The sequence below is a fragment of the Pantoea cypripedii genome (assembly GCF_011395035.1).
In the GTDB taxonomy this organism is placed as follows: domain Bacteria; phylum Pseudomonadota; class Gammaproteobacteria; order Enterobacterales; family Enterobacteriaceae; genus Pantoea; species Pantoea cypripedii_A.
Window position 1 is genome coordinate 1090965 of record NZ_CP024770.1, and the last position, 57671, is coordinate 1148635.

Annotated in this window: 48 protein-coding genes and 3 pseudogenes; 40 read left to right on the forward strand and 11 right to left on the reverse strand. The window is 50.7% G+C overall.

Going from position 1 to position 57671, the window contains the following annotated elements:
• The coding region (gene tnpC / locus CUN67_RS28460) for an IS66 family transposase (protein ID WP_208718846.1) at positions 1-659 on the forward strand (659 nt) is incomplete at its 5' end.
• Between the two features lie 152 nt (positions 660-811).
• On the opposite strand, the gene CUN67_RS28465 is transcribed toward tnpC, so the two are convergent.
• From CUN67_RS28465 to CUN67_RS28475, 3 genes are all read right to left on the reverse strand, one after another.
• A protein-coding gene (locus CUN67_RS28465) for an IS3 family transposase (RefSeq protein ID WP_208718848.1) occupies positions 812-2016 on the reverse strand; the annotation gives its coding sequence in 2 pieces (ribosomal slippage) (positions 812-1698 and positions 1698-2016; 1206 coding nt in all).
• A 3449-nt stretch (positions 2017-5465) separates the two neighbouring features.
• A complete protein-coding gene (locus tag CUN67_RS28470) occupies positions 5466-5756 on the reverse strand; it encodes a hypothetical protein (protein WP_208718850.1) in 291 nt (96 codons plus the stop codon).
• Positions 5756-6385, reverse strand: a complete 630-nt coding sequence (locus CUN67_RS28475; RefSeq protein WP_208718852.1) for a division plane positioning ATPase MipZ — start codon at positions 6383-6385, stop codon at positions 5756-5758. The genes CUN67_RS28470 and CUN67_RS28475 overlap by 1 nt, the downstream gene beginning before the upstream one ends.
• Positions 6386-8506: 2121 nt before the next feature.
• Here CUN67_RS28475 and CUN67_RS28480 point away from each other — a divergent pair.
• From CUN67_RS28480 to CUN67_RS28520, 9 genes are all read left to right on the forward strand, one after another.
• Positions 8507-9586, forward strand: a complete 1080-nt coding sequence (locus CUN67_RS28480; RefSeq protein ID WP_208718854.1) for a RepB family plasmid replication initiator protein — start codon at positions 8507-8509, stop codon at positions 9584-9586.
• Between the two features lie 1308 nt (positions 9587-10894).
• Positions 10895-11914 (forward strand): ABC transporter substrate-binding protein, encoded by a 1020-nt coding sequence (locus CUN67_RS28485; protein ID WP_208719581.1) that lies wholly within the window; start codon positions 10895-10897, stop codon positions 11912-11914.
• Positions 11915-11978: 64 nt separating this feature from the next.
• Positions 11979-14444, forward strand: coding sequence for an ATP-binding cassette domain-containing protein (locus CUN67_RS28490; protein ID WP_208718856.1), 2466 nt, complete (start codon positions 11979-11981; stop codon positions 14442-14444).
• Entirely contained in the window at positions 14444-15403 is a 960-nt protein-coding gene (locus CUN67_RS28495; protein ID WP_208718858.1) for an ABC transporter permease, read from the forward strand. Before CUN67_RS28490 ends, CUN67_RS28495 begins: the two co-directional genes overlap by 1 nt.
• A 24-nt stretch (positions 15404-15427) precedes the next feature.
• Positions 15428-16336: an SMP-30/gluconolactonase/LRE family protein gene (locus CUN67_RS28500; RefSeq protein ID WP_208718860.1), complete on the forward strand. Its 909-nt coding sequence runs from the start codon at positions 15428-15430 to the stop codon at positions 16334-16336.
• 485 nt (positions 16337-16821) lie between these two features.
• Positions 16822-17691: a transporter substrate-binding domain-containing protein gene (locus tag CUN67_RS28505; RefSeq protein WP_208718862.1), complete on the forward strand. Its 870-nt coding sequence runs from the start codon at positions 16822-16824 to the stop codon at positions 17689-17691.
• Between the two features lie 38 nt (positions 17692-17729).
• The gene (locus CUN67_RS28510) at positions 17730-18371 is read left to right on the forward strand and encodes an amino acid ABC transporter permease (protein ID WP_208718864.1); all 642 of its coding nucleotides are present in this window, start codon (positions 17730-17732) and stop codon (positions 18369-18371) included.
• A 4-nt stretch (positions 18372-18375) separates the two neighbouring features.
• Complete coding sequence (locus CUN67_RS28515; RefSeq protein WP_368389666.1) at positions 18376-19047, forward strand: amino acid ABC transporter permease; 672 nt, start codon at positions 18376-18378, stop codon at positions 19045-19047.
• Positions 19040-19813 (forward strand): amino acid ABC transporter ATP-binding protein, encoded by a 774-nt coding sequence (locus tag CUN67_RS28520; RefSeq protein WP_208718866.1) that lies wholly within the window; start codon positions 19040-19042, stop codon positions 19811-19813. The genes CUN67_RS28515 and CUN67_RS28520 overlap by 8 nt, the downstream gene beginning before the upstream one ends.
• Positions 19814-20013: 200 nt before the next feature.
• Here CUN67_RS28520 and CUN67_RS28525 read toward each other — a convergent pair whose 3' ends face one another.
• Positions 20014-20949 carry an AraC family transcriptional regulator gene (locus CUN67_RS28525; RefSeq protein ID WP_208718868.1) on the reverse strand — a complete coding sequence of 312 codons (936 nt, stop codon included), beginning with the start codon at positions 20947-20949 and terminating at the stop codon, positions 20014-20016.
• A gap of 134 nt (positions 20950-21083) precedes the next feature.
• On the opposite strand from CUN67_RS28525, the gene CUN67_RS28530 reads away from it, so the two are divergent.
• The gene (locus CUN67_RS28530; protein WP_254711446.1) at positions 21084-22121 is read left to right on the forward strand and encodes an SDR family oxidoreductase; all 1038 of its coding nucleotides are present in this window, start codon (positions 21084-21086) and stop codon (positions 22119-22121) included.
• A gap of 83 nt (positions 22122-22204) precedes the next feature.
• On the opposite strand, the gene CUN67_RS28535 is transcribed toward CUN67_RS28530, so the two are convergent.
• Together CUN67_RS28535 and CUN67_RS28540 are read right to left on the reverse strand one after the other, a co-directional pair.
• Positions 22205-22771 (reverse strand): TetR/AcrR family transcriptional regulator, encoded by a 567-nt coding sequence (locus CUN67_RS28535; protein ID WP_254711447.1) that lies wholly within the window; start codon positions 22769-22771, stop codon positions 22205-22207.
• 416 nt (positions 22772-23187) lie between these two features.
• Complete coding sequence (locus CUN67_RS28540) at positions 23188-24129, reverse strand: LysR family transcriptional regulator (protein WP_208718870.1); 942 nt, start codon at positions 24127-24129, stop codon at positions 23188-23190.
• A gap of 98 nt (positions 24130-24227) precedes the next feature.
• Here CUN67_RS28540 and CUN67_RS28545 point away from each other — a divergent pair, with 98 nt between their 5' ends.
• The 3 genes and pseudogenes from CUN67_RS28545 to CUN67_RS30800 form a co-directional block, all read left to right on the forward strand.
• Positions 24228-25052: an SDR family oxidoreductase gene (locus tag CUN67_RS28545; protein WP_208718872.1), complete on the forward strand. Its 825-nt coding sequence runs from the start codon at positions 24228-24230 to the stop codon at positions 25050-25052.
• A 111-nt stretch (positions 25053-25163) separates the two neighbouring features.
• Positions 25164-25688: a lipocalin-like domain-containing protein gene (locus CUN67_RS28550; RefSeq protein WP_208718874.1), complete on the forward strand. Its 525-nt coding sequence runs from the start codon at positions 25164-25166 to the stop codon at positions 25686-25688.
• 387 nt (positions 25689-26075) lie between these two features.
• Positions 26076-26983, forward strand: a pseudogene (locus tag CUN67_RS30800) (TrbI/VirB10 family protein); the annotation flags it as partial.
• A gap of 436 nt (positions 26984-27419) precedes the next feature.
• Here the strand turns inward: CUN67_RS30800 and CUN67_RS28565 are convergent.
• Genes CUN67_RS28565 through CUN67_RS30805 form a run of 3 tightly spaced genes read right to left on the reverse strand, consistent with a single transcriptional unit; the run spans position 27420 to position 29485 of the window.
• Entirely contained in the window at positions 27420-28283 is an 864-nt protein-coding gene (locus CUN67_RS28565; RefSeq protein ID WP_208718876.1) for an NmrA family NAD(P)-binding protein, read from the reverse strand.
• 29 nt (positions 28284-28312) lie between these two features.
• Positions 28313-29005: a TetR/AcrR family transcriptional regulator gene (locus CUN67_RS28570; protein WP_208718878.1), complete on the reverse strand. Its 693-nt coding sequence runs from the start codon at positions 29003-29005 to the stop codon at positions 28313-28315.
• Positions 29006-29014: 9 nt separating this feature from the next.
• Positions 29015-29485: a hypothetical protein gene (locus tag CUN67_RS30805; RefSeq protein ID WP_208718880.1), complete on the reverse strand. Its 471-nt coding sequence runs from the start codon at positions 29483-29485 to the stop codon at positions 29015-29017.
• Here CUN67_RS30805 and CUN67_RS28580 point away from each other — a divergent pair.
• From CUN67_RS28580 to CUN67_RS28595, 4 genes and pseudogenes are all read left to right on the forward strand, one after another.
• Positions 29484-30407, forward strand: a complete 924-nt coding sequence (locus CUN67_RS28580; protein ID WP_208718882.1) for a LysR family transcriptional regulator — start codon at positions 29484-29486, stop codon at positions 30405-30407. The two genes, CUN67_RS30805 and CUN67_RS28580, sit on opposite strands and share 2 nt — an antisense overlap.
• A 240-nt stretch (positions 30408-30647) precedes the next feature.
• Positions 30648-31385 carry an SDR family oxidoreductase gene (locus CUN67_RS28585; protein WP_208718884.1) on the forward strand — a complete coding sequence of 246 codons (738 nt, stop codon included), beginning with the start codon at positions 30648-30650 and terminating at the stop codon, positions 31383-31385.
• A gap of 180 nt (positions 31386-31565) precedes the next feature.
• Positions 31566-32101: pseudogene (locus CUN67_RS28590) on the forward strand (transposase); the annotation flags it as partial.
• A gap of 15 nt (positions 32102-32116) precedes the next feature.
• A pseudogene (locus CUN67_RS28595) lies at positions 32117-32377 on the forward strand (transposase); the annotation flags it as partial.
• 112 nt (positions 32378-32489) lie between these two features.
• On the opposite strand, the gene CUN67_RS28600 reads toward CUN67_RS28595, so the two are convergent.
• A complete protein-coding gene (locus tag CUN67_RS28600) occupies positions 32490-33389 on the reverse strand; it encodes a LysR family transcriptional regulator (protein WP_208718886.1) in 900 nt (299 codons plus the stop codon).
• Between the two features lie 105 nt (positions 33390-33494).
• Here CUN67_RS28600 and CUN67_RS28605 point away from each other — a divergent pair, with 105 nt between their 5' ends.
• The 6 genes from CUN67_RS28605 to CUN67_RS28630 all read left to right on the forward strand — a co-directional run bounded on the left by CUN67_RS28605 (position 33495) and on the right by CUN67_RS28630 (position 39964).
• Positions 33495-34493 carry an ABC transporter substrate-binding protein gene (locus CUN67_RS28605; RefSeq protein ID WP_254711448.1) on the forward strand — a complete coding sequence of 333 codons (999 nt, stop codon included), beginning with the start codon at positions 33495-33497 and terminating at the stop codon, positions 34491-34493.
• Between the two features lie 26 nt (positions 34494-34519).
• Positions 34520-35581, forward strand: coding sequence for an ABC transporter ATP-binding protein (locus CUN67_RS28610; protein WP_208718888.1), 1062 nt, complete (start codon positions 34520-34522; stop codon positions 35579-35581).
• Positions 35578-37236, forward strand: a complete 1659-nt coding sequence (locus tag CUN67_RS28615) for an ABC transporter permease (RefSeq protein ID WP_208718890.1) — start codon at positions 35578-35580, stop codon at positions 37234-37236. The genes CUN67_RS28610 and CUN67_RS28615 overlap by 4 nt, the downstream gene beginning before the upstream one ends.
• Entirely contained in the window at positions 37233-38459 is a 1227-nt protein-coding gene (locus tag CUN67_RS28620; protein WP_208718892.1) for a pyridoxal phosphate-dependent aminotransferase, read from the forward strand. Before CUN67_RS28615 ends, CUN67_RS28620 begins: the two co-directional genes overlap by 4 nt.
• 31 nt (positions 38460-38490) lie before the next feature.
• Positions 38491-39363: a phosphonopyruvate hydrolase gene (locus CUN67_RS28625; RefSeq protein WP_208718894.1), complete on the forward strand. Its 873-nt coding sequence runs from the start codon at positions 38491-38493 to the stop codon at positions 39361-39363.
• A 190-nt stretch (positions 39364-39553) separates the two neighbouring features.
• Positions 39554-39964: a hypothetical protein gene (locus tag CUN67_RS28630; protein ID WP_208718896.1), complete on the forward strand. Its 411-nt coding sequence runs from the start codon at positions 39554-39556 to the stop codon at positions 39962-39964.
• On the opposite strand, the gene CUN67_RS28635 is transcribed toward CUN67_RS28630, so the two are convergent.
• Positions 39942-40628 (reverse strand): GntR family transcriptional regulator, encoded by a 687-nt coding sequence (locus tag CUN67_RS28635; protein ID WP_208718898.1) that lies wholly within the window; start codon positions 40626-40628, stop codon positions 39942-39944. The genes CUN67_RS28630 and CUN67_RS28635 overlap by 23 nt on opposite strands.
• An 801-nt stretch (positions 40629-41429) precedes the next feature.
• Here CUN67_RS28635 and pxpA point away from each other — a divergent pair.
• The 16 genes from pxpA to CUN67_RS28715 all read left to right on the forward strand — a co-directional run bounded on the left by pxpA (position 41430) and on the right by CUN67_RS28715 (position 57657).
• Positions 41430-42173 carry a 5-oxoprolinase subunit PxpA gene (gene pxpA / locus CUN67_RS28640; RefSeq protein WP_254711449.1) on the forward strand — a complete coding sequence of 248 codons (744 nt, stop codon included), beginning with the start codon at positions 41430-41432 and terminating at the stop codon, positions 42171-42173.
• Positions 42173-43672, forward strand: coding sequence for a hypothetical protein (locus CUN67_RS28645; protein WP_208718900.1), 1500 nt, complete (start codon positions 42173-42175; stop codon positions 43670-43672). Before pxpA ends, CUN67_RS28645 begins: the two co-directional genes overlap by 1 nt.
• The gene (locus CUN67_RS28650) at positions 43669-44826 is read left to right on the forward strand and encodes an ABC transporter ATP-binding protein (protein WP_208718902.1); all 1158 of its coding nucleotides are present in this window, start codon (positions 43669-43671) and stop codon (positions 44824-44826) included. The genes CUN67_RS28645 and CUN67_RS28650 overlap by 4 nt, the downstream gene beginning before the upstream one ends.
• 41 nt (positions 44827-44867) lie before the next feature.
• Positions 44868-46070, forward strand: coding sequence for an ABC transporter substrate-binding protein (locus tag CUN67_RS28655; RefSeq protein WP_208718904.1), 1203 nt, complete (start codon positions 44868-44870; stop codon positions 46068-46070).
• Between the two features lie 20 nt (positions 46071-46090).
• Positions 46091-47005, forward strand: coding sequence for an ABC transporter permease (locus CUN67_RS28660; RefSeq protein ID WP_208718906.1), 915 nt, complete (start codon positions 46091-46093; stop codon positions 47003-47005).
• The gene (locus CUN67_RS28665) at positions 47005-47883 is read left to right on the forward strand and encodes an ABC transporter permease (protein WP_208718908.1); all 879 of its coding nucleotides are present in this window, start codon (positions 47005-47007) and stop codon (positions 47881-47883) included. The genes CUN67_RS28660 and CUN67_RS28665 overlap by 1 nt, the downstream gene beginning before the upstream one ends.
• A gap of 26 nt (positions 47884-47909) precedes the next feature.
• A complete protein-coding gene (locus tag CUN67_RS28670; protein ID WP_208718910.1) occupies positions 47910-48770 on the forward strand; it encodes a 5-oxoprolinase subunit B family protein in 861 nt (286 codons plus the stop codon).
• A 4-nt stretch (positions 48771-48774) separates the two neighbouring features.
• Entirely contained in the window at positions 48775-49779 is a 1005-nt protein-coding gene (locus CUN67_RS28675) for a biotin-dependent carboxyltransferase family protein (protein ID WP_208718912.1), read from the forward strand.
• A gap of 17 nt (positions 49780-49796) precedes the next feature.
• Positions 49797-50042 (forward strand): acetyl-CoA carboxylase, encoded by a 246-nt coding sequence (locus tag CUN67_RS28680; protein ID WP_208718914.1) that lies wholly within the window; start codon positions 49797-49799, stop codon positions 50040-50042.
• Positions 50039-51418 carry an acetyl-CoA carboxylase biotin carboxylase subunit gene (locus CUN67_RS28685; protein WP_208718916.1) on the forward strand — a complete coding sequence of 460 codons (1380 nt, stop codon included), beginning with the start codon at positions 50039-50041 and terminating at the stop codon, positions 51416-51418. Before CUN67_RS28680 ends, CUN67_RS28685 begins: the two co-directional genes overlap by 4 nt.
• 598 nt (positions 51419-52016) lie before the next feature.
• Positions 52017-53027, forward strand: coding sequence for a sugar ABC transporter substrate-binding protein (locus CUN67_RS28690; RefSeq protein WP_208718918.1), 1011 nt, complete (start codon positions 52017-52019; stop codon positions 53025-53027).
• A gap of 50 nt (positions 53028-53077) precedes the next feature.
• On the forward strand, positions 53078-54091 hold the full coding sequence (locus CUN67_RS28695; protein ID WP_208718920.1) for an ABC transporter permease: 1014 nt from the start codon (positions 53078-53080) through the stop codon (positions 54089-54091).
• Positions 54088-54855 (forward strand): ATP-binding cassette domain-containing protein, encoded by a 768-nt coding sequence (locus CUN67_RS28700; protein WP_208718922.1) that lies wholly within the window; start codon positions 54088-54090, stop codon positions 54853-54855. The genes CUN67_RS28695 and CUN67_RS28700 overlap by 4 nt, the downstream gene beginning before the upstream one ends.
• Positions 54856-54876: 21 nt before the next feature.
• On the forward strand, positions 54877-56052 hold the full coding sequence (locus CUN67_RS28705; protein WP_208718924.1) for a Gfo/Idh/MocA family protein: 1176 nt from the start codon (positions 54877-54879) through the stop codon (positions 56050-56052).
• A 51-nt stretch (positions 56053-56103) separates the two neighbouring features.
• The gene (locus CUN67_RS28710; protein ID WP_208718926.1) at positions 56104-57090 is read left to right on the forward strand and encodes a Gfo/Idh/MocA family protein; all 987 of its coding nucleotides are present in this window, start codon (positions 56104-56106) and stop codon (positions 57088-57090) included.
• 84 nt (positions 57091-57174) lie between these two features.
• A complete protein-coding gene (locus CUN67_RS28715) occupies positions 57175-57657 on the forward strand; it encodes a heme-degrading domain-containing protein (protein WP_208718928.1) in 483 nt (160 codons plus the stop codon).
• Positions 57658-57671: the final 14 nt, after the last annotated feature.

Consider the following 57671-nt stretch of genomic DNA (forward strand, 5'->3'; position numbering starts at 1 on the left):
TGCTGCACCCGCAGTCGCACCTTGCGGGGTTCAGCGGGGTGCTGCAGGCGGACGCGTACGCCGGGTTCAACGAGCTGTACCGCGAAGGCCATATAAAGGAAGCGGCCTGCTGGGCGCACGCACGGCGTAAAATCCACGACGTGCACATCAGGACGCCGTCGGAGGTGACGACCGAAGCGCTGCACCGCATCGGGGAACTGTACGCTGTTGAAGCCGGTATCCGGGGCAAAAGCGCATCGGANCGNCTGGCCGTGCGNCAGGAAAAAACGGTGCCGCTGCTGANCGCGCTGGAAGGNTGGCTGCGGGAGAANCAGAAAACGCTGTCNCGNCACTCGGANCTGNCGANGGCGTTCGCTTACGCGCTCAATCAGTGGGNNGCGCTGAANTACTACGCNNGCGACGGCTGGNCNGAGGCTGACAACAANATCGCGGAAAACGCGCTGCGGACGGTGAGNCTGGGGCGGAAAAATTACCTGTTCTTCGGGTCNGANCACGGNGGNGATCGTGGCGCGCAGCTGTACGGGATAATCGGCAGTTGCCGTCTGAACGGCATCGATCCCGAACGTTATCTACGCCATGTGCTGTCGGTGATCGCGGACTGGCCGGTCAGTCGCGTCGGTGAGTTACTGCCGTGGCGCGTCACCCTGCCCGGAGAGTAATCTCCGGGTCATCCTGTCAATACGGTTCTCGCTGCACGCTTACTGTCATTCTGGGTAAACATAAAAATCAATACTCATCATTACTCACATATGTCGCACTGGATATGTCAGAAGGTGGATTTGAGCCTATATATCCAGACGCCTTTTCTCTCTTACGGTTGTGATAACTTTCTTCGTATATATTCCTGCGGTGAGCGATACCCCAACGCGCTGTGCGGGTGATGTTCGTTGTAATGACTGAACGCCACCGCCAGGTTCATCACCGCAACCTGGCTGTCTGGTTTCGGCATCACGCTGATGTAATCCCGCTTTATCGTCTTCACGAAGCTTTCTGCTATGCCATTACTTTCCGGGCTGCGCACTGCGGTCGTGCAGGGCTCAAGTCCCAGCATTCGGGCGAACGCCCGCGTTTCATGCGCCCTGTAGGCTGAACCGTTATCTGTCAGCCATTCCACCGGTTCTGACGGCAGATGCTGACCGAAGCGTTTTTCTACCGCACCCAGCATCACGTCCTGCACCGTTTCTTTGTCATAGCCACCTGTGCTTGCTGCCCAGTCGATAATCTCCCGATCGCAGCAGTCCTGTGCGAAGGTTATCCGGAGCTTTTCACCATTGTCGCAACGGAACTCGAACCCATCTGAGCACCAGCGCCGGTTGCTCTCAGTGACCGACACGCGCCCTTTGTGCGCTCGCTTCCTCTGGGGATCAGCAGGTTTACGCTCCAGCAGCAGGTGATAAGTACGCATAATCCGGTACACGCGTTTTGCGTTTACAACTGGAAGCGCGTCCTGTTCTGACTGTCGCCGCAGCAGCGCCCACACCCGGCGATAACCATATGTGGGTAGCTCAGCCACCATGGTATGTATCCGGGATAACACCGCCGTATCGTCAAAACTGGCATGCAGCCTGCGATCCTGCCAGTCTGGCGAACGGTGGACCCTCAGACTCAGCTGCGCACGCGACACTCCAATACTGCGGCTGACGTCGCTTATTCGTCTTCCCCGGGCAACAAGGGCGCATGCGCAATCCATTTTTTTGTCCGGCCGAACTCCACAGCCTCTTTGAGGATTTCGGCTTCCATCGTTTTTTTGCCCAGAAGGCGCTGAAGTTCCCGGATTTGTTTATTGGCAGCAGCAAGTTCGGAAGCGGGAACGACTTCTCCGCCTGAAGTCACGGCGGTCAGTGAGCCGTTTTCATATTGCCTGCGCCACTTGAAGATCTGATTAGCATTGATACCATGCAGCCGCGCGACGTGAGACACGGTCATGCCCGGCTCCATAGTCTGCTGAATAATGGCAATTTTTTCCTGCGGAGTACGGCGCCGACGCCGTTCCGGTCCTGATAACACTTCAACCATCTTATTATTCTGACTGGTGTTAAACATAGTTCCAAGACTACCTCTTATTTTAAGAGAGGCGAAGTGTCTGGTGATTTAAGGGGCTAATCTAATAATATGACTACTGTTCTTGATTTTTTCTCATCGTGACTGGGCACTTTCCCGTGAGACAGCATTTTAGCTCGATTATTTTAAGAGTACATGATACGGGCAAAGCCGGAGACTTAGCAGATAACTGAAAAAAACGACAAAGTTCAAAAGTGCTCCTGAGTGGTACCATAACGGTATTTAAACGGTGTCATTATGCAATCAAAGAGGCTCAATCACCTCAAACTGCTCATCTTCCGTTAAACCACCGGATTAACTTTGTTCAGAGTCGAGGGGCCCATCTACTGTCTTGTTTTCGGACATCAGATACTCATGTTGCAGATACGTTATCGGGCGGATTCAACATCCAGTGCAACATTTGTAGCCATACTTTGAGGGCTGAGATCCGTCCCAAAATCAAACCCAAATAATTTTCCAGTTAGTGTCGGTGTTGATACAGGTCGGTACTCATTCGCGATTCAAAGCCCCCTCTCCTTTCAAACTCACGATTAGCATCGTATATACATGACACACCGGGGATTACACTAAAAAGGTGTATAACTGGTGTCATAAATGAACGCATTTAACACCATAATGGTACCATTATGGTGTTATGTTTGAGTAAAAACCTCATAAAGGCACTTCTATACTATTGAAGTGTGGGTCTCGGTCAGTTTCATATAAAACTTATGCGCAATACCTTCTGTTAACTTGAAGCTTGGTACTCCAGTTCACAACGTCTTTAGCTCTGCTTAGAAACCTGCCAACAGAAACAGAGTTACATATATCTATTCATTTATTGCGATCACTCAGAGCATGCCTTATCACACCCAGCTAAGATTCCCGCTGGACTGAAACAATGGTGATTGTTATGGAAGTCCAATGACCATCTCGTCATTGGATGAAAATAAAACCAGGGATGTTACGAAGGATGCCAGAATTCAGTTTTATGAAAGTAAGAGGCTCAATTACGGATTCGTATTAATACTGTATTGGTACCAATTTGGATTCGATTTTACTCCTTTACGGTGTCAAACACTTCCTGTTTACTTCTGTGGAATTGCCAACTACTGAATGTCCGCTCTTTTGATTACCCAGTAACTCAGGTATAGAGACTCTGGTTGCTTGATTTGCCAAGAAGGATTCGGCTTTCCAATACTGCTCTGCACCGCTCTGCCACAGCTATTGGTTAACGTTGAAGGGTAACATTGATCACCAGGAGATAAGAATGGGAACAACCAGAAAGGCACCAATATAACACAATTAATATTCCTTATTGGTACCATTTTAGTTCCTTTTTAGCATCAAAATCTCACCTGCAAATACTGTATTCCTTATACCCTCTCTTCAGGAACTGCAACCCACCATAGATACAGGTTATAGATTGATTTGATACAGCACAGATAATATTGTGGTTGTGTGGTTCAGCTTATTAGCTGCGGCCTGTAATCGTGTCCGATCATGGAAAGTGTAGATCAGCACGTGTGATGCGGGTGACCCTGATGATAAGAAAAACGGTTCGCAAAATATCAGCTAAAAGGCGATCCTGGGATACAAAAAGAGATAATTTTGAATCCTTAATGGTACCAATATGGTTTATATAAGGATTCAGTAATAGGCTTTGATCAACAATACCGGTTGAGGATGAACCTGCTTGCCTGCTTATTCAGATATGGCCCTCGCGTCTACTACAAAGCTCTTACTACGCTGGAAAATGCTGATAAGGGACAGGTAAAGTTCCTGCAGCGTTGTTCAACCACCATACCCAAGTCTCAATGTGAATTGATTTTTGCACATTTAGAATAGCACACACAGGAGCCATTAAGGCGTATGATTGGTACCAATAAAACACCAGAAATGAGTTAATCAGGAGCCATTTATCACATTATGAATTTTTCCAAGCCCAGCTATCTGACTGATAAATAATTTTGAAGCCATGGATCTTTTGAAGAGATAGTACAGAGCGATAAGGATTCATTTTGGTGGTAAAACAGGATTGTCATTGATCCTTATTGGTACCATATTGAATCCTTGGTGAGGTTAATTTAAATCCTTTATGGCACAACATAAGCACCATCCTCTTTGTTTTCTGTACGTTTGTTAAGAGTGGAATTTTAGTTCTCCATGGTGGGACGTCATTGCCTGTTTTTGGTGAGACAAAAACTTCTATTCGTTAATGACACCTTGACGGGATTAAAAGAACGGATACAAGTCCTTATGCCAACTTACGTACACAGCATTGTTATGAATGCACATAGCGCTGGTGAGGATACAAGTTTACCCCTTTCTTCATATCGTCCAGTTAATGCCAGTAAATGCGTCGTAGCTCTGCGCTGAATTTATACGCCTTCTTTCTAGTCATCAGGCAGGGCAGGATACGGAGAATAATAACGGTGTTAATATAATGCTAAAAAAGAACCAATTTGGTACCAATACAACTCCTTAGAGGAACCATTTTAACTTTTTTAATCAGGAAAAACGCCTGATGACATAGGTCATGCAGCTTTCAGGCGGAATATACCGGTGCTTACTGCAAGGCTTTACCTGACAGCACATCAGACCTATAAGCGAGCTGAAACTGGTTGTAAAAACTGGAGAGGAGAATTGTCGTTCATGAGGGCAATACTTCACTCAGGTGAAGGGAAAGGATTGTGAAGGCAGCCGGAGAGGGCGTGGTTGATGTTATGATTACCAGTATAAAGGCTCACGAATAACTCCTTATTGGTACCATAAATGGCCCATAAAGGATTAAATCATGATCCATTATGGAGCCTTATTAGACTAATCTTTCATGATTTTTAACCTATGACGCTCGCACATTCTTTCTGCCCCTCTGAACCTATACTTCTTTATTGGTCGCCAGGTGGCGTTAGAAATGACGTACATCTCAGCAGATACGATTTTCTGACAGGGCTGGTCAGAGAGGAAAAATGAGGAATATTCTTTAGGAACAGGTAAGTACTGATCACAGCTACCACTTGTTCATGCAAGTAAGATATCTTCCAGATGCCAAAAAGGAAAGAAGGCGGGTTATGCGTATTATAAAAGGGGGAGGGCAGGGCGGTAGTTGAGGGGGGGGCTATATTACACCAACTTGGTACCATTTTGGTATTTTTATGGAGCCATTTATGCAGCACATTTATACCTCTTTAATCAGCCAGCTATCAGTCTGTCGGAGGAGTCACTCAGTTAAAATCAATGATGCTCAAAACCCTGACAGAATCAACAGTAGCAGGAACCGGGATATGCCATAAGAACCACGACAACAACAAATAAAAATGGCTGGGCAGATAATGTTAAGAGCAGAATTCAAATCAATAAAAAGGCTCACTTATTGAGCCTTAATGGTACCAGAATGGATTCATTCAGATGCAATAATGGTGCTAAATTAATCCTGCTTTTTCAGCTTCACGTAAAATTGCCTGGCGGAGCATGTTCAACATCGAACGACCTTCATGCTTACTCAGTTTTTCAAGTACCTGATACTCATATTCATTAAAAGGCACCCGGATATTTTTATAACCGCGTTTGGCATTCTTGTTCAGTTCTTCTGGCTTAGTTTTCTCACCAGGATTGAGATCAGCACCATCGGCAAAAGCCTGAATTTTCTTTTCCAGTTCCGGATCAGCGTTGGCAGCAGCATTGCCAAATTCACGAGTACGTGGTTTAACCATTAGAACAGCTCCTTTACCAGTAACTGAATTTCGGCCTTTGCTTGAGAATTGTTCATTTCCACAACCCCTTTACCTTCAGACAATGCATCACGGTACACTTTTCTGTCACGAACAATCGTACGCATCAATTCCATCTGTGGATATTCGGCCAGGTATTCTCTGGCTTCTCTGGTTTCATTGATGACGGGGTTCGATGGGGCCATAGTGATCATCGCGCGAACTTTCAATGTCGGATTCATATCGCTGGCAGCCGTGATCAGTTCTTCCATGCGTGGTAATAAATCTAAATCAGCCTGTGAAGGTCTGAACGGCACTAACAACACATCGGCGGCTGTCATTCCAGTACGGAGTTCACGGCTATCACGTCCGGCAGTATCAACCACCACCACCTCATAACGCTGGGCCATGTCCAGAATCGTTTCACGGATGTTGTCGAATTTCTGAATTGAGTGAATGACAGGCAGGCTTTCGTTTCTGTTGCGATCGCTAATCCAACGGGAAGCTGTACCTTGCTTATCAGCATCAATCAACATTACGTCTTTGCCCTGACGTGCAAGTTCAGCGGTGATGTTACAGCTCAATGTTGATTTACCACAGCCGCCTTTCTCATTACCCAATAGTACAATCATGGAACCAATCCTGCGCAATTTTAGTGTTAAGTTGGTATCAATTTAGTGTTGAAACTTTTACTGGTCAAACAAAACTGTATCTATTGCATAAAAAAATGGTATACGACATCATTTTGGTACCATTATGGTTACAAAAACAATCCTTAATGGTGCTATTTAGGGTTTAAAAAGGTGTAATAAAGGCTCATTTTTCGTGCCTACAATATGTAAATATTAACCTCGGTCATTGATAGCTGCGCAAACAAAATGGCCTTAATCAAGTGCAGTTGGGCAAGGGTATCGCAAAGGCTGTGACCCGCTTCCACGTTGATTGACACATCAAGATGTGAGTAATGTTCCCATCAGCAACGTGAGGAAGTATCTATCGCGACGCGTATTTCCAACGAACAGATCATCAGTACTTTCCATGAGGCTGAAGCCAGAATTCCTGCCAGTGAGATTTCCCGTAGGCATGCCACCTCATGAGATAGCTGCTCCACAAGGTTAAAATTTGAGAGGGCATGGAAGTACCGGAAGTAAAGCAGCAGAAGTATCTTGAATAAGAGAACGAAGGTCTGAAGACGTTGCTCGGTGAGGCAATGCTTTATCAGGGAGTGTTTCAGTTAGATCTGGGGAGAAAGCACTGGCGACAGAACAGGGAAACTGAAAAGTCATGTGAAAAATAAGATTTGTGGCAGCAATTGACCACAGTGGTGTATCTGTTTGTATTTAGTGAACTGATACGTTGGCGATGTGGCTACTGTGTCGGCGTGACGATTTTCATATTAATCACTCATTTTATTAGCTGAACGGCCCGGTGGTATAACACGTGAGACGCCGTAGGGGACAGGTAACTGGGCAGTTTTAGTCGCAGTGTCCGGATGCTCGTCACCTGATGTGGTCAAGAGATTTTATCACTGATGTACTCGCCCGTGTTAGAGGCTCAAATGCATGACGATCGGCGCAGCTTATGTTGCTCCTGAGGTGTGTACAGAACGAAGCTGTACACGCCGATGAACTGAATGCCCGGAGTACATTTTATTTTGAGAGTTTGTTATCAGAAAAGATGCAAGACGGTACCGCTCACTGCTTTGATCATTTGAGTAAAGTGTAGTTTTGACCCAAGACCTGACGACGATGCTTTGGAGCTTAGGATATTGATATCAAACCAGACTTTTGACTGACCACTATAGAGAGTTGTTTCACTCGCCACAGTAGTCTTCTGTTTTCTGGTAAAGGTTGGGTGAGATTAAATGAAGTGTGCTGTTGTCCCTCTATTCCGGAGTGAATCATTTTTCATATACTCTCTATAGTAGTCATTTACTCACTATAGTGGTCATTGAAAGAGGCTCTTTTCGGGCGTGATCAGATTTTAATTTCGTGTCAGTCCAGATTACGATCATGATTCCTTCCAGAGTGAACCCACCGGGTCGGTTTCAACAATTTGACAAGCAGGGCAACAACGCCAGTTGCATGTCAGCACAGATATGACTTTTCCCCGTTATCCACAGGCCCGATCCAATTATTCGATCCTAATATGATCCTAGTTAGATCCCTAACAGATCCCACTTGCTCTGAAACCCTTGATAGATATGGTCTGGAGAGGGTTTAATGACTGCTGTAGAGAGAAAAATGACTACTGTATTAAGCTATTTGACCGCTACAGAGAGTGTTGATGACTGCTATGTTGAGCCGTTCATGACTACTATAGCGAGTAACTGCCTGATTTGGTTGTTTATAAGTCAAAACGTATGAAATCTGATCTAAATAGAGTCCTCACTGCTATCAACTGATTGCTCAAATTCTCTTCCATTGAGTTTCATAGAGTTATGCACACTAAACCGGGAATCAAAATCATAAAAAAAGCCGTCAAAAATGGTCGTGAAATCCGATCCAATAAAAGATCCGCTAGGACTGCAGATGCTCGATTGCTCAATGCATTAACTAAGAGAATGATTTTAATAATATTTCAGATGAATTGACTGCTATGGAGAGTAAGAAAAGACTTCTGTGGTGAGTTGAATGACTACTATAGAGAGCAATTAAACTGCTGTAGTGAGTAGAATAACCGCTGTAGTGAGTGATAGTATCCCAATATCGAGTAACGGCGATCATCGCTTGTTCAGATCACGGATTTTTCAAATGCCGAAAAAAGAACAAGAAAACCAACTGATAGCTGAGGCTTTCAGCGAAACGGATAAACGAACCGGTGAGGTTGTTCACCTTACGCCTAACAGTAATAACACCGTTCAACCGGTTGCGTTAATGAGACTGGGACTCTTCGTTCCGACGCTCAAATCTACCGCCAATGGCAGAAAAAATCAGTTATCCACCATGGATGTGACTGATGAGCTGAAGCAGCTGACGATCGTTAAAGCCGAAGGATATGAGAATATCAAGATCACCGGTGCCCGTCTCGACATGGACAACGACTTCAAAGCATGGGTTGGTATTATTCATGCGTTTGCCAAGTATAAGGTGCTGGGAGACAGCGTTACGCTGCCTTTCGTCGATTTTGCCAAACTCTGTGGTATCCCATCACTTCGTTCTTCTGCGAAGCTCAGAACACGTCTGGAAGCCTCTTTAACGCGTATTGCGACGAATACCATCCACTTCACTAATAAAGAAGGGGAGTATTACGTTACGCACCTTGTCCAGTCTGCAAAATACAGCATGAAAAATGACACTGTCACCTTGCAGGCGGATCCTAAGATCTTCGAACTGTATCAGTTTGATCGTAAGGTACTGCTTCAGCTCCGTGCCATTAACGAATTGGCCCGTAAAGAGTCCGCTCAGGCGCTTTACACATTTATTGAAAGCTTGCCCCCGGATCCTGCTCCTGTGTCAATGCAGCGCTTGCAGGCGCGTTTAAATCTGACTTCACGCCCAAACACCCAATATGCGACCGTCAGAAAGGCAATGGAGCAGCTCAAGGAGATTGGCTATCTCGATTACACCGAGTTCAAGCGCGCCAGTACTGTCTACTTCTCAATTCATTATCGACAGCCTAAGCTCAGGCCGGCAAATATTCCTCTGAGCCTTCCTGAACTCGGAGAGGACGACCTCGATAGTGAAATTGAAATCGTCCCGGTTAAGAAGAAGGTGAGGGCGAAAACGACAGTGAAGAAAACGAAGGAAGCGCCTGCAGGCAAAATGGTTATGCTCTCTGATGAGGAACTTGCCATCTTAGAGACCATCAGGAAGACCAAGAAAGCTGAGTAGGCAAGTTAGCGACAATCTGCTGAAACCTATCACCGAACGCTGAAGTGAGTTTTACTCGCTACAGCGGTTTTTTGCATTCCACTCCTGAACATATCCAGATTACAGCTCGCTATAGCAGTCTTTTTCTCTCGCTATAGTGGTCAATTTTGCCCTGGAAAGAAACTGCTGTAGAGAGAAAGATGACTTAAAACCGGCAAAAGATGACCGCTATAGAGAGAGGTTTTTGAAAACGTTAGCCTGCCATTGCACAACCCCCCTGGTACTTACTAACCTGACAGGCCTTGGTGTACATGATGTTAGTAATCACTAACATCAAGGGGCACGTTTAAAATGAACTGTTCTCCTCCACATCAAAATGCACGTAAGAATCGCAATATTCTTTTAATTCTCACCATAGCAGTCACCCCTGATGCTGTTGTTGCTCTCCATAGTAGTCATTCTGAAAAACTCTCGTTACTCTCCACAGTGGTCATCATGGGAATGGATTGTCTCTCGCCTGTTCTGGGCAGTCGGCTCAGTATTTTGCATGAGTTTTTATGGCGTCAATTGGCGAACATCGACTCCCTCTCTCTAAGACCTTGAATGCCTTCGTCAGACTTAACTAGCTCGGCCCCGATCCGGCAGAAAGTATTTCTCCTCACGGCGAGGATTTGTCGACCCCCCAAACGGAAGTACTGCTCTCTTTAAAACATTCGGTGATGGAAAATCCGCGCTATGTCCTCAGACACATGGTTCCTGGCTTCGTATGTTAGCAAATCATGATATGCCTACAGATCTCCACGAGGTTTTCAATCTCCAGACTACGGTTTGTCTTCGTCGAACGGCCTCCCCATCTTCAACTGTAATAGCCACTTTTATATCACTTAAAAGTGATCAATACATCATGGATTATTGTCGACAATGATTGGTTGTATGTTGGTGCATTCTCGCGTTTTCAAGATCAAATTTGGTGCATTACCTTGAAATTTCTTTCTGTGATGAGATGGGGATAGAATTTTGTCAGTGAATGGATTTAATTTTTAATACATTAAAAAACAATGTAATGAATAAAAATTCAGTGAATAAAAATTGAGTTGGAACGAACCTGGATCGCTTCCTGCAATAACGCATTAACCTGGTGCAAATTGGTGCCAATCGACAATTAAACGTCGACATATTGTCATCAATAAGATTCTCCCAATGAGCGAGCACCGGGTAACGCCTGTATTTAACGCAGTGCGTACTTCTTACGCCTGCTACATCGCAACTTATGTCATCTGTCGGGGAAGCTTTATGAAAACAAGTAAACGCATGAGTTCTCGTTCTTTGATGTCTTTTTTGATTGCAAGCACCATTGTTATCTCTGGTTTCACCATCCTGAATGCAGCGAAAGCTGAAACTGATAAACCAGTAATTGGTTTATCCAACTCCTATTACGGGAACACATGGCGACGCCAGATGGTGAACTCTTTTGAGGAAGAGGCAAAAAAAGCCAAAGAACAGGGACTGATTGCTGACTATGTTGTTTTCAACAGTGATGGTACTGCTGCTCAGCAGAGCAGCCAGGTGGCACAATTGATCCTGAAGGGAGTTAATGCCATTGCTATCGATGCCGCATCCGAGACAGCACTCAATGGTGTTATCGAGAAGGCCTGTAAAGCTGGAATTAAAGTTGTCTCGTTTGATTCGGTTGCCTCAGCGAAATGCAACACACAACTGCCGTTCGACTTCGCGGGATACAAACGGGAACAGACCGAAGCCACTCTGAAGCAAATCAACTACAAAGGGAATGTGATCATTGTTCGTGGCGTAAAAGGGAATGTGCCGGATATGCTCATTTCCTCAGCTCAGAATGAGATTTTGAAAAAATATCCTGACGTTAAAGTGGTCGCTACCGTTTATGGCCAGGCTACGGCTTCGGTTGCCCAGTCGGCAGTAACGAATGTGTTGCCATCCCTGCCGCACGTTGATGCGGTGTTGGCGCAGGGCGGCAGTGACGATATCGGTATTGCCCAGGCGTTTGAGCAATTTGGCGGTAGTTATAAAACCAAAATGCCGGTCATCGAAGGCGGAGGCAGCTCCAACTTTATCCACTGGTGGGCTAAGCAACGTGAAGCGAATGGTTACAGCACTACATCGATGAACGTTACACCTGGTGTCGGCGGCGCCGCATTCTGGCTGGCATATGAGATGGCAATCGGTACCAAAGTTCCGGCAAAAATGATCATGCCGGTGGTGACAGTGACCAACGACACCCTTTCCCAGTTCACTCATCTTCCTGATGGCGTCATCGTCAGCCCTTCCTACGACCTTACGTGGGTGAAGAGTAACCTGCTGCAACCCAAATAAGCCTCTGAACGAGTGTGCACCCATGTTGCCGGGTGCACAGCTCAGTCATGTTTATCAGGAGTGAATGATGGAATTGAATACACAACAACAAAGCTTTGATGCCGCTTCGGTGACTGATATTGGGAGCCAGAAAAATAAAGCCGCATTGCAAATGGTGTCTGTCAGCAAAACCTACGGTACGACCAAAGCAAATGCAGATGTAAATCTTCATCTTAATGCTGGCGAAATACTGGGTCTGGTAGGCGGGAACGGGGCAGGTAAGTCGACCCTGATGAAGATCCTGACGGGAGTTGTTCCACCCGATTCCGGAAACATTCTGCTGGATAATACCTGGATTGGGTTGGCTGAGTACGACGCCAACGAAGCACGTCGCCTGGGGATTCGTATTGTTCACCAGGAGCTTTCGTTATGTGACAACCTCACCGTCGCGGATAATTTTTTCATCGAGTCACCCTCACAGGCTGCATCAGGTCTCGGTTGGAAAAAACCCTATATCGACCATGCGCGTGATGCACTCGATCTGATTTTCCCCAATCATGGCATTAATGTTGAATCACGGGTGGAAAATCTCTCGATCAGTCAACGGCAGATGGTAGAGATTGTCAGAGCGATTACCGGACCAGGCGCGAGAATCGTGGTGTTGGATGAACCGACATCATCGCTGGATAAAAAACGCAGTGCGCAATTTCGCCACTATATTTTGCGCAAAGCCGCCGAGGGCATGGCATTCATCCTCATCAGCCACAAACTCCAGGAAATCGTTGAAACCTGTGATCGCGTCATGGTCATGCGCAATGGACGTGATATCCCTGGCGTGGGTAACGAAGAGATTACTGTCCCTCAGTTGATTAGTGCGATGGGTGGACAAAGCGAATCTCAGTCACATGAAAGACGAGCAAGGCGTGCAGCCGCTCAAAAGTCCTCGCGAGTAATAGGCCGTATTGAAGCTCCGGAAACTGTTGATAATCCGATCGAATTAAGGACGGGAGAGATCATCGGACTGGCCGGGCTTGAGGGAGCCGGCCAGCGTACTTTCTTACGCTCCTGGTACGAGCAGCAACGCCAGACAGGAAACAGTATCGCATACGTGTCAGGTGACCGGCAGAAAGAGGGTATCTTTCCGCTTTGGAGCGTACTCACCAACATTACCTTTGGTCAGTTTGTCAAATCTCCCAATCTTTGTTTTCTCGGTGCTTCAGCAGGTATTGAACGTGCGGAGAAAGCGAGCCAGGAACTGAAGCTGGATCAATCCCGTTTTTCTTCACTGATTGGGGATCTGTCTGGTGGCAACCAGCAGAAGGCTTTGGTCGCCAGGGCATTAGTAGGGGAAGGGGAAACCATCCTGTTTGATGATCCTACCCGTGGTGTGGATGTTGCGGCGAAGGATGATTTCTATGAAACCATTACCAATGTCGTCAATGACGACAAACTGGTGCTCTGGTACTCGACTGAAGACATTGAATTTCTCGAATGCGATCGCGTATTGGTATTCAAAGATGGCCGTATCGTCCGGGTGCTGGAGAATGAAGATATTTCCCTGGATGCCATCATTTCCAGTTCATTCAGCGAAACCACAACCCAACCGAAGAAAGTAACAGAGCACAAACGTTCTCACGGGATGTTGACGCAGTCAGCACCTTTGCTGGGCCTCATCATCATGTTTGTTGCCCTGGGAGTGCTGAATCCAGCGGCGGCTTCTCTGATGGGGGTGGATCTGTTGCTGACGCCATCCATCGTGCTGGTGTTGGTCGCGCTGGCGCAGATGTTTGTTGTGGGAGGAAGTGAGATAGACCTGAGCGTTGGTGCTTTCACTGGTCTTATAAACGTACTGACAGCGATGTATCTGGTGGATAACCCCGGAATGGCGATCCTGGCGGTTACCGCTTCTCTCATCGTCTATGCCTCTCTGGGAACTCTTATTCAGCGCAGAAAAATCCCCTCGATTGTTCTTACTCTCGGTAGCTCTTTTGTCTGGGCTGGCACCAGTTATACGTTACAACCCGTACCTGGAGGCAGCAGCCCGGAATGGCTAAGCAATTTTTTTGCCTGGCATATTGCCGGTTTTCCAGGATCAGTAATTTTGATTATTGCACTCGCAGTGATCGCTGTCTTGATTGACCGCTCACGTATGGGGGTGGCGTTGCGTGGATTTGGCGGTAATGCCGCAGCGATGTCACGCACTGGTTGGTCAGCCACTAAGTACGCTTTCCTGCGTTATGGGATTGCCGGTGTTTTTGGCGTGCTGGCCGGTTTTGCTCTGACGGGTATCAGCGGTGCCAGCGATCTGAACTCATCCAGTTCTTTAACACTTGTCAGTGTTGCGGCGGTAGTGGTCGGAGGCAGTGCATTAATGGGGGGAATGATTTCTCCGGTTGGTGCGGTGGCAGGTGCTTTGATACTCGCACTAACGGGCGCTTTGTTAGGTGCATTGAATATTGATACAGACTTTAATGCTGCCGTTCAGGGGTGCCTGCTCATCACGATGCTGGTTGTTCAAACACTATTAAAACCGAAGAAAAGAGGTGCCTGATGTTGACTCAATTCACCGCTAAACATCGTTGGGTATGGTCATGTGCGGGTACGCTGTTGTTATGGGGTGCACTCTCGCTGGTGACCGGACAGTTCAGCCTGAGCAGTCTCTCCGGTATGGCAATGTCTGCCAGTTTTCTGGTCCTGGCGGCGTTGGGGCAGACTTTGGTTGTGACATCGGGCCGTGGAAACATTGATTTATCCATTGCAGGCGTAATCACGTTCAGTGCTTTCGCTGCAAATTATATGAGCCAGTTCCACTCATTCACATGGTTCGCCGTGATCGGCATCGTACTTGTCATCGGCCTCGTTACCGGGCTGGTTAATGCCATATTGGTGGTCGTGTGCCACATCCCAGCCATCATTGCCACACTTGCAACGGGGTACATACTCGCGACCTGTGCACTACTTACCAATCGAGTGATGCCTTCATCCAGCCTCCCGACCGCCATCAAAGTGCTATCGTCTGGCCATACTGCATCAGTACCAAATATTTTTATCCTGGCACTGGTTGCCGTAGGTCTGGTCGGGTTGCTACTTAATTTTACCGTATATGGGCGCAAACTGGCTGCGGTGGGGCAGAACGAACAGGTCGCTCAGTTAGCCGGAGTTAACAGCAAACGCATTATGGCGTCATCGTTTGTCATCTCCTCATGTATTACCGCAATAACCGGCCTGTTACTCGCAAGTTATGTGGGTGGTGCATTCCTGGAAATGGGGACGTCATACACCCTGCAATCTATAGGTGCTGTGGTGCTGGGAGGCTCGTTGATATTTGGCGGCTGCTCAACGGCATTGGGCACATTCTTTGGCAGCGCCGTACTTATTCTTATCGTGACCACGGCTCAGATCGCAGGACTGCCAGCAGGCGCGCAGGATGTTGTTCAGGGTATTGTGATCATCGCGGTTCTTTTCCTGGCTAGCGGGAAAAAACAGACATCAAAATTAAAAGTAGCCTGATAAACCTGATTTCACGGAGAAGATATGCAGCACATTGAAATCTACCATCGCGATTTTTTGCGTTACATTCTGCCGCAATGCCCACTGGTCAAATTGCATTCTGGCATGGCCTGGACAGAAGGACCGGTTTATTTTGCTGATACCAAAACGTTAATCTGGAGTGACTCACCAAATCACCGCCTCATGAAACTTGATGAAGTCAGTGGCAGCGTCAGCATCCTGCGTGAAAGTTCGAATTATGCCAACGGCAATACCCGCGATATGCAGGGCCGGCTGGTTAGTTGCGAACATGCCACACGTAGTATTTCACGGACAGAATACGATGGCAGCATAGTTACCCTCGTCGATAGCTACGAAGGGCGACCACTGAATTCACCCAATGACGTGGTGGTGAAGTCCGATGGGACTATCTGGTTCACCGATCCGACCTATGGCATTAGTGCAGAGTATGAAGGTGGAGTTGCGGTACCTGAGCAGGAAAAACGAAATGTCTTTCGTTTCGACCCACGTGACAACAGTTTGCGAGCAGTGGTTGATGACTTTGCACAGCCCAATGGTCTGGCTTTCTCTCCTGATGAAAAGACATTATATATCGCAGATTCAGGCTTCTGGCCGAATCCGGACGATCCTCATCATATCCGCGCATTTGATGTTTCCGATGAGGGTTATCTTTCTAATAGCAGAGTCATTGTGGATGTCGAGCCGGGTATTCCAGATGGGCTTCGGGTGGATGCCTCTGGCAACTTGTGGATCAGCTGTGCCGATGGTGTGCTTTGCGCCAGAAGGACTGGTGAGCTGATTGGCAAAATTAAAGTGCCTGAGAACGTGGCCAACCTGTGTTTTGGTGGGGAGCGGCGTAACAGGCTTTATATCTGTGCGCATACATCGCTATATGCCATTTTCCTGAATACCACCGGTGCTTTTCGCCCATAGACATCACAAGATTTGAGTGAAAAGTCCTTCCTGAAAAGTTTTAGATCTCCTCACTTCAGCCAGTATTCAGGTAAGTGGCTGAGGTGAGTATTTCCGGTGTTTCATTGCATCAGGTCACGCCAACAAATTCCGCCGTCCGTACCCTCTTTTTGACAACTATTTTCGCAACGGAAAATCTGGAATTCGTTTTTGTAGATCAATCCATAATCATCTTGCTCAACATTGACCCGCTATAAGGGATGTTTCCGCACCAATTTGATGCCATTTTGCACCATTATGAAGCCGGGATCGTCATTTATGTGCGAAATGATGATGTGTAGATAAAATCAGATGGCTTTATTGTAGGACAAATTTATGGATTTATTCTATGTAAAACCAGTAAATTCACATGTGGCACGCCTCTTGCAGAGTAAAATCGTACCACAATTTCGCAATCAGTCAGTGTGGAGTGATGCGAACCCCCTAAATCTGAAGGAGTTAAGTTTATGGTCTCAAGGCGTTTGTTCCGTGATCGGTTTGTCTCTGCTCTGATTTTTCTGGTTATCTCCATCATATCATTTTCGTCTTCTGCAGCGACGCTGGATGAAATCAAAGCTCGTGGTTACATGGTTGTCGCGACGGAAGATGATTTTGCACCTTTTGAATTCGTTAAAGATGGAAAAGGGCAGGGTTTTGATTACGACATGTTGGCGGAGCTGAGAAAATATGCGCCTTTTGAAATTCGTCAGGAAGTGATGCCGTGGTCCGGCATTCTGCCTGGGGTTACGTCAGGAAAATTTGATGCAGCAATTACTGCTGTGAGTTTAACGGCGGAGCGCATGCAGGCGTTAAGCTTTACGCAACCCTGGGCGCTGGCAACGCATTATTCCATTATGCGTGCAGGTGACAAACGCGCTAAATCGCTGGAAGCGTTGAACGGACTTACCGTCGGTGTTCAGACAGGGAGTGCACAATACAGTCGTCTGAATGAGCTTAACGCCATGCTGGAAAAATCAGGTGGAAAAGTTGGTAAGGTAGTGACCTATCCCTCATACCCTGAGATCTATGCGGACCTCGCCAATGGCCGACTGGATTATGTTGTTAATACCCTGATTGGTGCCAATAGCCTGGTGAGCCAGCGCCCTGGTGTGTTTCAGGTCGGTGTGCCGGTAGCTGGTCCGGGTTATTACGCCTATCCAGTGAAAAGTGGCAACGATTCAGTACTGCAATTCCTGACCGGTTTTATCGAGCATATGCGTCAGAGCGGGAAACTGGCTGAATTGCAGAAAAAATGGTTCGGTCAGACCTTTGATAACCTTCCAGCTGGCTCAATCACCTCTGCAGATGAAGTTAAACGGCTGACCTCAGTTCACTGATGTAACCATCGTTAACCGCAAAGAGTAGGTGACAATTTATGGAATTATCAGACTGGTCTCTGCTCTTTGCAGGAGCATGGACAACGCTATGGATTTCCGGTTCGGCCATCCTTATTGGCATTCCGGCAGGGTTGGTACTGGTCCTGATCAGAGGATTAAATATCCGTTGGCTGAATCTTGTCATTGCCTTTTATATCAGTGTCGCCAGGGCCTCTTCGCTGGTGACATTGGTGCTACTGATTTACTTCGGTATCCCGTCATTTGGTATTGATTTAAGTCCACAGGCAGCTGCTATCCTGGCATTAACCATCAATACTACGGCGTTTAATGCCGAAATCTGGCGCAGTTCCTTCCAGGCTTTTCCGCGCGAGCAGATTGAAGCAGCTTATGCTGCGGGGATGACCAGATCTCTGATGCTCCGCAGAATCATCCTCCCTCAGATTATCGTCAGCAGCCTGCCGATGTTTATCAATGAAATGAGTCTGCTATTGAAATCAAGCCCGGCGGTTGCCGTGGTTGGTGTGGTGGATTTAACGCGTGTAACCAACCGTATTGCTGCTGTGACCTATGATGCGATGCCCTCCATACTTGCTGCCGGTCTGCTGTATATGGTGATGGTAGGAATAATGGTCTGGTTACAGCGTATTGCTGAAAACCGTGCCAGAAATCTTGTGATGTGAGGAGATGATGATGAATGCCCTTGAGATTATCTGGCAGCAAAGATCGGTATTTTTGAGTGGGTTTGCCAATACGATACTGCTTTTTGTCATTGCCGCTTTCTTTGCCCTGGTACTGGGCGTTTTCATTGTTCTGTTACTTGAAGGGAAGATGAATGCCCCGAGAAGACTACTGCGTCTAATCATGGACTGTATGCGTATGATCCCCTGTCTAATCTACGCATATCTGCTGTACTACGGGTTACCTTCTTTGCAGATTCGACTGGATGCATGGACGGCAGGTTGTATAGCCCTGTCAACCTATCACGCCGCGTATTTTGCGGAAATTCTGCGCGCTGCCAGAGCCGAGCTGCCACCGGGACAGGTTGAAGCTGCCCGCGCACATGGATATCGCACAGTCAAAATGGTGGGCAGGATCATCCTGCCGCAACTTTTTCTGCGCAGCGGACCCTTGCTGGGCAACCAGCTGATCATTTGCATGAAAGATACTGCCTATCTGGCAATTATTACCGTGGGTGAACTGACCAGTGCAGCAACTTCTGTCCAGGCCGAATACTTTATCCCGATGCAGGCGTTCATGTTTGCAATAGCGCTTTACTGGCTGGTTAGCCTGGTGATTGAAAGTGGTGTCAGAAAAATGGGGCGTAAAGCCTATTTCCGGGGAATGACAAATGAATAACACAACAATTCCGGCTGTAGAGATCCGGTCACTGTCCAAACAGTTTGATGGACATGAGGTACTACGGGATATCTCTTTATCCGTCGCCAAAGGTCAGACCGTGAGTATTCTTGGCCCATCAGGTTCAGGAAAATCCACGTTACTTCGCTGTATGAATTGGCTGGAGCAACCTACCACGGGGGAAATCCTGATTGCTGGTGAACGCATTGGCCTGGAGCGGGACGGTAAAACGCCGATGAGTAGCAAGAGCCTTGCCCGTATTCGCGCGCGTACTGCAATGGTTTTTCAGGGCTTTAATTTGTGGCCTCACCTGACCGTATTAGGGAATGTGATCGAGGCACCAATGCATGTCAAAGGCCTGTCACGTGATGTAGCAACAAAGTTAGCCACAGAATTACTGGAAAAAGTGGGAATGGGTCACAAGCGCGATACTTATCCAGCGATGTTGTCAGGAGGGCAGAAACAGCGTGTCGCGATTGCGCGTGCGCTGGCGATGCAGCCGGAAGTGATCCTGTTTGATGAGCCAACTTCGGCACTGGATCCTGAACTGGTGGGTGAGGTGCTGGGTGTTATCAGGGGACTGGCAAATGACGGCTATACGATGATTATCGTGACCCACGAAATGGAGTTTGCCCGCAAGGTGTCGGATGAAATTATCTTTATCGATCAGGGTTTAGTGGTTGAACGTTCGGCGCCCGAGCAATTCTTTGCTTCGGGCCACTCCGCAAGACTGACGCAGTTTTTAGGTAAGGCCAAATCCTGGTGAATCGATGGAGGGAGACATATCGATTCCCCCATTTATATATTACCGGGAGTGAAATCAGGTTGTTCCTTCTGCGACTCTCACCAGCCAGTAGAAAGGTTTGGCGATAAAGACTTGCCTGGGAAAGCTTGTTTTATACGGCTTTCCCGGCATGTCGGACAATCTTCTCGTGATTGACCTTGTCGCTATTCACCTAATTCTTACTACGATTCTCCCGTGGTACTGGCCCGACAACGCGCGAGTGCGGCGTATTGGCGCGGGGGGAGTTTCATGATGCGCTTGAATGCGGCACTGAAAGATTTTTCGGACTCGTAGCCGAGCTCAGAACTGATAGCCGAGATGGAGTCATCCGAACGTACCAGTCTGTTTGATGCCAGCGTCATCCGCCAACGAGTCAAATAGTCGATCGGTGATAGCCCCACGAGTTGTTTAAACCTTAGTGCGAAAGCGGTACGAGACATGGCGGCCTCTTTAGCCAGGTTTTGCACAGTCCAATTCGAACCTGGTCGCTCGTGCATCACGTTTATCGCTGCGCGAATGCGCTTGTCAGATAGGCCAAAAAGCCAACCGAGCGCGTTGCCTTGATTTACTGACAGTTGTAGCCGAAGTGCCCGGACCAACACCATCGTTGCCAACTGCTGAGCAACAATATCCCCACCGGGTTTTGGGTCCCGAATTTCCTGCCTCATCTGTTCAAGACACCAGCGTAACGTCGACGTGCTGGGTTCATCGCGGATGATCAACAGGGGAGGGAGCATGTCGAGTAGCAGGTCTGAATGACTCTCTGATAGGGTGAAATATCCGCCAATACTGAGGAATTCACCGCCCTGGTTATAGGTCACGATACGCCCATCCTGCACCCTCGGAAGTAGGGTGCTGATATCTACTGGCGCGACGGACATGTCACTCGCGAGGCAGAACGGCAGTCCGCGTGCGAGAAGGAAACATTCACCTTCGTGGACTTGCACGGGCTGGGGTTCACCTTCGACGAATACCCAACACCTTCCTGTAATGACTGCATGGAATTTGATGCCTCTGTGCGCACCAAACTGCACGGCCCATTCGCCTCCGGCATCAAATCCACCGGAGACGTAGCTGCGGAGTTTCAACAGAGACAACACATCAGATAAAGGGTCCATGAGAAATTGAACGAATGAATACCATTTCGGAACTATAGGTCATATATCGTACGGATTCAATGCCGTAATCTTCTGTTGCTACGACATGGGATGGGATAAGCGGATATTCGTGGTTATCGATACGCCGGCCTTCAGTGATCGAGCGCGAGCCCACTATTTCGGTGACGGAATTCCTGTTTCTGCCCCTGAATGATATTGAGAGGACAATAATGAGAGTATTTGTGACCGGCGCTTCGGGCTTCATTGGATCAGCTGTGGTGAAAGAGCTTTTGACGGCGGGGCATGAAGTTACAGGCCTTGTTCGTTCTGGCGAAGCAGCTGCTTCGCTTGAGGCCAAGGGGGTGCAGGCATACCGGGGAACATTCGAGGATACGAGCATTCTACGTCGGGCAGCCGCTGACGCAGATGGTGTTGTTCACACCGCTTTTTATCATGCGCTTTCGCAGGCCAGCTTAGATATTCGCCTTAGAATCCTGTTTGGTGGTAGTCCAGCGAAGATCGTAAATCGTTTCATCAATGAAGCCGTTGACGCGGAGTGTCGGGCGATTCAGGCTTTTGGCGGTGTACTTTCATCGAAGAAGGGTTCTTTGGTCATTGCCTTTCCGACCATGGCGCTCAAACCAGGACGCGTGGCCGAAGAGGGGGATGCCGCAGATCCAGCCTCGGTGGGAGGTGCCCGGGCAAAGTCAGAGCGTGCTTTGCTTGAATGGGTAAAAGCAGGAGTCAATGCATCCATTGTGCGATTGCCACCTTCCGTCCATGACGAGAATAAGCAAGGACTCGTCACCCAGCTGATTGAGATCGCACGAAAGAAGCGTGTATCAGTCTATGTGAGTGACGGTGAAAACCGCTGGCCAGCAGTCCATAAACTGGATGCAGCACGCATGTTCCGTTTTGCGCTTGAGGCTGGGAAGCCAGGTACCCGATATCACGCGGTGGCTGAGGAGGGGATTCCATTCCGTGAAATTGCGGAAGCGCTTGGTCGCGGTCTCAACATTCCAGTCATGTCGGTGCCCACGCAACAGGCGGCGCGGTATTTCGGCTGGCTCGCGCCATTCGTCACTGCGGACAACCCTGTATCCAGTGGCATCACCCAAGAGGATATGCAGTGGGAGCCAGAACATCCGTGTCTGATGCTTGACCTTGCGACCAAAATGCAACTATCTGGTTAAGGGGCTTTGTTTTCAGGTACAGGCGATAAGTGATAGCACGATCGCCCACTGTTGCCGATTCTCAACCTGCGCTCATTGCGCTGCTAGTCGCGATATCTCAATCCTTGCAGCAGAAGATTAATCATGCGCTGTGGCGTGTAGTTGATGTCATCTTCCCGACCGATACACAAATTGCCAATTGCACGGAGAAGCTCATACGGTTCGACTACGGAGGGAATCTCTCCTGATGCCACGGAGGCGTCAAGCAACTGCTTGCATACGGGCAGTAAGCGGTCGATGAAGTGTGTATGGAGTGCGGTGAAGCTCTCGCTATCCGATTGCATGGCGTTGGTAAGTCCATGCTTCGTCACCAGGAAGTCCACGAACACATTAATCCACTGGCGCAGGGCATCGAAGGGAGTACTGGCATCAGCCAGCAGACGAGGCCCTGCTGCGACACATTCCTCCACCTGATAGTGGAAGACGGCGACGATCAGATCGGCGCGAGTGGGGAAGTGTCGATAGATGGTTGCCGTACCCACCCCAGCCCTGGTCGCGATCTGCCGAATAGGTGCGTCAACTCCGGCAACAACAAAGACTTCCGCTGTAGCAGAAAGCAACTTTTCTTGATTGCGCAGGGCATCGGCGCGTCTCGGGAGAGCTGTCGGCACCTTGGGTGATAGGTATGAGCAAGTATCAGCTTTTGATTATTGACCTTGCGGTGAGAATGCAGCTGTTCATCTAAGGACGATTATTTCAGGAGAGCGAGCACATGCGGAAATGATCGCGCCTTCGGCGTGGCCCTGTGGTGCTATCTGCTGGTTCGTTCTCCCCCAGACTGTAATCCCAAAATTTCACTTTCACCATGTTGTCGCAAATCCGCTTCTAAGCTTGCTATGCAGTTTTTTTGGCCTCAAGGCAGCCACAGATTGTGGCTCTATGCGAAGATATATTCTTCGTTGAATCGACAGATTAGAGATGAGGGACGACTTCGATCGTTTAAGCGGAAAAATTACATTGTAGTGAACGAATGGGTAAAATATGTAGAGTGGACAAAAGCATATTCGTAACCACCAATGAAAAACGTTTATGTGCCAGCCGAAGTTGGGCCACTCGTCAATATATCTACCGAATGCCAATCCGGACTTTCTTTAATTACATCGATCAAGGCGCGTAATCCAGGTGGCATGTGACGGTTGTTTGGGAAATAAATGAATAGTCCGGAAATGACCGGGCACCAATCTTTTAGTACAGGGATCAAGCGGCCCGCATTCAAGAGGTCACTGGCATAAAATTCTGGAACATAGGCAATACCAAGACCATCCGCTGCAGCTTGGACCATAAGATGATTACTGTTCAATGTCAGTACGCCAGGCACATCGATGTTTACCTCTTCGTCGTGCTTCATAAACTCCCAGCGGTATCGCTTTCCGCTGGGCAAACGCTGTCTGATACAGCGGTGCTGGTGAAGGTCATCAGGTACCTGGGGGGCAGTAAATTGATCCAAATAATTGGGGGACGCAACGGCTAAAAAGCGCACGTCTGGTCCAAGCCGTACTGCCACCATATCCTTCGGGATGGCGTCGCCAAAGCGAACTCCTGCATCAAATCCGCGTTCGACAATATCGATTAGTTGTCCTTCTGCAACTAATTCCAACTCTACGTCAGGGTAAAGATGGTGAAAACGAGGAACGATAGTTTGTAGCAATAGGCCAATAGCTCCTTCAGTAGCATTTATCCTGACTACTCCGCTAGGGTTGCCGCGTGTTGCTGCGACCTCACTTAACACGCTGTCGAGGTTGCTCAATGCAGGTATAAGACTTGCCAAGAGCCGCTCACCATCTTGCGTTAGAGAAACGCTCCGAGTCGTTCGATTCAAAAGGCGAGTACCCAGATTGTTTTCCAGTGCTCGCATGGCGTGGCTTAGGGCTGAATGAGAAACACCTAGTAGGTCAGCCGCACGCCGGAAATTAAGGTGTGTGGCTACCGCGATGAAGGCGTTTAGATCGTTTAGAGTTGGTTGTTTCATTGGTCTATTTTACTAACCAACCCATGCAAATAAAAGATATATATAGAACCAATGGTCAGGTCTAACATGTCTACTTCACAGACATCGAGGCCAGAAAAATGACTAAGACTTGGTTTGTAACGGGAACATCGACAGGAATCGGCCTCCAGATAACAGAGCGGTTGCTGGAGCGGAAGGACAGGGTGGTTGCCACACTTCGGCGCGATGGTCCATTGGATGACCTGAAAGCCCGATACGGCGACCAGCTATACATCATCAAACTGGACCTCACCGACATTAATTCGATCCGAACCGGAGTCGAAGAAGCATTCAACGTTATGGGGCAAGTTGACACGGTAATCGCTAATGCTGGTTACGGTTTGTTTGGTGCTGCGGAAGAACTGAACGATTCTCAAATTACCAGGCAAATCGAAACCAACCTGACTGGGCAGATTCAGCTCATCAGGGCATTCCTTCCCCGCTTTCGAGACCAGGGGAGAGGGAGGATCGTCCAAATCTCATCGGCGGGAGGGCAAGCTACCTACCCGGCCTTCAGCGTCTACCACGCTACAAAGTGGGGGATAGAGGGATTCGTCGAATCGGTTGCCAAAGAAGTTGCGACATTTGGCATTGATTTCATCATTGTAGAACCAGGTCCAACCCGAACAAATTTCAGTTTAAGTATAGATAGGGCGATGCCGATGGCTTGCTATGAAGAAACCCCAGTGGGAATGTTTAGGCAAGCCGCCGTGACGGGCAATTTTGCGGAATACGGGAATCTGGGGAAGACGGTTGACGTGATGATTGCAGTGATGGACTCGGAAAAACCGCCATTTCGTTTGGTGTTGGGTCGTGGGGCCTATGAGGACATGCGAAAAGCGCTCCTCGATAGGCTAAAAGTATTGGAGCCTCAAAGGGATAGGGCGTCCTCCGTCATGGAATAAGGGATCATGAGTCGAAACCAGGCTTCGACGCTAGCCTTTTGTATCCGAGGAAGGCGTTGAAGATCCTCCGCATCAGATTTCAATACATAGTTAGTTCGATAGGTGCGTCGTATGAAAATATTAAGATTCGATCTTTCCATTCTTTCTATTGGTCTCATTTTTCTTGCCACATCTGCTGAAGCGCAGGCTCCTAATAAGGTATTGGGGACTTGGCGGATGATCTCTGCACAACTTGATCCGGACGGACGGAATCTGGCCGCTTATGGACCGGCACCAAAAAGCCTTATGGTGTTCACGCCCGATATGCACGTCATTGAAGTGATGACCGACTCCACTGTACCGAAATTTGCATCCAATGCACGTGGCTATGGTACGGCGAAAGAGAATCAAGCGGCTATGGCAGGGGGAATCGGTTGGTTCGGTACGTACATGGTCGATGAAAATGGCGACCTGGAAGGTGACCGGGTCGAAGGTTCGACCTTCCCAAATTGGGTAGGTGATGTGCGTACGCGCGAAGATATTCAATTCGTTGTAGATGGTGATCGCATTTTGGAGACTTTCGTTAGACCGGAGGGGACAAAAATTGCCATCACGTGGCAGCGGATCACCCTTGGTAAACCAAGCTCCGCTGAGTAGCCTACACGAGAGTGAATGCGCTGCGAGCCAGAGCGTCAGCGTTTGATGTGGTCTTCCGCGATGTCATGTGCTGGTGTAACGATCAGGGAACTTCCACGCGTGGAGGGGCTGTCGCTCATTCTTGACCTACGCTTAGTGCAGTGCTAGCTGTGACACCTCAATCTCTGCAGCAGAAGATCAATCATCAGTCGTGGCGTGTAGTTGATTCCATCTTCCCTGATGCCATAGATGCGTCAAGTAACTGCTTCCAAAAAGGTAGTAAACGGTAGATGGAATGGATATGGAGTGGTGTAAAACTTCCGCTGTCGCATTGCATGATGTTGGCGAGGCTATTCTTCGTCACGAGCAAGTCCATGAGCACATCAATCCACTGATGCAGGGCATCAACAGCCCGACGATCCAAACGCCATGCAGAACCGGCAAGACCAGAAGTTTGTGCTCTAGAAAACCGGAAACACTGAAATGCTGCAAATGCCAATTTCGCCGTATCAGGTGATGGCCAGAATCGTGATCGCGGCGGCACTGGTGACGGGTATCAAGTCCGACCTGCCTGGCGACATGATCGGCACAGTGAGCGAACGTATGGCACGGCGACGGGCAACTATATGCTGATTCCACTGAGGTCGTCCATCTTCGGTAAATACAACAATCAGGTCGCCTACGGGCCAAGCCACCTGAAAGTGGTGTGGAATCGCATCATCCTGCCGGACACGTCTTAGCTGGTGCTCGACAATCTGGCCGGCACCGACCCGGCCGCGCCGGAAAGCTGCCAGGACGGTGATCGCGTCATCATGGCCAGTACTAGCAATGTAAACAGCGTGGACAACCCTCGTCCTGGCAGTGAGGAGGATGTATGCAATCCGACGCAGGCATATCCTGCAAGCAAGCTTGCGGCAGAGAAAGGTCTGCGCGAGAGTGGATTGAACTGGTCGATTCTTCGGTACTGCTTCGTCTATGGTGATCATGATGGGCATCTCGAATCGTTGCCTCAATTGGCGACCAACGCCAAGCTCCATCCGGCTCAAACATTGAGCATGATCCACCATCGAGACATTGCTGCAGCTATGAATATTGCTCTCACTGGCGAGTGGGATCGTCAAGTTGTCAATCTCACCGACGAAGCTCCAACCTCGCTCTACGAATTGGCTGCACTGGTCGGCGAAAAGATGGAGTCGTCATCTGAGCCTCTAGCGAATCACTGGCGGCTTCATGCGGATGGCTCGTTGGCACGTCGCCTTGGGTTTAAGCCGAGTGTGAGGACTGTCTACAAGACCGTTGAAGAAGGATTGCTGTGAAGTAATCTGGCACGTCGAATATTGTGCACCTTGTATATGGCGATAGATGAATTCATTGTAGTTAAATGAAATAAATCTTAAGGCGCAACTGATTTGTTCTCAATCATTTAGCGTGTCATCGCAAGAGGCGAAGTTTCGCCAGTATGGTCGCAGCTTGATGTGCGCGTGGTCGACCTCGATTTCTCTGCTAATGAGAGCAGCTACGGAATTGCGGCCAAACCTGAATACGCCGGGCATCGCTCGGCCACGCTCGTTAGCGGACGGTAGCGATTCAACGGTGGCGAAGAGTTTAGCCTGGTGCCCTTGAGTCCGGTACTCGAATAGCCGAAAAGCGGCTGAGACAGTACCTTACCGCTACGATGGGCGCCGGCGCTTCTTGGGAGATGGACCAGCGCCCCGAGCTATGCGTATGAGCGAATCACGGGATATTGTGGGGTTACTTACCAACTGCTTTGGAAAAGACGTCGATGGGCTTCGTCTTGGCTTGGACCGGGATCGTGCCGGGCCGGCCGAAATCGATCCAGCCAGAATTGAACCCATCCTGCATTTCCGCCCACTGGTCTACGTGGTCGGTAGATAGACCCATGGCCTGCAGTGTCTGCTTCCAGTATTCCTTAGGGATAGGCTTCGCTTTTACGGGCTTGGAGAGTGCTTCAGCCATCGCGCAAGCTAGGTCGTCAGGGCTGTAGGGAGATCCAAGCTCTATGATCGTCCTGCCACTCCAACCCTCGATGAGCAAACGCGCCACCTCGTGACCGATATCCTCGGATGCCACCATCGGCACAGGCCTATCAGTGGGTTGCAGAAAGGTATCGAAATAACCCGTGGTGGCTGCGCGCTCTAGGCTCGGAACATAGTTTTCGAGGAATGACCCGGCGCGAACAGTAGCAATGGGAATCGGTATCGTAGCAAGGGCTTCTTCGAGCAGATGGGTCTGCATAATATTGCCGAGCCCACTTGGTTGTTCCGAGCCTATCGACGAGAGGATTACCACTCGTGGAACATCGGTCGAGGCCAAAGCGGCACTCAGGCTGCCATTGATCGCTTTCGCCTCCGGGAATTCAGAGGTGACGCCAAAAGGTGTGGGTTGCATCAGGAATGCCCCGTCAACACCATTCAGACACCTCTTGACCGCATTCACGTCGGTCAAGTCTCCCTGGACCACTTCAACTCCCAAGCGCGACCATTCTTCAGCTCTCTGTAGGTCTCTTGCCAGGGCGCGCACAGATTTTCCCCGGCTCAGAAGCGACCGCGCGGCAGCGCCGCCAACTTTTCCCGTGATTCCAGATATGAAAAACATAGCCTCTCTCCAGTGCAGTTGATGAAAAATTAGTTACTCTTCGACAAGCGCTCCAGCAATTCGTCGAGGAGTGCCACTTCGCCTTTGGTAAGAACGTTCACCTGCCCCAGGCCCGCTCTTAGAGCGGCTGCTGACGTCTGTTGAGTTGTTGGACCGCTGCCTGTTACGTCTGTCGTGACGGCATGAATGATGGCGTCTTGCAGCTCCCTGGAGATATCGCCGCCTTCGGACTTCTTGTCGGCGATGAGCATCATGGTCAACCCAACACACGAAGCCCGGATCATCGCGACTGCCTGCTCTTCACTGGTTCTCAGTCGTCCCGCCGTAGCCACCGCGCGCACGATCTTGCGAAAGAAGCGTAATCCTTCCGCTACAGCGGGTGACTGCGGATAGGCGCTCATGATCGAGAACAGGCCCGGATTCGCGAGTCCGAATGCCACGTGGTTGTCCCAGCTTGCCCGCAGCTCTTGAACTGGGTCGGGATGTGGGGTGCGAGCTGCCTTGGCGGCCACATAGGTTGCAATACCGTGTTCTACAACGGCGTCGAGCAGACCTTGTTTGTCTCCAAATAGCCGGTAGATGGTTGGCACCTGAACAGCAGCAGCGGCAGCAACAGCTCTCGTTGTCACTGCTTCTGGTCCGTCAGCTTGGGTGAGGGCCAGCGCGGCATCGAGTATCCGCGCGCGATGTGGTCGCGCGGCTTCATCAGAGTCGGTTTGCATTTCGGTTCCTTAGAGCGGAGTCAAGGCACGCTCGCCTTGACCTCTCGATGTTATCGATGATAACATATATTCGATATCATCGATAGGATTAACGCACGCCGTTGTTCTATCCACCTGCAAACCCCTCAAGCCCGCTGGCGTCGATGCGGGGCAATCACACTGGCGTTCGCATGCCAGATCTTCAGTCCGCGTTGGCTTGGTATCGAGGAGATGCTCGACTTTCGACTGACCGGGAAGACTGAGGGTGCCGGCTTGACGTGGGCCTTCCTTGCTCCGGAGAACAACGACAGTTTCCAGATTGAGCTCGCAGCAGGTCCCGGAGCTGTGGTTCGCCAAGGTGGGCTGCAACTCAAAGACAGTCTTGGGCTTCATGGCTGGCACCATATCTGTATGAGAGTCGATAATGTTGATGAGGCCTCCGCCGAACTCAAACGCCGGGGCGCGGTCGATGGTGAAATAACTAATTGGAAATGATGCCATGGGCTTTCTGAACTTGTTGGATGTTGCAAATCTTGTTGCGGTCGTAGACGCTGGTGGATTCAGAATGGCAGCGCAAGTACGTGGGATTAGCAGTTCAACTTTAAGTGATTCGATTCGCCGGCTAGAGTCTGATATCGGAGTGCGCTTATTGAATCGGACCACTCGAAGTATCAGCTTGACTGAGGCCGGTATCCGCCTGCTGAGCCGTCTGAAGCCAGCGCTGACAGAGATTGAGGCGGCATTCAATGAATTACAAGACGGGGCTGATCGCCCCGTAGGGACGCTGCGTTTAAATGTTCCAGTTCCCGTGGCTAGATATGTTTTGCCAGATCTGTTGCCGGATTTTATCGAGAGATTCCCCGGTGTGCGTATTGATGTAGTTATGGAAGATGATTTTTCAGATGTGATAGGGCGTGGGTTTGATGCTGGTGTTCGCTATGGCGAAAACATTGAACTAGATATGATCGCTATACCGATCGGCCCGCGCCATCAGAGGTTTGTTGCTGCGGCATCGAGTAATTATCTTGATAAATTTGGAATCCCTGATAATCCTTCGGATCTTGCGCGGCATAGACTGATTGGCCACCGATTTCCGAATGGATCGATTTGGACATGGGCGTTGGAGCGGGAAGGAGTAAGAGTAAAGGTGGCGCCAGACGGATTCCTGATTTCAAGTTCTGTTGATCTTCAGCTCGCGAGTGCTGCCGCCGGGGCGGGAATAATCTATACATTTGAGGATTTTGTCGCCCCTTATCTGAAATCGGGAATGCTTACGCCAGTTTTAGAAACCTGGTGGCAGGAATTCGACGGGCCGTTTCTCTACTACCATGGCCGTAGGCAAATGCCACCGCCACTTAGGGCCTTTGTCGATTTCCTGAAAGAAAAGAATGCTGGGCGGTCTGATCCACCAGCTCTCCCATGAGGCGGCTGGAGTCTGCCGTCACTCAATCAAATACGCCTACGAGGCAATTGTCCGGCATGCCGGACAACCTGCTCGCGATAGGGCCGTTTATCATTTGCTTAACTCTTACTAAGATTCTCTGGTCGTTCGTCGGCATGTCGGACTTCGTGTAGAGCCCTAAAACGTATGAGTGCGGCGCTGTTTCTCTCATATTGAGATCGCGGTAATGGGGTCATTCTTGGTGATAAAACGGGAGTTAGTATGATCAGTGTCGGTAAGCGTGTGGCGATTGTCACTGGAGCATCCAGAGGTATCGGCAGGGCGGTAGCGGAGCGTCTGGCGAAAGATGGGTTTGCGGTCATCGTAAATTACACAGAATCAAAATCGGCTGCTGAAGACGTAGCAAAAGAAATTATTGATTCTGGTGCAATGGCAAAGGCCTTCAGGGCTGACGTGTCTGAGCCCAATCAGGTTACAGCAATGTTCGACTTCGCGGAGGATGAATTCGGTCGATCTGATATCGCTGTTAATTGTGCTGGCATCATGATGCTAAAGCCTTTATCAGAATTCGATATCGCTGACTTTGATCGAATGCATGCCATTAACGTCCGTGGAACATTCCTCGTTTCGCAGCAAGCGGCTAAGAGGCTGCAAAACGGCGGCGCGATCATAAATATTTCGACCTCAGCAGAGCGACAAGCTCTACCAGGTTACGGCCCCTATGCGATGACGAAAGGCGCTGTTGAAGCACTGAATCTTGTACTCGCTCGTGAACTGAAAGGGCGAGACATTACGGTTAATTCGGTTGGGCCGGGTCCCACTGCGACAGAGCTCTTTCTGAAAGATAAAAGTGAAGGGTTGATCGCTGCTATTGGGAGCCTCAACCCTTTCAATAGAATTGGGCAGCCACAAGAGATCGCTGAAGTTGTTTCGTTTCTAGCTGGGCCTGCACGGTGGGTGAATGGCCAGGCGATATATGTCAACGGTGGAATGAATTGATCTCAAATGACGACTCGTAATTAGTTGAGTCGTCATTGAATCAAATTTCGACTTATTTAGTCGTACCTGAACAATCCGGAGAGCCTTTTGCAGCAGGGGTTTGAAGCGGAAAGATGTTGATGCATTTGCAGGAACCCGGCAAATTGTGAGGAGTTTACTGCAAATTCTGTCGAGGTCTGGATGGGTCCGAAGACAGCGGTGAGCGAAGGCGATTTGTTCCGGCATCCTCTTCGCGAGCAGGTCAACATGAAGCATCCGCTGGTGCGACTGGACGATCTGATCAATTGGGGTTAATTAGTCGCGTTGATGAGCGCGAGCATTGTTTCACGCAAGGGTCGGACTGATTGTTGGCGTGTTGTATCTCCAGCATGCGTTCGATCTGTCGAGCGAGTAAGTGGTCTGGCAATGGGTGGAAAACCCGTATTGACAGGTCTTCACCGGCGAGAGATATATGCAGACTGAGCTCCCGATCCATACGTCGAGCCTGACATGCAGGCGTAAGTGCTTGGACGAAGCTGGCGTTGAAGAACTGCTGGCCGAGACGATCGAAGCGAGTAATCGTCGACACGACGGTCATGCAAAAGGAGATCGTCCATCCAACCGACTCGCGCCTGCTCGAGCGGTGCCGCGAGCATCCGATGAAGGCCGCGGTGCGACACGGATTGAAGCTGCGGCAGAACTACAACCACGAGGCGCCGCACGTGGCACGTCAGCTTGAGAAAATGTAGTCAAGGCTCAATCTCCAGCTCGACGCCATGACGATACGACGCCGAACCGTCGAACATGTGTTCGGCACGCTCAAACAATGGATGGGTTCAACCCACGTTCAGAAGCGCCGTTTGGGCCATGTCGTGGCGGAAATGAGTTTGCATGTGCTGACATATAACCTCAAGCGAGTCATCAAGATTCTCGGGTTCGCAAAGACTATGCGCGTAATGAAACTGGCAGCGCGTGAACTCGCGCGCCAACGTTGTTCATTGAGGATATCTTGATCACGTCATCCGTTCGCGTCTCGGTCCAACGAAATCGAACGCCCGACAGGACGTCACCAACTGGGCGTTCTACGCGTTTTTACACGGCCTCGGCCGATAGGGGACTGCCCTCCTATAACTCCGACAGTCCTGATGCGCATCTGCGCAGCATGCCTTTGAGCCATCTGCAAAAATCTCTTCCGGCCTGTACCTGCTGAGTCTGGGAGTTCAAGTAGGCCCAATACGTGGCACCCGACATAATCCGGTGTTCGTCCAGAATGACCAATGTTCCCGCACGCAGCTGATCGAGCACCAGCAGGTAAGGCACAACAAAAAATCCCGTGCCTCCGATGGCTGCAGCCACGGCTAGGAATATGTGGTCATACATGGCGCCCACCTGCAAGCGATCCGGCGCGATGTCGCGAGCGACTGCCCAAGAGGCTAGGATGTCTGGCCTGGATTTGGCTGCAATCATCGGCCATCGATGCGGCGGCTGGGATCGGTGCTGCTGCACCAACTGGGGCGAACCGACACAGACCAACTCTTCCTGTAGCAGCTCCCAACACTCACTGTTGGGCATGGCCAGATCCCGCGTGATCAACACATCGAACTCGTCGCGTGGCAACGGCGGTGACAGCGAAGTTATCAAGTCCACCCTCATCGGTGACTGGGACATGAACGATCCCAGCATCGGCACAACCACCGTCATCGCAAAGCTGGGCATCGACGTCCGCACCATTAGTCGGCCGTGACTTTCCTCCCTCTGAAACATCTGCCGGGTGGCCAATTCGATGGTCGCCATCGAGTCTTTCACTGCGTCGTAGTACTGAGAACCGGCAGGCGTCAGGGCGATAGACGCTCCCCGGCGTTCGAACAAGGCGGTCCCAGCCGCCTTCTCCAAAGTAGCGACATGCCGGCTGACAGCACTTTGCGTGATACCCAATGCGGCGGCGGCGCGCGTAAAGCTTCCCTGACGGCCGATCGTCACGAAGGCGCGAATTGCAACAAGCGGGATCTCTGATGGCCTATACATGATTAAAACTCATGATGATATGCACTCTAGGTAATGAGGGAGGTTTCTTGTCATTCAACGGTAATAGTACATTGAAAACATCAATGCCCTAACTGATTCACACCAATGAAAGGCAAAATCATGTGGAAGCACTGCAGTCTATTATCTGTTTTACTCATGATGAGCGTAATCACGCCACAGCCAGCGGTAGCAGGCGAAGTGGTCTTATACTCATCGAACAACGTCGAGACCGTCAACCGCGTCATTGACCTTTTCAACAAAGAGAATCCTGACGTTCGGGTTTCCGTCGTACGCGCCGGCACCGGTGCGCTCATGCAGCGCATCAAGGCCGAAAGCGCCAATCCCCTTGGCGATATCTTCTGGTCGGGCGGCCTCGCTACCATGGCCGAGTTCAAACCCCAGTTCGAATCTTATTCATCCCGCCAGGCAAGCACCGTTCCCGCAGCGTATCGCGGCCCCGATGGCCTCTGGCTGGGAACCAACGTTCACATCAACGTGCTGATGGTCAACACCCGCCAGCTGGGAGGCGTCAAGGCGCCGCAAAGCTGGGCCGAACTGGCCGATCCGAAGTGGAAAGGACGACTGGTCATTCCTGACCCCGAGCGCACCAGCGCATCGTACGTCGCCCTGTATGGTCTGCAAAAGACCCTGGGAACCGAACTCATGACGCGCATCGTGCGCAACGCCACCATCGTCGGCACCACGTCTGCCGCCTACGACGGCGTGGCAAAGGGCGAGTTCGCCATCGCGCTGACCATGGAATACGCGGCCTATGAATATGTCGCCGGCGGCCTCAAGGAGATCAAGCTGGTCTATCCAAGCGAAGGAACCTTTGTTTCGGTAGAAGGCATGGCCTTGATCAAAGGCGGCAAGCATCCGGCCGAAGCACGCAAGCTCTACGAATTCCTCGCTTCAAAGAACGTTCAAGTCGACATTTTCAAGTCCGCCTATCGTCGCCCTCTGCGCTCAGACATTGATGTGAGCAAGCTCTCCACGCTGCCTGCCATCAAGTCCGTCAAAGTGGTTCCCCTCGATGATGGCCAGATGGCCCAGGACCGCGCCGCGTTCATTGCGCAGTGGCGGCAGATCATTGCTGACCGTTGATTGAGAGAAGTAGAGGAGATGTAGCCATGCAGGTCTCATTTGAAAATATTGATCAGAGTTACGGCAAGCAGTCTCTGTTCAGCGGGCTGAACTTGATGATCCCCAGCGGCAAGCTGTTCACCTTGCTGGGCCCTTCCGGATGCGGAAAAACCAGCCTGCTAAGAATGCTGGCCGGATTCGTCCGGCCCGATGGCGGGCGAATCCTGTTTGGCGGCAGCGATGTCACCGCGATACCGGTGCATCGCCGCGGGGTCGGCATGGTATTCCAGGACTATGCTTTGTTCCCCGATCGTTCGATTCTGGCCAATGTCTGCTACGGTCTTTCGGCGCGGGGTATGCCCAAAGAGCAGGCAATTGATCGCGCAATGGCCATGCTCAAGCGAGTTGGACTGGCGGCATTCGCCGACCGTGCACCGATGGCCTTGTCGGGCGGACAGCGTCAGCGTGTGGCCATGGCGCGTGCACTTGTGATCGAACCTAAGCTGCTGCTGTTGGACGAGCCTTTGTCTGCCCTCGACGTGAAGTTGCGAGTCGAACTTCGAGGGATGATCAGGGATCTTCAGCAGGAGGCCGGTATCACCACAGTATTCGTGACACATGATCAGGAAGAAGCATTGGCCATGTCTGACCTGATCGCGGTGATGGACCGGGGGCGCGTCGTGCAGCTGGGTGCTCCGCTGGAAATATACAGCCGGCCGTGCAATACGTTCGTCGCAGACTTCGTCGGCAGCGCGAACCTGATCGAGGTGTCGCGCGAATTGCCCGCCGCCGGCGGCCTGCGCCGACTGATGTGTACTGGCGGTGTGCTGCTGACCGATAGCGCCGTGCCGTTCCAGCCCGGTGTCAGGCTGGCAGTTCGCAGTGAAGAAATTCATTTTGCCGAAACCGGCGCCCCGCAAGACGGACAGGTCGCAGGCATTGTCGACCATGTCGAGTTTCGCGGCGGCCAGACCAGCTACACGGTCAAGACGGAGACCGGGGTCATCACGGTGACGGCAAGCGGCGGGAACCGGCAGCGCATACGGGAGCGTGGAGAGAAGGTGCTCCTGCAATTACCCAGCGATGCGCATCTGGTGGAGGCGTCATGATTGCAGGAAAACTCAGGCGCGACCCGGCATGGATGGCTGCTGCGCTGCTCTCGATCGGCTTGTTGTCGATCTTCCTGGTCTGGCCCCTGATCACCATGCTGGGGAAATCCTTTGTCGGCGCCGACGGCCGGTGGGGAATGAGCGGTTACGTTCGCTTCTTCTCCGAGCCGTCCTATCGAGATGTCTTCTTCAATACGCTGATTCTGGGTGCAGCCGTCACGGCATGTTCCATGATCGTCGGTGGCGGACTCGCCATGGTTGTGGCGCGCTGCAAATTCCCATTTGCCGGTCTGCTGGCTTTCCTGCCGCTGATGACTATGGTCAATCCAGATGTCGTCGTGGCGGCGTCATGGGTGCTGGTGCTGGGCAAGCAAGGCTTGGTCAACAACTGGCTGGCGCCGTTCGGGGTCGAGCTGCCGTCGCTCTATTCCTGGTGGGGATTGGTGTTCGTGATGACGCTCAACAATTATGTCTATGCGTTTGTCGCGGTGCTGGTGGGCCTCAAGTCCATGGACCGTAACCTTGAAGAAGCGGCCTTGAGCCTGGGGCGTCCGCTCGCTCGCGTTCTGACGGGCGTCACATTGCCATTGCTCCTGCCCTCGCTGTTTGCAGGGGTACTGATTGTCTTCACCCACGTCATCGGCAGTTTCGGGGTACCTGCCATTCTCGGCGCGCGTACCCCTGTGCTGGCAGTCAAGGCGTACAACGAATTCGTCAGCGAAATGGGCGGCAGTCCCCAGATGCAGACCACCATGGCCTCCATTCTGGTCTACCTCGGCGCCGGCCTGCTGTTGCTGCAGAAGTTCGTCGTGGAGCGCCGCCAGTTCCAGATGGAGTCGGGACGGCAGCCCGCGGCAGTGCCGCTGTCCGGTGCCGGATCGATGCTGGCGGCTGGATGCGTGGTGCTGGTGGTGGCGCTTTCACTGCTGCCTACGGCTGTGGTGTTCGTGACCTCGGTGACGCCGTCGGTAGGACCTGTCCTGCTCTATGGCGGCTTCACGCTGGACCATCTTCACTACGCACTGGTGCATGCTCCCGGTCCGCTGTACAACTCTCTTTTCCTGTCCACCATTGCCACCGCGGCAGGCGTTGTCTTTTCCATCGGCGCGGCCTATTTGATCGTCAAGCGGCGTTCGTTGATCACCCACCTACTGGACGTCATGGTCACATTGCCGCTCACGATTGCCGGCACCGTTCTCGGTATCGCCCTGATCAATTCCTTCAACACCGGAACGCTGACCCTGACCGGGAGCTGGCTAATTATGGCGCTGGCGTATTTCCTGCGCCGGGTACCCAGCGGCGTGCGCTCTGCGACAGGTCCGCTGCACAGTCTCAAGGACTCCATTGAAGAGGCTTCGATGAGCCTGGGCGTGGGAGCACTGCGAAGCTTCGTGCGCGTCGTGCTGCCCGTCATCGCTCCTTCAGTCGCCTCCGCCGCGGTGCTGATCTGGGTGACCACACTGTCCGAGCTGTCGGCCACGGTCGTGCTCTATTTCGGCGGCATGAGCACCATGCCGATCGAGATCTTCCAACAGGTCGACAGCGGCCGACTGGCCTTGGCCTGTGCCTACAGCGTGCTGCTGCTGCTGGCCATCTTCATACCACTGGCGCTGGCGCGCTGGGTTTTCCGTCTCAACGTAGGAACTGTCGAATGAACGATACTGCAAATAAAACTGGCCAATTCCTGGCCACTCGCGTGCTGGGCGCCAAGCCGTCAGCCACAAAGGAAATGACCCGGCTGGCCAACCAGCTCAAGGCCCAGGGACGGGATGTGATTACACTCAGCCAGGGCGAACCGGACTTTCCCACGCCTGAACATGTCCGCGAGGCGGGCAAGGCGGCCATCGATCGCAACGAGTCATGTTATACGGACGTCGCGGGTACATTGGCATTGCGCGAGGCTGTTTGTCGCAAGTTCGAGCGCGACAACGGATTGCGCTACACCCCGGAACAGATCCAGGTCGGATGCGGTGCGAAGCAGCTGTTGTACAACGCGCTGCAAGCCACTATTAATGAGGGTGATGAAGTCGTCATTCCAACGCCTGCTTGGGTTTCCTATCCGGAAATGGTTCTGCTGGCGAGAGGATTGCCGGTCATCGTCCGCTGCAATGCGGCCAGCGGCTTCAAGATCACCCCACGGCAACTGGAAGAGGCCATCACGCCACGCACCAAGTGGCTTGTGCTGAACTCTCCCTCCAATCCCAGCGGCGCAATCTATAGCGCCGAGGAACTGGCGGGGCTGGCCGAAGTGCTTCTGCGTTATCCACATGTGTGGGTGATGGCAGACGACATCTACGAAAAGATCCGCTACCAGGACACGCCGTTTGCGACCCCGGCCGCCGTCACGCCGGAACTGGCCGCCCGTATACTGACCATCAATGGCGTCTCCAAAGCTTATGCCATGACTGGATGGCGGGTCGGCTTCGGTGCCGGCCCATTAGAATTGATCAAGGCCATGAACCTAGTGCAGTCGCAGTCGACCTCACATACCAGCTCGATCAGCCAGGCGGCCTCGATCGCTGCGCTGGACGGCCCGATGGATTTCCTGCCTGGTTTTGTCGAGGCCTTTCGCCAACGCCGCGATCAAGTGGTCGGCGATCTGTGCCGCATTGACGGCATCACTTGCGATCTGCCGCCAGGTGCGTTCTATGCCTTCCCGGGATGCCTGGGTCTGCTGGGGCGCAGGGATCCGGCCGGCAACCTGATCTCCTCCGATAGCGAACTGGCGCTCTACCTGTTGCGAGAATGCGGCGTTGCGGTGGTACCCGGTACCGCTTTCGAGCTTCCCGGACATTTCCGGGTTTCTTATGCCGCCTCCGACGACGAACTCAGGGTGGCCAAGGCGCGTATCGCCGAAGCCTGCGCGCGACTGCAATGACAAAAGTGAAAACGATATCCAGGGAGATGACATGACAAAGAACCAGTCCCTACGCCACGCCTTGAACAATGGCAAGCTGTTTGCCGCCATGGCTGCACACAATCCGCTGGCCGCAAAGCTGGCGGAAGATGCGGGCTTCGGCGGAATCTGGGGGAGCGGCTTCGAGTTGTCGGCTAGCTATGCCGTCCCGGACGCCAATATCCTTTCGATGGGTACCCACCTTGAGATGATGCGTGCCATTGCCGCGACCGTTTCCATTCCCCTGATCGCCGATATCGATACCGGGTTTGGCAATGCGGTCAACGTCAGCTACATCGTTCCTCAGTATGAGGCGGCCGGCGCGTCGGCCATCGTGATGGAAGATAAGACCTTCCCGAAAGACACCAGCCTGCGCGCCGATGGCCGCCAGCAACTGGTGCGCATCGAGGAGTTCCAGGGAAAGGTGGCGGCAGCGGCAGCGGCCCGCCAAGACAAGGACTTCGTCGTTGTGGCGCGCGTTGAGGCGTTGATTGCGGGAATGGGGCAGGAAGAAGCGATCCAGCGCGGCATGGCTTATGCAGAAGCGGGAGCGGACGCCATCCTGATCCACTCGAAGCAAAAGACACCGGATGAAGTCCTGGCATTCATCAGCGCCTGGCAGGGCAAGGTCCCGCTGGTGTTGGTCCCGACCGCCTATCCGCAACTGACCGAGGCGGATATCGCCGCGCTGGGCAAGGTCGGCATCGTCATCTACGGAAATCACGCGATCCGGGCCGCTGCTGGCGCCATGGCCCAAGTCTTCCGGCAGATACGCAGCGATGGCGGCATCGCCAATGTGGACATAACCTTGCCGGCCGTGGCCGAAATCATTGCCCTGCAAGGCGACAAGCACATGCGCGAGATTGAAGCCAGGTTCCTTCGCTGACCAGGCATTGGGTCAACATCGGGCGACGGGAAAGGTTTAAATGCCTCGCCCGTCCTGGCTTTCTTTTTCTTTAGGGATGACCATGCGATTCTCATCATTATGCATCCGAATTGCCGCGATTTGCATCGGCATTGCCCTGCTGGCGGTGATTGCGGTGGTGACGGCGAATATCATCACCGCCTAATCACGCATGTCGTTGTCGCTGTCTGCCCAACTGGAACAGCTGGCGCAAAGCAGATCGGCCTCCATCACGGATTGGGTTGCGGCAAAAAAGTCCGCAACAGCCTCGATCAAGCCGTCCGTGGTGCTGGAAAATCCAAAGTCCTTTGCCAGGATGGCCGAGCTGGCAGGCGGCTTTACCCAGACCTATATCGGCTATCCGGACAAGCACGCCATCTTTTCACAGGACCCGGCCCGGGCTACCGAATACGATCCCACCCAGCTCCCGCGCAAAGCGCTCCATCTCCAGCAAAAGATGTTCACCCTTGAAGGTAAAAACGACGGTAATGTCCCACGTCGATCATCGCAAATCTCTTTAACCATGCGGGCTTACGAGCCCGTTGATGATCGAGTGGGGTTCATTTTTTCCCCAGCAGTTTAGCCGCAGCTGAGCGTAGAAGTTTAATACGCAGATCTTCCCAGTGTTCAACAAAGGCGTCGCGGGCAGTTTCAAAATCACGGGTACGTAAGCACGCGATAAGGTGTTCGTGTTCAGAGATGATTTCGTTAGGATCGGTATAGTGGAACTGCCTCTGTACCAGTAATAATTCAATCTCGCTCTCCAGCACGCTATAACTGCGAACCAGTCTTGGGCTGCTGCTGGCAGCAATGATCGCACGATGAAACTCAGTATCTGCGGTGACCAGCAATGAGCGAGGGGCATCCGCCGGGGCATTCTTCAGCACTTCTACTGCACGAATGGCATCAGGAGGAATGATGCCATTGTGAATGATCATCTTCACCGCTTCGACTTCAAGCACGCCACGCAGTCGGGTGATATCGACAATATCATCCGGCCCAAATTCAGGGATACAAAAGCCACGATTTGGCACCTGTAATAGCAGACCCTGAGCCACCAGCCCCATTGCTGCACTGCGGAAGCTGTTGCGTGATACATCAAAAAAGGTCGCCATTTTGATATCACGCAAAAACTCACCGGGAGCGAAATCCCCGTTTAATATTCTCGATTTTAGCTTATCGACCAGCGCCTCTACGGTAGAACCATGAGGGCGTTCCAGCTCACTATCGTTATCAAAATCGGCCATTGTCAGATGCTACTCGATCACGTTGAAGTTATGAAATATGGGGACAATTCTTGCAGATACTATGCCAACTCGCATCGTCAATCTCAAATCCTGGCCACACTAAAACACCTTTTTGTCAGACAATTTTGTACCTTTTACTGCGATGTGCTGATGACTTCAACCCGGATACCCTGCAATAGCCGGGTATCCGGGCCTGTGCGTGTAGATTTTTTCTTATCTGCCCCTCACTTTCAGAAGCCTGTAGTCAGGATGTTATGAACACAAGCTCCCACTAAAATAAATCAAATAAAAATTGTTCTACGATATTTTTGTTGATGTAAAAGGCATCAACAGTTTTCATCTTGAGTTTCACCATCAGTTTCACTGTTTATTATGCCTGATATTGGTCCGGATGTACCCGGGGTCGCCAGGATTCCCTACCCCTTCAGGCTCAAAAAAAGTGCAGGCATGTGAAGTTTTTGCACCAAAAATAAACGCATAAGGCTTTATATTGGTGCGGTTTAGTGTTTTTTCTCTTCATCAGCGCTTGTCCCTGTCTCAGTACAGCACTCATGTCAGGCTGTTAACCTGCTTAGAAATCATCGGAAACCCACACAGGTGAAAATTAAGCCATCTTTCATTGTCCATTTTATCTTTGTGGCACAATTCATGCTTTAAATCGTAGGACAATTTTTATTTTTACTGTTTCGACCTCGCTGCAATAAGTGCGTTGATGGGGGATAAAAATGAAAGGCGTGGGTGTCGTCACGTACATGTCCGCCGCATCAGCAGGCAAAGGTTCTTATCTTGAGGAGGCATCAGGTGAAAGAATTAGCAATTAATTGTGATATGGGCGAAGCGTTCGGTATTTATCGTCTTGGCAATGATGAAGATGTCATGCCCTTCGTGACGCACGCGAACATAGCCTGTGGGTTCCATGCATCGGATCCTTCAGTGATGTGGGAAACCGTTAAAATTGCGAAAAAGTACGGTTTAAAAATTGGTGCACATCCTGGCCTTGCTGACAAAGAAGGGTTTGGGCGCCGTGAGATAAAGCTATCCCGCCGCGAGGTTGCGGCACTCATCCTCTATCAAACCGGGGCACTCAAAAGTTTTCTGGATACTGAGGGCGTTCCTCTCTCACACATCAAACCACATGGTGCTTTGATGGGAATGGCAATGCGAGACAACCACATTGCTGAAGGGGTGGCAGATGCAGTCCTTGCTTTAGGGGTGCCGATTATCGCTTGTGCTTTCAGTGAGATGACCCGCGTATTCGACGCGCGTGGTGTTGAATATAGCTGCGAATTTTATGCCGACCTTGATTACGACGACGAAGGGCGACAAATCATTGCCCTTACCCATGACCCTGTTGAGCCTGCTGTTTCAGCTGCCCGTGTATTGCAGGCACTGAAAACCGGAACCGCTAAATCTGTCAACGGTAAAACCGTCCGGGTTGCCGCTGATACCGTCTGTGTGCACAGCGATACGCCAAACGCCATTGCCATTGCTAAAGCTGTTCACACAGCAATGAATGAGCATATACACGCACGTGGAGTGCGGTAATGGTAGTCGCGCTTCGGTCTTCTCTGCCTTTGAGTGGTGAACATGTCCGCCACATCATCCGACAGTCACTCACTGAAACCGTCAGGGCTATCGCGCCCTCACTCGGTCCGAATGGACGTGGGGTGATATATGACGTGGGTATGGCTCAGGCAGGCATGGCGATGAGCGGATGCACAATTGCGAAGCTGGTGGTGGGTGAAGAGGGCGCGGAGACCATTGCCCCGCGTATTTTACTGGAAGCGATGAACGGCATACGCCGCGATCTGGGCGATGGCGCGATCCGCCTTGCCTGCATCACTAATGCAATTTATCAGTCAGCCTCATTAAGTGTGAGCCGCGGCGGAAACCCCGGGCAAATTTCACGTGCCCTTAAAGATACTGGTGTGCTGGCAATGCAGCAGTTGGCCAACCTGCGAAGTGTTATGCCTGCGGTTACCCAAATAGCCAGAGTAGCCAGTGGCGACAGTGAGATAGCCGCCGCACTTGGCGCAATTGGCGAACATATTATGTCACCCGGTACGATAGAGGTTAAAGAAGGGGAGAAACCCGGATTGGAGCTTTTACAGCATTCCGGGTTTTGTCTGGATATCTGCCCCGACATTGCCGGCATTAGTCCGACGGAACCTCGAGTCTGCATCGAAATGGACAATGTTTATCTGGTGGTCATCAATGAAGTCATCTCAGACTTAGGCCCAATGGCACCTGTGCTGAATGCCTTCGTTCAGAACAATAAATCACTGGTCATTATCGCTCGTGGATTTGTTGGCCAGGCGGCAGCTGCGTTGATTGAGAACCGAGGCAAATATTGTCTCAACATTCTGGGATTGGTGCCTGAAGCTTCAGGTTTGCATGCCCTCGATCTTCTGGAAGATGTGTGTGTTGCGTCGGGGGCGACGCTCATTGGTGAGACAACTGGCATTGATCTCACCGCCATACAGCCTGCCATGCTCGGCCACGCCCGACACATTATTGTTGATAAAAACCACTGCGTGTTAACAGATCCGACCGAGGTACCCGCTGCCATTAAGTTACGCCAGACAAGTCTCCTTAAGGAAGCTGAGCAGCATCGTTATCTCGCGTTGGACCGGGAAAGACTCCAACGCCGGGCCGCCAGACTCAATGGCTATTGGGCGGAACTGAAAATCAGTGGGTTAAACCCGTGGGAAACCGTTCAGAGAATGGACGATGCACGTGCTGCCATCGCGGTCGTTCAGGCAGCCGGGCAGAGGGGGGTTGTGGCTGGCGGCGGTAAAGCGCTCGCCCGAGTGGCAGTCTGGCTCGGGCAACTGGATAACGTCCGTAAACCGGCTGAGCAGGCAGCACTTCAGGCCGTTATTGCGGGTTGTAATGCAATTCAAGATCAACTCTCCGCTAACAGCAAACAGGATGAGGGGGAGTGGAGGGACGATATCGTCGACCCCTTTTCCATCACGCAGACCCTCTTTCAACGTGCAATCTCTGTTGCCGCCACCCTGTTAACCATCGAGGTTTTAGTATGATGAATTCACCTTCGCAGAAAATCACTGCTTCCCGCACAGCGCATTTTACCGATACCCAATCCCCGGTTGATGACGATGTCATTCTTAGCGCTGTGAATGTGGTACACCGCTATGGGGATAACCTGGCGCTGGATAATGTTTCGTTGAATGTTAAACGAGGTGAGTTCTTAGTCATTTTGGGAGAAAGCGGGTCCGGTAAAACCACAATGTTACGGGTTATCTCCGGACTGGAGCAGGCCACGGCTGCAACGACATTGACGCTGGATGGAGTGGACCTGACAAACGTTCCTGCCGCACAACGTAACTGCACGACAGTCTTCCAGAACTACGCATTGTTCCCGCATATGTCGGTGGAGGAAAACGTCGCGTATGGTCTGAAATTGCGCAAAGTGCCCACAGCGGAAAGGCAGGATCGTACCCGAAAGGCACTGGAGATGGTTCGGCTGGCACATAAAGGACATCGCCGTATCAGCCAACTATCCGGTGGTGAACGTCAACGCGTGGCGCTGGCCCGCGCGATCATCACCAAACCCGCCGTGTTGCTTCTTGATGAACCCCTGGGCGCACTGGATGAACGGTTGCGCTATGACATGCAGGCCGAACTGGTTGAGCTGCATCAATCACTGGGTATGACCTTTATCTACATTACTCACAGCCAGGAAGAAGCGTTAACCATGAGTGACCGCATCGTGTTGATGCGTCGGGGCCGTATTGAACAATGCGGTACTGCTGAAGAGTTATTTGACCGACCCGTCAGCCGTTTTTCCGCCGAATTTATGGGTTTTGATAACGTTGTTGAATGTAAAGTGGTCAGGACGGAGGCAGAAAATCGGGTTGTTGTGGATATGAACGGCATCACCATGACAGGCTTTTCAGCTGATCTGTCAGCACTGCAGCCAGGGGATGACGCACTCATCGCTTTTCGTGCAGAACGGCTTTTACCGGTCAGTTCATTTGAAGCGATTTCTCCTGAATATAATATTTTGCCCTGCACACCACATGAACATCTCTATCGCGGAAAATATACCGACCGCACAGCCAAAACGGAATATGGTTACACGATGAAAATAAGAACATGGGACCAACACCAGGATCAAAGTACTTTCAATGGCGTCATTTGCCGCATGCAGGATTGTGTTGTTCTACGTAATTAATACACCTTTAAACAATTTTTAAATAACAAAGGCGGTTCATTATGACAGATAAGTATTCAACATACTCGCAACTTCAGTTATCGCGTCGGACATTATTGAAAAGTGTGGCAATTACCAGTGCTGCAACAGCACTGGGATCTTTATCTGTTCCAGGCATGGCCTGGGCAGCGGGTTCGCCAACTATAAAAGCCTATGGTGTAACAACATCTCAGCTCAAAGACTGGTCGATACTGCAAAAAAGTAGCGGGCTTAAAATGGAGTTTATTGGTTCCAACAATGACGTTGGCGTATTTATGCGTGACGTTATGGCCTCTCAAATGGGTACAAAAGTAGACTTGTTCATTTTTGAGGGGGGGACGCAGAATATTCTTGGGCCGCAAGGATATTATCTGCCACTTGATGAAAAAAATCCTGAATTAACCCTTTGGCAACGCACCTCTGATGACTGGAAATACTCGGCGGTGGTGAAAGGCAGCGATGGCAAACAATACGGTGTCCCGGTAATTGGTAATGCAGATAGTTTTGGTTATATCCCGGAAAAACTGGGTCTGCCCGCAGATGGCAGTGCTGATGTGTCCTGGCAGATGATGTTTGATAGCGCAAAAACGCATGGCCGTGTGGGCTATGACAAAACCTGGAATTACTCCATCGGACCTGCGGCTCTTTACCTGAAAGCTAACGGTAAAGCCAAAATCGCTAATCCAGCGGATCTGACCGCCGATGAGGCTAAGACAGTGGTGGATTTTCTGGTTGCACGTAAAAAAGCGGGCCAGTTCCGTACCCTGGTTTCCTCTTTTGAGGAGCAGGTACAACTGCTCGGTAATGGAGAAGTGAATATCCTCAACTGCTGGGAACCGGCGGTAAAAGAAGCCAACGGCAAACTGGGTGACAAAGCACGTTACGCCTATACCGTGGAGGGCTATTACAAGTGGGGGCATGGTGCCTATATTGCCTCACAAGCTAAAGACCGCGGCAATCTCGATAACATTTACAAGATGCTTAATTATTATCTGGGTGGTGAATATCGTGCCCTGCAGGCAAGGGATCGTGGCTACGGCGGACCGAATATGGATCTGGCGATCCAGTATGCCCATGCTAATAACTGGACAGCACAGGAGATCGCAGATCTCGAAGCGAACCAGAAGAAAATCGATCGTAAATTTGCCAAGCCGTTTGTCAGTACCTCTACGCCTTCCAATGCGGACGCAATTGAAGAGCAGTGGCAGCGCTTCCTGAACGCCTGACAATTCAGCTGGAGAGACAGATGAACAAGTTACACCCACCTTTAAAAAAAGTATCACGCAAAGTGCTCACACCCTTAGAAAGGCCAGCGTGGCTGGTGCCATTATTTGTCGGGGTATGGTCACTGTTAGTTATTGTGCCGCTTATTGTGCTCTTAACTTACAGTTTTTTTGAAAGTAAAAACTTTGCGATGATTTATAAGCCAACACTGGAAACCTGGTACAGTCTTTTTTCATCAGGAAGATTTGAAGTCACTGTTCGAACATTGCGAATTGCGCTAACGGTGACATTTATTGATCTGATGATTGCATACCCATGTGCACTCTGGCTGGCTAAAGGTGGGTGTAGTAAATCAATGCGGGCGATCGTGCTCGCATTATTAACCATTCCGTTCTTCCTGGATTTATCTTCCCGGATTATCGTCTGGCGAGGAATTTTAGATGAAAATGGTTTGATTAATTATCTGCTGTTGCATCTTCATATTATTTCGACCCCAATCGAAGGCATGCTCTATAACGAAACGGCCGTTCACTTTGGCATGATCATCTCTTATTTCCCGACAATGGTTTTGCCTCTCTTTCTGGCTATCAGCGTGATTGATGACAACCTGGTTGCTGCAGCGGCAGATATGGGGGCAACACCTTTCAGGATCCTGAAAGATATTATTTTTCCGTTATCTCTGCCCGGCGTCGTGGCCGGAGTGGTGTTCACGCTTGGGCCAGCGCTGGCGTCCTGGGTAGAACCCAATATGTTGGGTGGTGGCTTCGTCAATATGCTGAGCAATTCTATCGACAGTGCCTATAGCGCACTGCGCTATCCGGTATTGGCTGCCCTTTCAAGCTTTGTCATTTTCATGATCGGTGCAATTTTCGCCATTCTTCTGCTGGTCACTCGTCGTGTTACGGATCTTTCAAATTCATTCAGGAGCCTGCACTGATGACTGCGTTATTAACGACTAAAGCGGCACGAAAAATGATGACTTCCATCAGTGACTCTGAGCATCGCCACGTATTACATAATTCCTGGAGCTATTGGTCGGGATGGAGGACCTTGGGAGGGTATGCATTGTGGATAATGCTTGCACTGATCTATTTTCCATTGCTGTGGCTGGGGTTGATGTCGTTTAGTGCCAGACCCTTATCCGGTATTCCATTTCCGTTCACCTTTGAGCACTACGATGCGCTGTTTGCCAATACCAGCTGGATCCAGCCATTCGGCATCAGTGTATTGATAGGTGTCGGTGTCGGGATGGTCACGGCATTTACAGCCACCGTCGTTGGGCGTGCCATACCACACTCACCGCGTTCCGGTATGCTGGTTTTACTGGCGATGTTGCCGCTGTTTATCCCGGGCATGTCGATGGGGGCAGCGCAGTTTATTTTCCTTCGCCCAATGCTTGGCATGACGTTAGGTTACTGGTCCATTTTCCTCGGTCACATTGTCTGGGCGTTTCCTTTTTCATTGCTGATCGTTTTGGTACTGACGACTCGCTTTGATTACAAACTTATCGAAGCGGCTGCTGATTTGGGGGCATCACGCTGGCAAACCTTCTGGCAAATAGAAATGCCCATTCTTCGCCCTGGCATTGTTGGTGCGGCCTTATTCGGTTTTCTCATCTCATTTAATGAGGCCCAACGCTCCATCTTCCTGCGCGGAACGTCCACCACCATGCCAATCTGGAACTGGACTATGGCCTCATCACAACAATCACAAGTGCCAATCATATTCAGCCTTGAAACCATTGTTCTGCTGGTCGTACTTCCATCACTGGCAGCTGTTTTCTGGGTGTTATTTGCCCGGATGGATAAGAACTGATTGTAAAAAGTACACGGAGAACATCCATGCTTCAGCACCTCCCACGTTTTGCGCCTGCTGGCGACCGGTTCATTGAGATTGAGCTGGGCAAAGAGATGAGCTTTGAACTGAATATCCAGGTACATGCCCTCGCGACAGCGATAAGAGCGGCAACCATTAATGGGATTATCGAACTGGTACCTGAGCTGGCATCTCTGCTGGTTTCCTATGATCCAGACCAGATCAGTTATGACGATGTCGTCAAGGAAATTTCCGCACTCTATGAAGGTGTACAGAGGAAGGACGTTCAGCCCATCGCGAGCCGACTGTTTCATGTTCCGGTGCTCTACTTTGATCCCTGGAGTGAAGAGTGCATCACTGAGTATCGCAAAACGCATCCGGACAAGCTTACTGACCCTGAACTGCTATGCGAGGTTAATGGTCTCGCTGACCGAGTGGAGCTGCAACAGGTGCATATGGGCACCGAATATTGGGTGGCAGCGCTGGGATTCTGGCCGGGACTATGCTCACTGATGCCTCTTGACCCGCGTTGCCGTCTCCATGCCCCCAAGTACAACCCGCCACGAAGCTGGACACCGAAAGGGACTATCGGTTTGGGAGGGGGGTTGACCTGCATCTATCCGGACCGCACGCCTGGTGGTTATCAAATCTTTGCACGAACGCCGATGCCGACCTGGGATCGGCATCAACGGTTGGCCGCCTTTACCAATAGCCCTGCGCTATTCCAGCCGGGGGACAGGGTGCGTTTCGTGCCAATAGACCGTCAGGAATACGATGACATTCAACGGGCTGTAGACGAGGGCGATTATCAGCACCCCCTCATCAGTAGTGAACCTTTTTCCGTGGCGAAGTATCGGGACTGGTTAACCTCGTTAGAAAAGGAGTGACCCCATGCTGGAAATCGTAAAACCGGGACTTGAGACATCAGTACAGGAACTCCCGGGCCGCATTGGCTATTGGGAACAGGGATTCCCACCATCGGGACCTGTTGATGCCTGGTCATTTCGTCTGGCGAATCTGCTGGTCGGTAATCACCGGGATATGGCCGCACTGGAATGGCAGTTTATTGGACCTACGGTCCGTTTCCTGGAAGACGCTGTGATTGCACTTACCGGTGCGGAACATGTTGCTCAACTTGATGGCGTGTTGGTGCCTTGTTGGCAGACTGTCCGGGTACAGAAAGGACAGGTGTTAAATTGTGGGGCGGCCAAAAAGGGCGCACGCGGATACATTGCGATTGCGGGTGGGATAAACACACAACCAGTACTGGGATCGCGCGCGACGTTTCATATGGCATCGATTGGTGGTACCGGCAATGGTGCGTTGAAAACCGGAGACTGTCTGCCTTTGGGCAAGGTTGCGGACGATGTAGCCGCGCTGTCTGCTCCGCTGGAGGTACGCCCGGTGATCGACCCGGCGCTACGTGTCTCTGGTGAAGACCGGGCGATCCCAGTGATGGCGGGTCCTAATGATCACTGGCTGGACGCCAATGGTATTGATGTTTTTACTAACAGCGAATGGAACGTATTGCCGCAAAGCAATCGCACCGGGATGCGATTGAAAGGACCAGAACTCACTTTCTCATCTGCTGCCAGTGATAAGCCGCCGGAACATGGTACACATCCATCAAATATCCTCGATCACGGCTATCCGTTAGGCGGTATCAGCATCGCCGGGCAAACACCGATTATCTTCATCAACGACTCCCCAAGTGCGGGTGGCTTTATGGTGCCCTTTACTGTTCCCAGCGCGGCAATCTGGCGTTTAGGTCAATTACGGCCGGGGGAAAAAATTCGTTTCAGATTAATCAGTCGTGAAGAGGCTGATTTGCTGAGAAAAAAAATCGATGCACTTTGTCATTCTGGTTGCCTGGCAACATTGCCGTCAGCCAACTGAACTCAGGAGAACACTCAATGCATGTTGAAATCAAAGGCGAATTACCAGGCGTTTTCTATCGTAGCCCCGCTCCTGGGGAACCCGCTTTTGTCAATGAAGGCGATGCCATTACGGAAGAGACTGTTGTCGGAATGGTTGAGTTGATGAAGCAATTTACCGAGGTATATGCAGGTGTTGCAGGGATACTGGAATCGTTTGCTGTCAATGACGGTGACGATATCGATACTGAGATGGCGATTGCGATTGTAAGGACTATTGAATGATCACGATTAAAAAATTATTTATCGCTAATCGTGGAGAAATTGCCCTGCGTGTAATCCGGGCCGCCCATGAGCTGGGTATTGAAACCGTGCTCGGATGCAGTGAAGCGGATAAAGACAGCCTGCCAGCCAGAATGGCAGGCGCTATTGAAGTTATCGGGCCGGCAGCGGCGAAAAAAAGCTATCTCAATATTGAGGCCGTGATCGCTGCTGCGCGTGCATCCGGGGCTGATGCGGTACACCCCGGCTATGGTTTTTTGTCGGAGAACAGTGAGTTTGCCGCAGCGGTCAATAATGCGGGTATGGTTTTTGTCGGCCCCTCAGCGGAAACTATTGCCCTGATGGGCAATAAAGCGTCTGCCAGACTTTGTGCCGAACGTGCCGGTGTACCTACTGTACCGGGCAGTAAAGGGGTGGTACGGGATATTGAAGATGCACTGCGAGAGGCGCGGGTTATCGGCTATCCGATAATGTTAAAAGCAGCAGCGGGTGGTGGTGGACGGGGTATTCGTGTTGCCCATAACGAGGCTGAATTAGAAAAAGAGTATGCGGTGGCCAGCCGTGAGGCATTGGGAGCATTTGGCGATGGGGATATTTATCTTGAGCGCTACATTACCCGTGCGCGGCATGTTGAAGTGCAGATACTCGGGGATGGTCAGCATGCTGTCCATCTGTTTGACCGGGACTGCTCCCTGCAGCGCCAGCGGCAAAAATTGGTTGAAGAGGCACCTGCCCCTGTTTTACCTGAAACAACGCGGGGGCTGATGGGAGAGGCATCCGTAAGACTGGCGGAGTCTGTAGGCTATTCCGGTGCAGGCACGCTGGAGTTTCTCTACAGCCCGGATAGCGATGAATTCTTTTTTATTGAGATGAATACGCGTATTCAGGTTGAACATCCAGTGACCGAAATGGTCACCGGCATTGACCTGGTCAGGGAGACACTTCACATCGCATCAGGCCATCCGCTGCGCTTCACTCAGGATGCGATAGTGCTGCGTGGCGCAGCGATAGAGTGCCGGATCAACGCTGAAGATCCCTTCGTGAATTTCAAACCTTCTCCCGGCACAGTGAAAGAGCTGACGCTGCCTTCTGGGCCTGGTGTACGGGTCGATTCAATGCTGTACGCAGGTTACGCCATTCCCTTCTATTACGATTCCCTCCTGGCGAAAATTATCGTCTGGGACGAAGATCGCGCTTCAGCGATCAAGAGAATGATGCGTGCGTTGAAAGAAATGAAAATTGAAGGTGTGACAACCACCATACCCTTACATCTGGCGATTCTGGAAGATAGCGGTGTATTGCGTAACGACATCCACAATGCTTATCTTGAGGAGAGTTTGCTTCCCGACTTTGTAGATAAAGCGGGAAATCTACAGTAAGCATGAATGGCCGGATGAACATCTTACCGTGATTTGGGGAGATATCGTCCGGCCAGGCCAACTTATCCCTCAAGTATCCCTTACGCGTCATGAGATACCCGTGCTGGCAGCGAACGACTCATTCATCTTATCTATCTCAGAAATGAAACATCGGATTGACCCCGAATCCTGGGTATATCGATTGATGCTCTAAATCAAAATGCCTTTGGATCTCAGTGATTTATTTTAAGTGATATATTGGAATATCACATAATTTAAATACAAAAACGCATCTTTTAAATTATTCATAAGATTGATTGATGATGTCGTTTTTATATAAGAATATTCAATGATAAAAACAAACATAAGAAAATAGAATGACGTGGTCACATTCAGGTTTTTAAGTAATAACATATTGTTTATATTGGTTTTTATTTCCTGATTTCATCTTGTGTGATGTCAACCATGATTAAAGTGAAAATTGTTTTTGACTTTCGATAAATTGATCACTAAAAATAATTGTGTTTCGATACACAAAGAATTAAATGAGTCTGTAAATTAAGATTTTATCAACACCGTAGTTATACCAATCAATCAAGCTAACATCAGGGGAATTAGAATGAAGCCATTTCTTAACTCGCTGTCTCGTAGTGGATTTTGGTTGAAAAAAGCGTCAATAGGTACACTGTTGGTTTCTGCTATCACGCTCAGTTACGGGATCAACAATACCTGGGCCCAGGACAAGCATCTGGTGTTTTATGAAGTGAGCCATGGCTGGCTCGGCCATCCATTCTGGGCAGTGGTGGATCGTGGTATGAAGGATGCAGCTAAAACCTACGGTGTAGATCTGGTTATTTTGCACGGTAATGCCCCGGCAAACTCCGCTCAACAGTCAGAAAAAATCGAACGGGCGCTGGCTGCGTCACCTGATGGCCTGATTGTTTCACTACCTGACGCTAAAGGGGTTGAATCAAGTCTGGCACGTGCAACAGCAAAAGGAATCCCGATCATCGCAATGAACGTTGCCGATACCCGGCCACCGGCGCAACGTATTCCGTACATTACTTATGTAGGCTCCGATGAATATCTCTCCGGTGCTAAAGCGGCTGAAGAATTAGTCAAAGATCCTAAAGTGACGGTAGGCCTGTGTGTGAACACCAATGCAGGGCAATCTGCACTGGTTGCGAAGTGTAAAGGTTTTACTGATGTGTTCCAGAAAGCAGGAAAGAAAGCGAGCACCATCGTTGTCTCGCCGGATAGCCCGACCCAGGCCGCTGAGCAGTTCCGTGCTTATTACATGGCCAACAGTGATGCCAATGGTCTGTTTGTGGTAGATGCCGTTTATACCCTGAACATTGTCAAAGTTCTTAAGGAGATGGGCGACCTGTCTAAAATCTCTATTTATACCAACGATCTACTGCCGGAAGTTCTGGACGATATTCAGTCCGGACAGATTACGGGCACCATCGATCAACAACCCTATGCGCAGGGATATCTGGCCGTCGAATTGCTCTATTTCTATAAAACTTACGGCATCAAACTGGCCTCTGATGTGTTAACTGGCCCAGCCATCGTGGATAAAACCAATGCCGCAATCACCAAAGACATGGTTGCAAAAGGCTATCGCTAAAGTTATTTCGTTCTGAGGATTTCAATTTTACGTTAACCGGAGGCATTGCTATGTCCAAGAATTCCGAAACGATACAGATACAGCCGTCCACTACCTTATCCTTTGGTGGCACCGCACGGGCCTTCATCTCCCGGCGTCCTTGGGTGGGTGCAGCGTTCTCTACTTTAATCGTGTTTATTATCTTTGCGGCGATCGCGCCGCATTTCACCTCAGCGGAAGCGTTAACGTCGATTGCCCTGGTGGCCGCGCAACTGGCTATCGTTGCATCTGCCGTGACCTTATTGATGATCGCCGGTGAGTATGATCTATCAGTGGGTGCGGTGCTGGCACTGTGTTCCATGCTGACGGCCTTTCTCGCTTCAACATTTAATATCAGTATCCCGCTGGTCATCGTCATCAGTTTACTGGCTTCCGCCGCAATAGGTGCGTTGCACGGTACGCTGGTGGTGAAGTGGGCTATTCCTTCATTCATTGCGACCCTAGGTGGGCTGATGTTCTGGCGCTCCATGGTGTACCTGATTTCCGGGGGGTATCCGGTTTCGGTTCCACCGGGATCCTCCACGCTTGCGCTCCTTTCGGAGCGCTTCCCGAACGGCTTAAGCATGGGGCTTTTCTGGTGTGCAGTGGTATTGCTGGCAGCGCATTGGGTTCTGGAACATACCAAGTGGGGAAACTGGATCTTTGCCACTGGCGGTGATCCGCAGGCTGCACGCGTTAAAGGGGTTCCGGTTAAAAAAGTTAAAATCTGGTTGTTTGTGCTCACCGCAGTACTGGCGTGTTTCGCTGGCATCATCCAGCTGGGGCGGTTTGGTACTGTCGATGCCAACCGTGGCATGGGGATGGAACTTGAAGCGATTGCTGCCGCTGTCATTGGTGGAACCAGCCTTAACGGCTGTGTGGGTAGTATCGTTGGGACTCTGCTGGGGTGCGTCATTATCGCGATGATCCAACAGGGGCTGGCGTTAATTAATATGCCCCCGGCGGTCTATCAGGCTCTCCTCGGTATTCTCGTTGTCGGTGCTGTACTGACCAATCGCGCTATTGAAAAGAGGGCTCGCAAATGATCACATCTAAAGATGCATTGCTTGAAGTGCGTAACCTGGCCAAAAGCTACGGGCATGTTGAAGCCGTTCGTGACGTTTCATTTAAAGTGGGCCCTGGCAAAGTGCTGGCGTTGCTGGGAGACAATGGCGCAGGGAAGTCCAGCCTGATCAAACTACTCAGCGGAGTGATCAAACCGGATAAAGGCGAAATGCTGTGGGAAAACCGCGAGGTTGAGTTCAATTCTCCCCTTGATGCGCAGCAGGCAGGTATTGCCACGTTGTATCAGGACCTTGCGCTGATTAATGACATCAGTATTGCCCGAAACGTTTTTCTCGGACGAGAAGATGCCGTCACTGTCGGCTGGGGGCCATTCAAGCGTCTTGATAAAGCAAAGATGCGTTCAGAAACGCTCAAAGCTTTTGAGATTATGGGGCTAAAAGTCAGAAACCCGGATGATCGGGTGCAGGAATTGTCAGGTGGTCAACGCCAGAGCATTGCCATCAGTTGTGCGGTCTATTTCAGTGCCAAACTGGTCATTCTTGATGAGCCGACCGCAGCCCTGTCGATCCGCCAGCAGGAACAGGTACTGGAGACGATCAAAACGGTACGCGACCGCGGCGTCTCAGTCATTCTGATTACTCACAATCTTCATCATATCAAACCTGTTGCCGACGATATTGTCGTGCTGCGCGCAGGATGTTCGATTGCCAGCATGCCTGCGGCGGGTGCCGATCCTGAGTATGTCGCCTCGCTGATCCGTGGCGATAACCTGGCCGTGGCCTGAATCTGACGCAGGGAGAGTAACATGAATATTTTCCGTACCTTTGGCAGAAGGCTGCGTCTTGGTGTGATCGGCGGCGGACCGGGTTCTTTTGTGGGTGCTGTTCATCGCGCGGCAGCGCGCATTGACGATAATTTTGAAATTGTTGCAGGTGTACTGTCTTCGGACCCGGTGAAATCAAAAATGTATGGCAGGGATATTGGACTGGCTGAAGACAGGGCCTATGGATCAGTTGAAGAAATGTTCGCCGCTGAACATGCCCGCCCGGATGGTATTGATGTTGTCGCTATCATGAGTTCCAACGGCACTCACTGCCAATATGCCGAAAGTGCAGTGAAATACGGGCTGGACATTATTTGCGACAAACCGCTGGGATCTGCACTTGATGAGTGCCTGGCGCTGGCAAAAAGTGTTAAGGAAGCGGGACTGGTCTTCTGCCAGACATTCAGTTACACCGGCTTTCCAATGGTACGACAGGCACGCGCAATGGTGCGGGAAGGAGACATCGGTGATATCAGGATGGTACAGGTCGAGTGTGTTCAGGGCTATGCGGCGGAAGCTTCTGCTGATGAACTCAGTGCAAACCCGGCCAACTGGCGTTTTCATCCTGATCTGAACGGTCCCTCTCTCATCTTCGGCGATATTGGTTGCCACGCTCACCATATGGTGTCCTTCGTGACCGGCCAGGAGGTCGTCAGACTCACTGCTGAGGTGAAAGCTGTCGTTCCCGGGCGTAAGACATCAGATACCGCCGGTGTATTGTTCAACCTGGAAAATGGCGCATCCGGCATGATGTGGGTGACCAATGCGGGTCCTGGTGCGGTGCATGGTCTGCGCTTTCGTGTCTTTGGTTCAAAAGGTGGGCTGGAATGGTTTCAGGAGGAACCTAATCAGCTCTTCCATTCACGTCTTGGACAATCAACCCTCACTCTCGAACGGCGCGGCTTTGGCCTCAAAGGCGAAGCTGACCGTGTCAGTCGTGTGGGCATCGGCCACCCCGAAGGCTACTTCGAGTCGTTTGCTTCACTTTATTCGGATGCTGCTGAAGCCATCGTTAAACGTCGACTGGGTCAGGATTACACCAGCGCAGTAAGGGATATGCCGACGATAGAAGACGGTGTGCGTGCCATGAAGTTTATGGATGCCGCCCTGGAGTCTTCACAAACCGGTTGTTGGGTCGACAGCAGGGTGTATCTCTGACCGGAACAGCGTTGCTAAACGCATTTGAAAAATTATATCGGGAGAAAAAACATGTTTCGATGGGGTGTGTTATCCACGGCGAAAATCGGCCATGAACGGCTGTATCCTGCTATTCAGGACTCGCACTACGGTGTGCTCACGGCTGTCGCCAGCCGGGATTTTAACAAAGCTCGCGCGATGGCCGATCGCTTTGGTGCGCCTTTGGCATTTGGTAGTTATGAAGAATTGCTGGCGTCGGATGAAATCGATGGCGTCTATATTCCGTTGCCGTCTTCACAACATATTGAGTGGGCATTGAAAGCGGCCGAAGCTGGCAAACATGTGCTGGTCGAAAAGCCCGTTGCATTGCATGCGGGTGAAATCGACCAACTCGTCGAAGCGGCTGAACGCCATAAGGTGGTGATCAGTGAAGCGTATATGGTGACGTATCACCCTCAATGGGCCAAAGTTCGTGAGTTGATCGCTGAAGGCGCAATTGGCAATCTTCGTCAGGTACAGGGATCGTTTTGTTTTTACACGGATGACGCCACGGATATGCGTAACCAGTTAGCACTGGGTGGTGGTGCACTGCCAGATATTGGTGTTTATCCGGTTGTTACGACGCGTTTTGCAACGGGTAAAGAACCGCTGCGTACCCAGGCAATTGTTAAATGCGATCCTGCCTCTGGCGTGGATACCTACTCCAGTGTACGTATGGATTTTGGTGATTTTGAACTCTCTTTCTATGTCTCGTTTCAGCTTGCTGTGAAGCAAAGCATGGTATTTCACGGCGATAAAGGCTACATCGAGCTTTCTGCCCCCTTTAACGCCGGACTGTATGACCATGAACGTGTTGAGTTGCACAATCTGAGTCATACCGGTACCCAGGTCTGGCGATATCCTGATACCCGCCAGTATCGTCTGCAACTTGATGCCTTCGCTCAGGCCGCCCAGGGTAATGATGTGAATGTATTTTCTTTAAAGAATTCATATCTGAATCAGAAAGCCATCGACGCTATTTATCGGGCTGGTGAACACGATGGCTGGGAAACCGTTTAATCAGGTTAATTAAAAGACGAAATTCCTTCATACGCATTATGAAGGAACTCTTTCCACGTGTGTCTTTTATTCCAGGATATAACCATGAATGAAATATCAGAGAGTAAACGTGTTAAGGAACAGGAAGAGAAATTAACGTTCAGGTCGTTTGATGGAAATGCTGCGTGGGGTATTGGCAATTATTTGAGAGAGGCGGCTCAAAGTCGCAATGTGGATATTGCTGTTGAGATTTTTATAAATGGCATGGTTATTTTCCTGATGGCAATGGATAAAACTGCCCCTGATAATAGCGAGTGGATGCGACGCAAACGTAATTTTGTGCTGCGAACCAGGATGTGCAGTTATGCAGGGCAGCTTATCAGGGAATCCGCGGAGAGAGGCAGTAACGTGCTGGATGGGATGTCTCCTGAGGATTTTGCGGCTAATGGTGGGAGTTTCCCCATCGTGGTCACGGGGGTGGGTATTATCGGGACGGTAACGGTTTCCGGATTAAGCAGCAGGGACGATCATTATCTGGTAACAGAAGCCATTGAATATTACTTGCAAAATGTAGCTGGCGACAAATAACAGTAAATCCGATA

Excerpts from the sequence above, each read along its gene's own strand:
- CUN67_RS28470 (WP_208718850.1), bottom strand. The coding sequence starts at position 5,756 with ATGGTTAAACCACGTACTCGTGAATTTGGCAATGCTGCTGCCAACGCT.
- CUN67_RS28475 (WP_208718852.1), bottom strand. The coding sequence starts at position 6,385 with ATGATTGTACTATTGGGTAATGAGAAAGGCGGCTGTGGTAAATCAACA.
- CUN67_RS28480 (WP_208718854.1), top strand. The coding sequence starts at position 8,507 with ATGCCGAAAAAAGAACAAGAAAACCAACTGATAGCTGAGGCTTTCAGC.
- CUN67_RS28485 (WP_208719581.1), top strand. The coding sequence starts at position 10,895 with ATGTCTTTTTTGATTGCAAGCACCATTGTTATCTCTGGTTTCACCATC.
- CUN67_RS28490 (WP_208718856.1), top strand. The coding sequence starts at position 11,979 with ATGATGGAATTGAATACACAACAACAAAGCTTTGATGCCGCTTCGGTG.
- CUN67_RS28495 (WP_208718858.1), top strand. The coding sequence starts at position 14,444 with ATGTTGACTCAATTCACCGCTAAACATCGTTGGGTATGGTCATGTGCG.
- CUN67_RS28500 (WP_208718860.1), top strand. The coding sequence starts at position 15,428 with ATGCAGCACATTGAAATCTACCATCGCGATTTTTTGCGTTACATTCTG.
- CUN67_RS28505 (WP_208718862.1), top strand. The coding sequence starts at position 16,822 with ATGGTCTCAAGGCGTTTGTTCCGTGATCGGTTTGTCTCTGCTCTGATT.
- CUN67_RS28510 (WP_208718864.1), top strand. The coding sequence starts at position 17,730 with ATGGAATTATCAGACTGGTCTCTGCTCTTTGCAGGAGCATGGACAACG.
- CUN67_RS28515 (WP_368389666.1), top strand. The coding sequence starts at position 18,376 with ATGATGATGAATGCCCTTGAGATTATCTGGCAGCAAAGATCGGTATTT.
- CUN67_RS28520 (WP_208718866.1), top strand. The coding sequence starts at position 19,040 with ATGAATAACACAACAATTCCGGCTGTAGAGATCCGGTCACTGTCCAAA.
- CUN67_RS28525 (WP_208718868.1), bottom strand. The coding sequence starts at position 20,949 with ATGGACCCTTTATCTGATGTGTTGTCTCTGTTGAAACTCCGCAGCTAC.
- CUN67_RS28540 (WP_208718870.1), bottom strand. The coding sequence starts at position 24,129 with ATGAAACAACCAACTCTAAACGATCTAAACGCCTTCATCGCGGTAGCC.
- CUN67_RS28545 (WP_208718872.1), top strand. The coding sequence starts at position 24,228 with ATGACTAAGACTTGGTTTGTAACGGGAACATCGACAGGAATCGGCCTC.
- CUN67_RS28550 (WP_208718874.1), top strand. The coding sequence starts at position 25,164 with ATGAAAATATTAAGATTCGATCTTTCCATTCTTTCTATTGGTCTCATT.
- CUN67_RS28565 (WP_208718876.1), bottom strand. The coding sequence starts at position 28,283 with ATGTTTTTCATATCTGGAATCACGGGAAAAGTTGGCGGCGCTGCCGCG.
- CUN67_RS28570 (WP_208718878.1), bottom strand. The coding sequence starts at position 29,005 with ATGCAAACCGACTCTGATGAAGCCGCGCGACCACATCGCGCGCGGATA.
- CUN67_RS28580 (WP_208718882.1), top strand. The coding sequence starts at position 29,484 with ATGGGCTTTCTGAACTTGTTGGATGTTGCAAATCTTGTTGCGGTCGTA.
- CUN67_RS30805 (WP_208718880.1), bottom strand. The coding sequence starts at position 29,485 with ATGGCATCATTTCCAATTAGTTATTTCACCATCGACCGCGCCCCGGCG.
- CUN67_RS28585 (WP_208718884.1), top strand. The coding sequence starts at position 30,648 with ATGATCAGTGTCGGTAAGCGTGTGGCGATTGTCACTGGAGCATCCAGA.
- CUN67_RS28600 (WP_208718886.1), bottom strand. The coding sequence starts at position 33,389 with ATGTATAGGCCATCAGAGATCCCGCTTGTTGCAATTCGCGCCTTCGTG.
- CUN67_RS28605 (WP_254711448.1), top strand. The coding sequence starts at position 33,495 with ATGAAAGGCAAAATCATGTGGAAGCACTGCAGTCTATTATCTGTTTTA.
- CUN67_RS28610 (WP_208718888.1), top strand. The coding sequence starts at position 34,520 with ATGCAGGTCTCATTTGAAAATATTGATCAGAGTTACGGCAAGCAGTCT.
- CUN67_RS28615 (WP_208718890.1), top strand. The coding sequence starts at position 35,578 with ATGATTGCAGGAAAACTCAGGCGCGACCCGGCATGGATGGCTGCTGCG.
- CUN67_RS28620 (WP_208718892.1), top strand. The coding sequence starts at position 37,233 with ATGAACGATACTGCAAATAAAACTGGCCAATTCCTGGCCACTCGCGTG.
- CUN67_RS28625 (WP_208718894.1), top strand. The coding sequence starts at position 38,491 with ATGACAAAGAACCAGTCCCTACGCCACGCCTTGAACAATGGCAAGCTG.
- CUN67_RS28630 (WP_208718896.1), top strand. The coding sequence starts at position 39,554 with ATGTCGTTGTCGCTGTCTGCCCAACTGGAACAGCTGGCGCAAAGCAGA.
- CUN67_RS28635 (WP_208718898.1), bottom strand. The coding sequence starts at position 40,628 with ATGGCCGATTTTGATAACGATAGTGAGCTGGAACGCCCTCATGGTTCT.
- CUN67_RS28645 (WP_208718900.1), top strand. The coding sequence starts at position 42,173 with ATGGTAGTCGCGCTTCGGTCTTCTCTGCCTTTGAGTGGTGAACATGTC.
- CUN67_RS28650 (WP_208718902.1), top strand. The coding sequence starts at position 43,669 with ATGATGAATTCACCTTCGCAGAAAATCACTGCTTCCCGCACAGCGCAT.
- CUN67_RS28655 (WP_208718904.1), top strand. The coding sequence starts at position 44,868 with ATGACAGATAAGTATTCAACATACTCGCAACTTCAGTTATCGCGTCGG.
- CUN67_RS28660 (WP_208718906.1), top strand. The coding sequence starts at position 46,091 with ATGAACAAGTTACACCCACCTTTAAAAAAAGTATCACGCAAAGTGCTC.
- CUN67_RS28665 (WP_208718908.1), top strand. The coding sequence starts at position 47,005 with ATGACTGCGTTATTAACGACTAAAGCGGCACGAAAAATGATGACTTCC.
- CUN67_RS28670 (WP_208718910.1), top strand. The coding sequence starts at position 47,910 with ATGCTTCAGCACCTCCCACGTTTTGCGCCTGCTGGCGACCGGTTCATT.
- CUN67_RS28675 (WP_208718912.1), top strand. The coding sequence starts at position 48,775 with ATGCTGGAAATCGTAAAACCGGGACTTGAGACATCAGTACAGGAACTC.
- CUN67_RS28680 (WP_208718914.1), top strand. The coding sequence starts at position 49,797 with ATGCATGTTGAAATCAAAGGCGAATTACCAGGCGTTTTCTATCGTAGC.
- CUN67_RS28685 (WP_208718916.1), top strand. The coding sequence starts at position 50,039 with ATGATCACGATTAAAAAATTATTTATCGCTAATCGTGGAGAAATTGCC.
- CUN67_RS28690 (WP_208718918.1), top strand. The coding sequence starts at position 52,017 with ATGAAGCCATTTCTTAACTCGCTGTCTCGTAGTGGATTTTGGTTGAAA.
- CUN67_RS28695 (WP_208718920.1), top strand. The coding sequence starts at position 53,078 with ATGTCCAAGAATTCCGAAACGATACAGATACAGCCGTCCACTACCTTA.
- CUN67_RS28700 (WP_208718922.1), top strand. The coding sequence starts at position 54,088 with ATGATCACATCTAAAGATGCATTGCTTGAAGTGCGTAACCTGGCCAAA.
- CUN67_RS28705 (WP_208718924.1), top strand. The coding sequence starts at position 54,877 with ATGAATATTTTCCGTACCTTTGGCAGAAGGCTGCGTCTTGGTGTGATC.
- CUN67_RS28710 (WP_208718926.1), top strand. The coding sequence starts at position 56,104 with ATGTTTCGATGGGGTGTGTTATCCACGGCGAAAATCGGCCATGAACGG.
- CUN67_RS28715 (WP_208718928.1), top strand. The coding sequence starts at position 57,175 with ATGAATGAAATATCAGAGAGTAAACGTGTTAAGGAACAGGAAGAGAAA.